Source organism: Limimaricola pyoseonensis, assembly GCF_900102015.1.
Classification (GTDB): Bacteria; Pseudomonadota; Alphaproteobacteria; order Rhodobacterales; family Rhodobacteraceae; genus Limimaricola; species Limimaricola pyoseonensis.
Window position 1 is genome coordinate 55017 of sequence record NZ_FNAT01000008.1, and the last position, 57402, is coordinate 112418.

The window sequence follows — 57402 nt, forward strand, 5'->3', positions numbered from 1 at the left end:
TGTGCCCGAGCTGATCACCGGGCTTCTGGGCGCGGGGCTGATCGGGCTCGCTCTGGCGGCCTCGATCCGCCACAACCGCGCGGCGCAGCGCGCGCGGGACGCGGCGGGCGCGGCCGAGGAGGAGGCGGCCTAGCGCGCCGCCTGCCGGCGCGCGTCGAGCGCGTCGAGCGCGCGGGTGGCGATCATCCGCGCCGCGATGGCGGTCGGGTGGTCGTCGTCGCGGTAGTAGAGCCGGCCGTGGTCGTAGTTCAGGCACAGCCCGTCGGGGGCGGATTCGCAGAACAGCGAGGCGATCTCGACCACGCCGATCCGCGGCGAGGGCGAGAGCGCGGCGAAGAGCGCGTGGACCCGGGCGTTGCGTTCGCGGAACCGGTCCTTGCCGGTGCCCAGACGCTCGACCTCGACGCCGCGGCGCAGCCGGCCGGCGACCAGCTCGGGCACGTTCCAGCCGGCCTCGGGGAAGGGGCCGATCAGCAAAAGCGCGTGGCGCGCGGCCAGCGCCCGCAGCCGGTGCTCGGCCACGAGGGCGAGGTCGGCGTCGCGCGCCGGGTCGCCATCGGCGGCGATCGCCGCGATCTCGACCGGCCGGCCCTGTTCGCGCCCGCCCAGCCCGTTGTCGAAATGCCGGCTTTCGAGGTTGAGCGCCCAGCGGGTCATCACCACGACAGGCCCGCCCGCCTCCTCGAGCGCGGCGAAGGCGGTGCGCTTGAAGCGCTCGCAGGAGCGGTGGCGCCGGTCCTCGAGCGGCAGGCGCACGAAGCCGGGCACCGGAAAGCAGCCATTGTGGTGGAAGCTTACCGGCACCAGCCCGCGCGCCCGCGCCTCGGCGTGGAACGCCTCGGCGATCGCGGCGGCATGGCTGTCGCCCAGAAGCACCGCGGCGCGCGGGCCGGCGCGGGCGAGGCAGGCGGCGGCGGCCTCGGGGTCGATGCGCTGGCCGAAGCTGCAGGTCAGCTCGGGGTCGGCGGGGGCCGCGGCGCGCTCGATCGCGGCGATGCGCGGGAAGCGTTCGTGCCACCAGCCGCGCGCGACGTGGCCGCCGAGGCCCAGCCCGACCACCGCCGCCAGCGAGGCGGCCGAGACCGAGAGCAGCAGCGCCTGGTCGGGCAGCAGCCGCGGCACGCGGCCGCGGAACGGCGCCTCGACGAAGCGCCATGACAGCCAGGCCAGCGGCAGGCTGGCCAGCGCGAGGCCGAGCATCGCGGGCTCCGACAGGGTGGTGCCGCTGCGCAGCCGCGCGAAGGCGAGGATCGGCTGGTGCAGCAGGTAGGCGCTGTAGCTGATCAGCCCGATCGCCACGAGCGGCCGCGTCGCCAGCAGCCGCCCGGCGGCGTTGCCGGGCCCGGCGCCGAGGATCACCAGCACCGTGCCCAGCACCGGCAGCAGCGCCCATGTCGAGGGGAAGGGCGTGCGCGGGCCGATCAGCGCGATGCCCGCGAGGATCAGCCCCAGCCCGAGCGCGGCGAGCGGGGCGGCGGCGCGCGGCCCCGGCCGCGCCGCCAGCGCGCAGAGCGCGCCGGCCAGAAGCTCCCAGCCGCGGGCGGGGGCGAGGTAGAAGGCGGCCGAGGCGTCGGCGCGCATCAGCCATTGGCACAGCGCGAAGCTGGCCGCCGCCAGCGCCCACAGCGCCGGGCGCAGCCAGCGCCGCGGCAGCCGCCACAGCAGCCACAGGAGCGGCGGGAACAGCAGGTAGAACTGCTCCTCGACCGCGAGGCTCCAGGTGTGCAGCAGCGGGTTCAGCTCGGCGGCGCGGGCGAAGTAGCCCGACTCCATCCAGAACAGCACGTTCGAGGCGAAGACCCCGGTCGCCACCAGCGCCTTGGCGAAATCGGCGAGCTGCGCCGGCGTCATCCAAGCCACCGCGACCGGCAGCGACAGCGCCAGCGTCAGCATCAGCGCCGGCAGGATGCGCCGGGCGCGGCGTTCGTAGAAGGTGAGGATCGAGAAGCGGCCGCCCTGCAGGTCGGCCACGAGGATCGAGGTGATCAGGTAGCCCGACACCACGAAGAAGACGTCGACGCCGACGAAGCCGCCGCCGAAACCCGGCGTGCCGGCGTGGAACAGGATGACAGGCAGCACTGCGACGGCGCGCAGCCCGTCGATCTCGGGGCGGTACCGCATCGCGTGTACTCCTACACACGCACTCGCAAACAACCGCCATGCAGCCCGACATGGCGGGAACGGGCGCAACGATAGGGCAGGGGGCGCGATTCGGTCAACGCAGCGTTGCCGATCTGGAGACGACGCGCCCGGCCGCGGGGGCGGCCGGGCGCGCAGAAGTCGTCTGGGTCGTGTCAGCCGCGGCGCTTGGGCCGGGTCTCGCCGCCGCGGGCGGCGGGCTTGCCCGGCGGGGTGAAGCGGCGCGAGGTGTCGGCGGCGCCGCGCGGGCCGGCCGGCTTGTCGCCGCGGCCGGGCTTGCCGAAGGGCTTGTCGCCGCGCGGCTTGTCGCCGGGTTTGCCGAAGGGCTTGCCGCCGGGCTTGTCGCCCGACTTGCCGTAGGGCTTGTCGCCCGGCTTGCCGAAGGGTTTGCCACCGGGCTTGCCGCCCGGCTTGCCGAAGCCCTTGCCCGCGGGCTTGCCCGGCCGTTCGGAGACCGCGCCGTCGCGGCGCTTGTCGAACGGCTTGTCGCGGGATTTGTCACGCGGCTTGTCGTAGGGCTTGTCGAAGCTCTTGCCCGCGCGCGGCTTGCGCGGCTTCTTCGCCTCGTCGAAGGCGGGCTTCGGCGCGGGCTTCGGGGCCTCGGGGGCCGGGTCGGGCCGGCGCTCGGGCGCCTCGGCGGGGCGGGTCTCGGCGCCCGCTTCGCGGCTTTCGGCGCGCGCGGGCTTCGGGCCCTGGCCGCGATGCGGCTTGGCCGGACGGTCGGGGCGATCGGGCCGCGGCGCGCGTTCGGGCCGCTCGCGCCGCTCGGGGCGCGGCAGGTCGGGGGCGGCGTCGAGGCGGGTCAGCTGCAGCCCCTCCTCGGGCGAGAGGTCCGGCCCCAGCGCCGCGAGGAAGCCCGGCAGCGCCGCGTCGGCGATCTCGACGAAGCTCTCGTTCTGCTGGATGCGGATCGCGCCGATCGCGTCCTTGGAGATGTCGCCGGCGCGGCACAGCAGCGGCAGCAGCCAGCGCGGCTCGGCCCGCTGCTCGCGGCCGACCGAGAGCCGGAACCACGTGCCGGGGCCGAACTCGGAGGGCTTGCGCTTCTGCGGCTTGGCGGCCGGGTCCTGCAGCTCCTCGGGCGCCGAGCGGCGCGAGCGGTAGAGCGCGAGATAGGCGGCGGCGATCTTCTCGGGGCCATGCGTGGCCAGCAGCGTCTCGGCGAAGGCGCGCGCCTCGGCCGAGGGCTCGGCTTCCCAGACCGGGTCGGCCAGCAGCCGCGCCTCGTCGGCGGCGAGGATCTCCTCGGCGGTGGGCGGCACGCCCCATTCGGCCTCGAGCTTGGCGAATTTCAGCAGCCGCTGCGCCTTGCCGCGCAGCTTGGGCGAGACGATCAGCGCGCTGGTGCCCTTGCGGCCGGCGCGGCCGGTGCGGCCCGAGCGGTGCAGCAGCGTCTCGGCGTTCGAGGGCAGCTCGGCATGGATCACCAGCTCGAGCGCCGGCAGGTCGATGCCGCGCGCCGCGACGTCGGTGGCGACGCAGATCCGGGCGCGGCCGTCGCGCATCGCCTGCAGGGCGTGGCTGCGCTCGTTCTGCGTCAGCTCGCCCGAGAGCGAGACCACCGAGAAGCCGCGATTGCTCAGCCGCGCGGTCAGGCGGGCGACCATGGCGCGGGTGTTGGCGAAGACGATGGCGTTGGCGGCGTCGTGCAGGCGCAAGAGGTTGATGATCGCCGATTCCTCGTCGCCATTGGCGACCTGCAGGGCGCGGTACTCGATGTCGGCGTGCTGGCCGCCGGCGGTGGCGACGGTGACGCGGCGGGCGTCGCGCTGGAATTCCTCGGCCAGCTTGGCGATGGCCGGCGGCACGGTGGCCGAGAAGAGCAGGGTGCGGCGTTCCTCGGGGCAGGCCGAGAGGATGAACTCGAGGTCCTCGCGGAAGCCGAGATCGAGCATCTCGTCGGCCTCGTCGAGCACGACGGCGCGGATGTCCGACAGATCGATCGCGTCGCGGCGCACGTAGTCGGCGAGGCGGCCCGGGGTGGCCACGACGATATGCGCGCCGCGCTCGAGCGCGCGGCGCTCCTCGCGGATGTCCATGCCGCCCACGGCCGAGGCGAGGCGGGCGCCGGCGGCGCGGTAGAGCCAGTCGAGCTCGCGCATCACCTGCATCGCCAGCTCGCGCGTCGGCGCGATCACCAGCGCCAGCGGCGCGCCGGCGCGCGGCAGCCGGCCGTCCTCTTCGAGCAGGGTCGGGCCGATGGCGAGGCCGAAGCCCACCGTCTTGCCCGAGCCGGTCTGCGCCGAGACCAGCAGGTCCGCGCCGGCCAGCTCGTCTGCGGTCACCGCCTCCTGCACCGGGGTGAGCGTGTCGTAGCCGCGCGCGTCGAGCGCGTCCCGAAGGGTCTGGATCATGTCTGGTAGGGTCCGTTGGTCGTGAGGCGGGCGCATGGGCCCGGGTGGCGGCGGGAGGCCGCGTCAAGCGCCGAGCCATACGCCAAAGGCGGCGCCGCGTATAGGGCCAATCGCGGGGGTCTGCCCTGCGCTGCGGTCAAATCGGCGCGCGCACCCTTGCGCTCGCCCCGCCGCCGTCCGAGCATGGGCGCGCCGCGGGAGGGCGGCGCGTGATCGAGGGAGGAGACCGGCATGGCCGAGGCGCAGATCGTGGGCTGGGCGCACAGCGTGTTCGGAAAGAGCGAGGCGCCGGACACCGTGTCGCTGATGGCCGAGGTGACGGGCCCGGCGCTGGAACATGCCGGGATCGGCGCCGAGGACGTGGACGGCGTCTTCGTCGGCGTCTTCAACAACGGCTTTTCCCGGCAGGACTTCCAGGCCTCGCTGGTGGCGATGGGCCATGACGGGCTGCGCCACGCGCCCGCCACCCGCTACGAAAACGCCTGCGCCACCGGCTCGGCGGCGCTGAACGGCGCGATGGACTTCATCGCCGCGGGCCGCGGCCGGGTCGCGCTGGTGGTCGGCGCCGAGAAGATGACCGCGACGCCGGGGCCGGAGGTGGGCGACATCCTCTTGGGCTGCTCGTGGCGCGAGGAGGAGGGCGACACGCCCGGCGGCTTCGCCGGGATCTTCGGGCGGATCGCCCAAGGGTATTTCCAGCAATACGGCGACCGCTCCGAGGCGCTGGCCCGGATCGCGGCCAAGAACCACGCCAACGGCGTCGAGAACCCCTATGCGCACATGCGCAAGGATCTCGGCTTCGAGGCCTGCAACGCCGTGACCGACCGCAACCCTTATGTCGCCGCGCCGCTGCGGCGCACCGACTGCTCGCTCGTCTCCGACGGCGCGGCGGCGCTGGTGCTGGCCGATGCCGAGACCGCCGCCACCATGCGCCGCGCCATCGCGGTGCGGGCGCGGGCGCACGTCAACGACATCCTCGCCATGAGCCGGCGCGACGTGCTGGCCTTCGAGGGGCCGAGGCGCGCCTGGGCCAAGGCGCTGGAGCAGGGCGGCCTCACGCTCGACGACCTGTCCTTCGTCGAGACGCATGACTGCTTCACCATCGCGGAGCTTCTGGAATACGAGGCGATGGGCCTCGCGGCCCCCGGGCAGGGCCACCGGGTGATCGAGGAGGGCATCACGCTCAAGGGCGGGCGGCTGCCGGTGAACCCCTCGGGCGGGCTCAAGTCCAAGGGCCACCCGATCGGCGCGACCGGCGTGTCGATGCACGTGATGGCGGCGATGCAGCTGATGGGCGAGGCCGGCGGCATGCAGGTCGAGGGCGCCGAGACGGCGGGCGTCTTCAACATGGGCGGCGCGGCGGTGGCGAGCTATGTCTCGCTGCTCGAGCGGGCGCATTAGCGGCGAGGCTGGACAGCCCCCCTCCGCCTGGTGTTGGCTCGCTGCAACCGAAGGAGGAGGACGAGGATGAGACATTCGCTGACGCCCGTGCTGCTGCTGGCCGCCTGGCCGGCCGCGGCGCAGCAGGCCGCCGACGCCGTCACCACCGAGGGCACCTCGGCCGGCGAGATCGCCGGCCTGTCGCAGGCCGCGCAGGCGGCGATGGACGCCAAGCTGGCAGGCCAGCCGGTCGAGGCGCAGGACTGGATGGTCGCCGCCGCCAACCCGCTCGCGGTCGAGGCCGGGGCGGAGGTGCTGCGCAACGGCGGCTCGGCCGCCGACGCGATGGTCGCGGTGCAGGCGGTGCTGGGCCTGGTGGAGCCGCAATCCTCGGGGCTGGGGGGCGGCGCCTTCCTCGTCTGGTACGACGCCGAGACCGGCGAGCTGACCACGCTCGACGGGCGCGAGACCGCGCCGCTCGACGCGACGCCGCGGCTGTTCCAGGACGAGACGGGCCAGCCGCTCGAGTTCTTCGATGCGGTGGTGGGCGGCCGCTCGGTCGGCACGCCGGGCACGCCGCGGCTTCTGGAGGCCGCGCATGAGCGCTGGGGCAATGCCGAATGGTCCGGGCTGTTCGACGCCGCGATTTCCCATGCCGAGGAGGGGTTTGCCGTCTCGCCGCGCCTCGCCACGCTGGTGGCCGACGACGCCGACCGGCTGAAGCGCTTCCCCGACACGGCGGCCTATTTCTTCCCCGAGGGCACGGCCATCACCGAGGGCGACATGCTGCGAAACCCCGACTACGCCGAGGTGCTGCGCGCCATGGCCGAGGGCGGGGCCGACGCCTTCTACGAGGGCGAGATCGCCGCCGACATCGTCGCGGCGGTGCAGGGCGCCGAGGGCAACCCGGGCGTGCTGTCGGAGCGCGACTTCGCGATCTACGAGGTGGTCGAGCGCGCGCCGGTCTGCGCGGGCTACCGCGAGTTCGATGTCTGCGGCATGGGCCCGCCCTCGTCTGGCGCGCTGACGGTCGGGCAGATCCTCGGCATGCTCAACACCTACGACCTCGCCGGGATGGGGGCGATGGACGCCGATGCTTGGCGGCTGATCGGCGACGCCTCGCGGCTCGCCTTCGCCGACCGCGGCCTCTACATGGCCGACAGCGACTTCGTGCCGATGCCGACCGAGGGGCTGGTCGACCCGACCTACCTCTCCGAGCGCGCGGCGCTTCTGGCGGGCGACGACGCGCTGCCCGAGGTCTCGGCCGGCACACCGGAATGGCAGCACGCCATGCTTTGGGGGCAGGACCGCTCGATCGAGTTTCCCTCGACCAGCCACATCTCGATCGTCGATGCCGAGGGCAACGCGCTGTCGATGACCACCACGATCGAGAACGGCTTCGGCTCGCGGCTCTTCGTGCGCGGCTTCCTTCTGAACAACGAGCTGACCGATTTCAGCTTCGCCACGCATGAGGACGGCCGCCCGATCGCCAACCGGGTGGAGCCGGGCAAGCGGCCGCGCTCCTCCATGGCGCCGACCATCGTGATGCAGGACGGCGCGCCGGCGCTGGTGGTGGGCAGCCCCGGCGGCAGCCGGATCATCGGCTATGTCGCGCAGGCCATCGTCAACTGGGCCGACTGGGACATGGACGTGCAGCAGGCGCTGGCCGCGCCGCATCTGGTCAACCGCTTCGGCACCTTCGATCTCGAGGGCGGCACCGAGGCCGAGAGCCTCGAGGGCCCGCTGGGCGAGCTGGGCTTCGAGACCAACATCCGCGACCTGACCTCGGGGCTGCACGCGATCGAGATCACCGCCGAGGGGCTGCTGGGCGGCGCCGATCCGCGCCGCGAGGGCATCGCCTTGGGCGAGTGAGCGCCCCCGCCCGGCCCCCGCGGGGGCCGGGCCGACCGCGCGCCATGGCCGGGCGCGGCCCGCATAGTGAAACCGCGCCCGCCGCCGCTTGCGCGGCGTCGCGGGCGGGTCTAGGCCGAAGGCCGAGAACAGCCAGGAGGCCGCGCCATGAAGATCACCGCCATCGAAACCTTCATCGTCCCGCCGCGCTGGTGCTTCGTGAAGATCTCCACCGACGAGGGCATCTCGGGCTGGGGCGAGCCGGTGGTCGAGGGCCGCGCCCACACCGTCGCGGCCGCCGTCGAGGAGCTGTCGGACTACCTGATCGGCAAGGACCCGCAATTCATCGAGGACCACTGGACCGTGATGTATCGCGGCGGCTTCTACCGCGGCGGCGCGATCCATCTGAGCGCCATCGCCGGCCTCGACCAGGCGCTGTGGGACATCAAGGGCCGCGCGCTCGGCGTGCCGGTGCACGCGCTTCTGGGCGGCAAGCTGCGCGACCGCATCCGCGTCTACAGCTGGATCGGCGGCGACCGGCCCGGCGACACCGCCCGCATGGCCCGCGACTGCGGCGACCGCGGCTTCACCGCCGTCAAGATGAACGGCACCGAGGAGCTGCAGATCGTCGACAGCCACGCCAAGGTCGACCAGGTGCTGGAGCGGGTGGCCGCGATCCGCGACGAGATGGGCCCCGATTTCGGCATCGGCATCGACTTCCACGGCCGCGTGCACCGGCCGATGGCCAAAATTTTGGCGCGCGAGCTGGAGCCGTTCCGCCTGATGTTCATCGAGGAGCCGGTGCTGTCGGAGCACGCCGAGGCGCTCAAGGAGATCGCCAACCACTCGGCGACGCCGATCGCGCTTGGCGAGCGGCTCTATTCGCGCTGGGATTTCAAGAAGATCCTGCAGGAAGGCTATGTCGACATCGTCCAGCCCGACCCGAGCCATTCGGGCGGCATCACCGAGACCCGCAAGATCGCGGCGATGGCCGAGGCCTACGACGTCGCCGTGGCGCTGCACTGCCCGCTCGGGCCGATCGCGCTGGCCGCGAACCTGCAGCTCGACGCGGTGTGCTACAACGCCTTCATCCAGGAGCAGTCGCTGGGCATCCACTACAACACCGGCAACGACCTGCTCGACTACATCACCGACCGCTCGGTGTTCCATTACGAGGACGGTCACGTCGCCATCCCCGACGGCCCCGGCCTCGGCATCGAGGTGAACGAGGAGGCGGTGCGCCGCGCCGCCAAGGAAGGCCACCGCTGGCGCAACCCGGTCTGGCGCCACGCCGACGGCAGCTTCGCGGAGTGGTGAGGCGGCGCCCGGGTCAGGGCCTCGCGGTCCCGGCAGCGGGGCCGCCTTGTCAGGGATCAGGCATCTCGCGGTGCGGCCATCACGGCTGGCCCGCCGCCGAGGCATCCGAGGTCGCCAGAAGCAGCGCGCGCACGGCTTCGGCGTCGGCGATCTGTTCGAACAATACCGGTATCACGCCGCGATCGCGCAACGGACCCCAGCCCGGATGGGTCAGACCGTAGCCGAAGGGTTGGACCACATCTTCCGACAGCAGGGCGCCGACCGTCAGCGACGGGTGCGGTCGCCCTTCCGCGATGTGGTAGGGAAACTCGGACGAGTGCTCGCAGGAGACCAGGTACGCGCGACTGGCCAGGACGTGATTGCGGCCCTCGCGGCGGACGATGGCACGTCGATCGGTCACCGCGTAGTGCAGGCTGTCGAGCAGGTAGGAACGCGCGGCGGCCAGGTAGAACGCGGCGATCAGGAAGCCGAGCGTGAGGGCGCCGTAGACCCAGATCGCGTCGCCCTTCGTGAGTGATCCGTCATCCTCGATCAGCGGCCATGTCAGCCACAGCGCCACCGTGCCGATCAGGAAGCCGAGGTGCCATGCCCTCTCCGCACCGACGAACTCGAAGAGGCGACGCCCGTATTCGGGTCGACCGTCCCACAGGAGGACCTCGCCGGGTGCGAGGTAGGGGCCCCATCCGTCGTCCGGACGACCCGCTGGCCGAGAAGAGATAGTGACTTTCAAACCGGCAGCCGATCACCCACAGTGGCACCCCGTTGCAGGCTGGCAGGTCCGGTCGAGGTTGAAAAGGCGATATGGCACTCGCCCTCCAGATCTCGCCCGTGCCGGGGCTGGCCGGGGTCGGCGGCTCCGTCCTTCAGAACTCGAACGCCGCCACCGTCTCCCGCCGGCCGAGCGTCATCGCGTCGGCGACGTGGCGCATCGGGGCGAGGTCGGTCTCGCTTTCGCCCTTGGCCACCAGCTCGGCCATGCGGGCGTAGAGCGCGGGGTATTCGCCGGGGTGGTCGGGCAGCGTCTCTTCCGTGCCGTCCACCTCGAGCCGGGCGCCGCCGTCGCGCAAGGTGACCGGGCCCCGGTCGGTCTCGACCGCGATCTCCCAGGTCTGCGGCCCCTCCTGCCGCCAGTCGAACGCGGCCCGCACCCCGCCGGTGAAGTCGAGCGTCGCGGCGATCGGGGTCTGGCGGTTCTCGGGGAACTCCAGAACGGCGCCGGTCAGGTGGACCGGGCTCGGCAAGATTTCGGTCAGGATCGACAGCGCGTTGATGCCGGGGTCGAACACGCCCATGCCGCCGGCCTCGAAGATCCACTCCTGCCCCGGATGCCAGCGCCGCACGTCCTCCTTCCAGTCGATCCGGGCCGAGCGGACCGCGCGCTCCGCCAGATGCGCCTTGGCCGCGGCGACGCCCGCCGCCATGCGGCTGTGCCATGTGGCGTAGAGCGTGACGCCCATGCGGGCGGCGAGGTCGATCAGTTCGTGCACCTCCGACAGCGTCTGGCCCGGCGGCTTTTCCAGCATCACGTGGCGGCGCGCGAGAAGCGCCTTCTTCGCGTAGTCGAAGCGCGGCTGCGGCGGCAGGCAGAGCGAGACGGTGTCGATCTCGGGCCGCGCGGCGAGGAAGGCGTCGAAATCGTCGAAGGCCTCCACCCCCTCGACCGCGCCGGACCGGCTCACCGTGGCGGCGAGGCTCCAGTCGGAGCTGGCGGCGATGGCGGGGACGTGCTGGTCGCGGGCGATCTTGCCGATGCCGACGAGGGCGATGGGGCGGGGCGTGGCGATGGGGCGGGACGTCACGGGCGGCTCTCCTACTGGGCGGTCGCGGCACTATGACGCGCCGCCCCGGCCCGCGCAAACGCTGTGCGGCGATGCGCGACATGCCGGCCACATCGGGCTTGATCCGTGCGCGGGGTCTCTTAAATACCGACCGTCGGTCTGTAATAGGGTAGACATGCTCAGCGAAGACACCCACCCCCGGACGGCCCCGCGCCGTCGCCTGACGCCCGAGGACCGCCGCGCCGCGATCCTCGATGCCGCGCAGGTGCTGTTCTTCGCCAAGGGCTGGGACGCCGTCACCGTGGCCGACGTGCTGGCCGAGGCCCGCATCTCCAAGGGCGGATTCTACCACCATTTCTCGGCCAAGGAGGACCTGCTCGACGGGGTGGTGTCGCGCCTGGCCGAGCAGGCGGTCGCGGCGGCCGAGGCCAGCCGCCGGCAATGCGAGGGCGACGCGCTGACCCGGTTCAACGCCTTTCTCGCCGCCACCAACCGCTGGAAGGCCGAGCGCGCGACCGAGCTGCGTTTCATCGCCGACATGATCCGCCGCCCCGGCAACGAGCTTCTCCTGCAGCGCATCGACGCGGCGGTGCGCCGCGCCGTGGTGCCGGCGCTCGAGGCGATGATCCGCGACGGCGCCGCCGAGGGCCGCTTCGACCCGCCCGACCCGAAGCTGGTGGCCGAGGCGATCGTGTCGCTGACCATCTCGCGCCGCGAGGTGCTGCGCGATGCGATCGCGGCCGCCGATGCCGGGGCGCCGGAGGCGGCGGCGGCGCGGCTCGGCGCGCATATCGCGGCGGAGACGGCGCTGGTCGACCGGCTGCTCGGCCTGCCGCCGGGGTCGGTGCATTACTGCGACCCCGCGGAATTCGGACAGATGATGGCCGACATGGCCTGCGGCCATGCCGCCTACTGAGGACAGGAACATGTATCAGAAGCAGGATTTCAACGCCTCGGAGGCCGAGGGCGCCGCGCCCGGGGGCGCGCGCCGCCCGCTCGAATTCGACGGCGACGCGGGCTCGGCCCGGTCGAAATGGGTGGCGGCGCTGCTCGCGCTCATGGTGATCGGCTGGATGGCCAGCGGCTACGTCCTGCCCGCCCCGCCCGAGCAGGCCGCGGCCCCGGTGCAGCCGGTCGAGGCGGTGGCCGTCGCGGTGCGCGACAGCCGCGCCGAGGAGGTGACGCGCATCTTCACCGCCGAGGGGCAGGCCCAGCCCGACCGCCGCGCCGCGATCCGCAGCGAGACCGGCGGCGAGGTGGCCGAGATCGTCGCCCGCAAGGGCGACATGCTCGAGGCCGGCGCCGTGGTGGCGCGGCTGTCCACCCGCGAGCAGGAGGCCCGCGTCACCCAGGCCCGCGAGGCGGTGGCCCGCGCGCAGCGCGAGTTCGACAACGCGCAGTCGCTGCTCGACCGCGGCGTCGCCACGCAGGACCGCGTGACCGATGCCCGCTCCGACCTCGCCGCCGCAGAGGCGCAGCTGACCCAGGCCGAGGAGGCCGCCGAGGCGGCGGTGATCCGCGCGCCCTTCTCCGGCCGGCTCGACGCGCTGTCGCTCGACGAGGGCGAGTTCGTCGCCGCCGGGGCCGAGATCGGCACCATGCTCGACAGCGACCCGCTGACCGTGGTGATCCAGGTGCCGCAGCAGGCGCTGTCGCGGATCGAGCCGGGGCAGGTCGCGCAGGTCGAGTTCATCACCGGCGAGACCCGCGAGGGCGAGGTGAGCTATGTCAGCGCCGACGCCGCCTCCGAGACCCGCACCTTCGAGGCCGAGATCACCGTGCCCAACCCCGACGGCGCGCTGGCCTCGGGCCTCTCGGCGCAGATCCGCGTCCCGACCGGCACGATGCGGGCGCATTTCGTCTCGCCGGCGATCCTGTCGCTCGGCACCGACGGCACGCTCGGCGTCAAGACGGTGGATGCCGAGGACACGGTGGTGTTCCACCCGGTCGCGGTCGAGCGCGCCCAGACCGACGGCGTCTGGGTCAGCGGCCTGCCCGACGAGGCGCGGCTGATCACCGTGGGGCAGGGCTTCGTCAGCCATGGCGAGAAAGTCGCCCCGAGCACCGAGACGGCGCGCCTGGCCGATGTCGCCGAGGCCGAGGCGCCCGCCGGGCTGGAGAGCCCGCAATGAGGGCCCTGATCGACGCCGCCTTCGACCGCAGCCGGGTCGTGGCGCTGCTTCTGGGCCTCGTGCTCGCGGTCGGCGCCATCGCCTACGTGGCGATCCCCAAGGAAAGCTCGCCCGAGATCCCGATCCCGATGGTCTACGTCTCGACCGGGCTCGAGGGCATCGCGCCCGAGGATGCCGAGCGGCTGCTGGTCGAGCCGCTGGAGACCGAGCTGGGCGCGCTCACCGGTCTCAAGAGCATGACCGGCCACGCCTCCGAGGGCCATGCCAGCGTGCAGCTCGAATTCGAGCCCGGCTTCGACGCCGACGAGGCGCTCGACAAGGTACGCGAGGCGGTCGACCGGGCCACCAACGACCTGCCCGACGACGCCAACGAGCCCACCGTCACCGAGATCAACACCGCGCTCTTCCCGATCCTGACCACGATCCTGTCGGGCCCGGTGCCCGAGCGCACGCTGAACCAGATCGCCGAGGACCTGCAGGACCGGCTCGAGGGCGTCTCGGGCGTGCTCGAGGTCGATATCGGCGGCCAGCGCTTCGAGGTGATGGAGGTGCTGATCGACCCGACGGTGTTCGAGACCTACAACATCTCCTTCGACGAGCTGATCGGCCAGATCAACCGCAACAACCGGCTGATCGCCGCGGGCGCGATCGAGAACGGCGCGGGCCGCATCGTGCTGAAGGTGCCCGGGCTGATCGAGGACCTGTCGGACGTGATGGAGCTGCCGGTCAAGGTGCGCGGCGACACGGTCGTCACCTTCGCCGACGTCGCCACCGTGCGGCGCAGCTTCGAGGATCCCTCGGGCTTCGCCCGGATCGACGGCCAGCCGGCGCTGGCGCTCGAGGTCAAGAAGCGGGTCGGCGCCAACATCATCGACACCGTCGCCGCCGTGCGCGCCGAGATCGAGGCGGCGCAGGCCGAATGGCCCGAAAGCGTGCGCATCGACTACATGCAGGACGAGAGCGAGCAGGTGAAGGACATGCTCTCGGATCTCGAGGCCAACGTCATCGCCGCGGTGATGCTGGTGATGATCGTGATCGTCTGGGCGCTGGGGCTGCGCTCCTCGATCCTGGTGGGTCTCGCCATTCCCGGCGCCTTCCTCGCCGGCGTCGCGGCGCTCTACTTCATGGGCTACACCATGAACATCGTGGTGCTGTTCTCGCTGATCCTCGTGGTCGGCATGCTGGTCGACGGCGCGATCGTCACGGTGGAGCTGGCGGACCGCTACCTGCACGAGGGCCGGCCCGCGCGCGAGGCCTATGCCGAGGCCGCCAAGCGCATGGCCTGGCCGGTGATCGCCTCGACCGCGACGACGCTGTCGGTGTTCTTCCCGCTGCTGTTCTGGACCGGCACGGTGGGCGAGTTCATGAAGTTCCTGCCGATCACCGTGCTGCTGACGCTCGCCGCCTCGCTGGCGATGGCGCTGGTCTTCATCCCGGTGCTGGGCGGCCTGATCGGCCGCCGCCAGCCGCAGAGCGCGGCGCAGAAGCGCCAGCTGCACGCCGCCGAGCATGGCGACCCGCGCGAGATGCGCGGCGCCGCCGGCGCCTATGTGCGGCTGCTCGAATGGGCGATCCTGCGGCCCGGCCGGACGCTGATCTTCGCGCTGCTGAGCCTCGTCTCGGCCTTCCTCGCCTATGGCGCGCTCGGCAACGGCATCAGCTTCTTTCCGTCGGTCGAGCCGGATTTCGCGCAGGTCGAGATCCGCGCCCGCGACAACTTCTCGATCTGGGAGCAGGACCGCCTGGTCCGTCAGGTCGAGGAGCGGCTCTTGGGCTATGACGAGATCTCCAGCGTCTATGCCCGCACCGGCACCAGCACCCAGGCCGACGAGGAGGTGATCGGCACGATCCAGCTCGAGTTCACCGAGTGGGACACCCGCCGCAAGGCCGAGGTGATCAACGAGGACATCCGCGCCCAGATGGCCGACATCCCCGGCATCGAGGTGCAGGTGCAGGTGCAGTCGGGCGGGCCTTCGGCCGGCAAGCCGATCAGCCTCGAGATCGCCTCGCGCGACCGCGTGGCGCAGGCCGCCGCGGTCGAGGCGATCCGCGAACGCATGGACGAGATCGGCGGCTTCACCGACGTCACCGACACCCGGCCGCTGCCGGGCGTGGAATGGGAGCTGCGCCTCGACCGCTCCGAGGCCGCGCGCTTCGGCGCCGACGTGACGCTGCTGGGCCAGGCGGTGCAGCTTCTGACGCAGGGCATCACGGTCGCCGACTACCGCCCCGACGACGCCGACGGCGCGGTCGACATCCGGGTCCGCTTCCCGGCCGGGGACCGCACGCTGGAGCAGCTCGAGAGCCTGCGCGTGCCGACCAATGCGGGCCTCGTGCCGGTCGCCAACTTCGTCAGCTTCGAGCCGGCGCCGCGCTCGGGCCGGATCACCCGGATCGACGAGCAGCGGGTCACCACGATCTCGGCCAACGTCGCGCCGGGCGTGCTGGTCAACGACCAGATCGTGGCGCTGCGCGGGGCGCTGCAGGAGATGGACCTGCCCGACACGGTCGACTGGTCGTTTGCCGGCGAGGCCGAGGACCAGCAGGCGGCGATGGTCTTCCTGATCGGCGCCTTCGGCGCGGCGATCGGGATGATGCTGGTGATCCTGGTGGTGCAGTTCAACAGCTTCTTCCAGGCCTTCATCGTGATGAGCGCGATCGTCTTCTCGGTCGCGGGGGTCCTGCTGGGCCTTCTGGTCACCGGCCGGCCCTTCGGCATCGTCATGGGCGGGATCGGGGTGATCGCGCTGGCGGGCATCGTGGTGAACAACAACATCGTGCTGATCGACGCCTACAACGACCTGAAGAAGCAGGGCCTCTCGCCGCTCGAGGCGGCGCTCAGGACCGGGGCGCAGCGTCTGCGGCCGGTCGTGCTCACCTCGGTGACCACGGCGCTGGGGCTGATGCCGATGGTGATCGGGGTCAACATCGACTTCTTCCGCCGCGAGATCGTCTACGGCGCGCCCTCGACCCAGTGGTGGACCGAGCTTTCCTCGGCCATCGCCGGCGGCCTCGTGGTGGCGACGGTGCTGACGCTGGTGGTGACGCCCGCCATGCTGATGCTGGGCGAGCGGATGGCGGCACGCGGCGCGCGCCGGCGCGAGCGCCGGGCGGAACGCCGCGCCGCGAAGGGGGCCGCGAAGGGCGCAGCCCCGGCCTGACCGGGGCAGGATGCCGCGCCCGCCTGTCGGGCCGGGCGCGGCACGCTATCTGGCACGGCACCCCCGCGACGGAGCCCGTGCGCCTTGACCCGTGACCATGACCAGCGCCCCCTTTCCGTGCCCGGCCACCGGCTGGCGCGGCTGGCCCGGATCGGCGGCCTGGGCGCGGGGCTGGCCGGGCGCGTGGCCTCGGGCGGCGCGCGCGAGCTGGCGGCGGGGCGGCGGCCCGACCTCGCCCGGCTGCTGATGACGCCCGCCAACGCCGCCCGCGTCGCGGGCGAGCTGGCGCGGATGCGCGGTGCTGCGATGAAGCTCGGGCAGCTCATTTCGATGGATGCGGGCGACATGCTGCCGCCCGAGCTGGCCGCCGTCTTCGATCGGCTGCGCGCCGAGGCGCACCCGATGCCGCCCGCGCAGCTCAAGCGGGTGCTGGCCGAGGGCTGGGGGCCGGACTGGCTGAAGCGCTTCGAGCGGTTCGAGCCGCGCCCGATGGCCGCCGCCTCGATCGGGCAGGTGCACCGGGCGCGCACGCGCGACGGCCGCGACCTCGCGATCAAGGTGCAGTATCCGGGGGTGAAACGCAGCATCGACAGCGACGTCGCGAATCTCGGCGCGATGATCCGGATGTCGGGGATGCTGCCTGCGGGCAGCGACATCGCGCCGCTTCTGGCGGCGGCGCGCGCACAGCTGCACGAGGAGGCCGACTACGCGCGCGAGGCGGTGCAGCTTTCGCGCTTCGGCGATCTGCTGGCGGGCGACGCGCGCTTCCGCGTGCCGCGTCTCGCGGCCGATCTCTCGACGCCCTCGATCCTCGCCATGAGCTTCGAGCCGGGCCGGCCGATCGAGAGCCTCGCGCAGGCGCCGCGGGACACCCGCGACGCGGCGATGGCGGCGCTTCTGGAGCTGGGGCTGCGCGAGCTGTTCGACTGGCGGCTGATGCAGACCGACCCGAACTTCGCCAATTACCGCGTCGCCGATGACGGCGCGATCGTGCTGCTGGATTTCGGCGCGGCGCGGGAGTTTTCGGAGGACACCGTCGCGCAGTTCGGCGCGTTGCTGCGCGCAGGCCTCGCCGGCGACCGCGCGGCGGTGGACCGGATCGCTGGCGAGATCGGCTATTTCGACGAGACCATGCCGCGCGGGCATCGCGACCGGCTGGTCGGGCTGATGCTCGACACCTTCGCGGTGATGCGCGACGACGCGCCCTTCGACTTCGCGGGCTCGGGGCTGGCGGCGCGGCTGCGCGACGCGGCGCTGGAGATCGCGGCCGACCGGCAGGGCGGCCCGCCGCCGCCGGTCGACGGGCTGTTTTTGCAGCGCAAGGCGGCCGGCATGTACCTGCTGGGCGCGCGGCTGCGCGCGCGGGTGGCGGCGCGGCCGCTGGTCGAGCGCTTCATCGGGCCGGTCTGAGCGTCGGCTTCGAACCGGGGGCGGGGCAGAAACGGCGCACCGGACAACCGATCACCAAGCAACATGCCGCCGGCCCGCCCCCGGCTCGTCCGCCCCGGCGGGGCGGTTCGGGTGATCCGTCAGTTCATTCCGCCCCGAGCGGCGGGCCGGTGAAGCTGAGGTGATGGCGCGTCGCCGCGTCCTCGACCGCCGCCATGTCCTCGGGGATGCGGCAGCCCTTCTCGGCCATCTCGGCCCAGAACGCCTCGAAGCCGCCCGGCGTCAGGATGACGAGGTGCCGCGACGGGCCGTCCTCGGTGACGCGGAAGGTGTGCGGCGTGCCGCGCGGCACGAAGACCGTCTCGCCGGGGTCGCGCAGCAGCGTCTCGCCGTCGAGCCAGAACTCGACCCGCCCGGTCAGGATCACGAAGGCCTCGTCGGCGTCGTGATGCACGTGCCGGGGCGGGCCTGAGAGCGGCGGCGAGGTCGAGTCGGTGATCGACATCGCGCCCTGCGTCGCGGCGCTGCTCAGGATGGTGTCGTAGCTCACGCCGAGCCATTCGAAGCCGGTCTCCACTTGGTCTTTCATCGCGTCCTCCATCCGCTGGGGGTGAACACGAAGGCGCCTTCGCAAGACAGGCTACGCCCGGCCGTGCTACCGTGGAAACGGATTGATCGGGTAGCGGTTATCGGTGTGGTCAATTTCAGGACCTTCGACCTGAACCTCCTGCGGGTGCTGGACGCGCTTCTGCGCGAGGGCTCGACCGTGCGGGCGGGGGCGCGGCTCGGCATGTCGCAATCGGCGGTGTCCTCGGCGCTGGCGCGGCTCAGGTCGGCGCTCGGCGACGAGCTGTTCTTCCGGCATCGCGGCGGGCTCGCCCCCACCCGCTTTGCCGAGACGCTGCGCGACCCGTTGCGCGAGGCGCTCGACGGGTTGCAGGGGATCCTGAGCGGGCCGGGCGGCTTCGACCCGGCCGCGTCGGATGCGCGGTTCCGCATCTCGGGCAGCGACTTCTTCGCCGAGATGCTGATGCCGCCCCTGGCCGAGGCGCTGTCGCGCGAGGCGCCCCTGATGCGGGTGCATCTCGTCGATCTCGTGCCCGACAGCTACGTCGCGACGCTGGAGCGCTACGGCGCCGACATGGCGCTGGTGCCGGCGCTGGAGCTGCCGAACTGGGTGCACAGCCGCCATGTCTTCGACTCCGCCTTCGCGGTGATCGCGCGGGCCGGGCACCCGGCCGTCGCGGCGGCGGCGGTGCGCCCGGGCGAGGTCATGCCGGTGGACCTGTTCTGCGATCTCTACCACGTGCTGTTCTCGCCGGAGGGCAAGACGCGGGCGATGGGCGACGCGGCGCTGGCGCGGGTCGGGCGGGAGCGGCGGGTGGCGATGACGCTGCCGGTGTTCTCGGGGGTGTGCCGGGCGGTGGCGGGCTCGGACCTGATCGCGCTGATCCCGCGGCAGCTGGCGCGGCGCGTGGCCGGGCCGATGGGGCTCGAGGTCTACGCGCCGCCGATGCCGATCGCGCCTGCGCCGATCGTGATGATCTGGCACCGTCGCCACGACGCCTGGCCGGCGCATGGCTGGATGCGCGACCGGATCGCGGCGCTGCTGGCGCCGCTCGACGCCGACCCGGACTTCTAGCCGAAATCCGTCGCCACCACCCGCGCCGCGCCGCCGCGCGTAATTTCGAGCACCGCCGCCTGCCGGAAGTCGCGCGCGAGCCGCTGCGCGGCCTCGGGCGACAGCCCCGGCACGAAGAGGCTCGGCTCGGGCGGCCAGAGCCCGTCGCGGCCCGCGCCCTCGGCCGGGATCGCCGCGAGGCCCATCGCCGCGATCCCGGCCGCGAGCCGCGCTTGCGCGGCGCGGTTTTCGGGCTCCGCCGTCGCCACGCTCATCGGGTTCCAGGCGGTGATGACCACGCCGCGCGCGGCATCGTGCCGGTCGAGCAGGGCATCGCAGCCGGGCGAGGCCTCGCCGGGCCTAAGCACCAGAGGCGGGTCCGAGAAGACGCGGTAGTCGGTCGCCTCATAGGCCGCGCGCAGGCCGGGCGGCAGCGTCACGGCGTCTCGCGCGTGACCGAGATCGGCGGCAGCACCATGCCTTCGACATGCGCGTCGGCCTCGGTGTGGTTGAACCAGAACCGCTCGGCCCCGGTGTCGCGGCGGCGCACGCCGTCGGGCAGCTCGATGGTGTCGAGCCCGGCGCGGGCGCAGAGCCCGGCGAGGATGCGCTTGGCCGCCACCCGGTCGGGCCAGCCGGCGAGGTAGGTGACGCGGTCGTCGCGCATCACGGCGGGCTCGCCCGTCGCCGTGCGCTCGACCACCCGCGCCTCGCCCTCGATCGCCTCGCGGTAGCCGGTGAAATGCCCGCCCTGGTCGAGCGGCTCGGGCCGGTCGGCGCGCAGGCTTTCGACATGGGCGACGGTGACGGAAAGGCCGGGGAAGGCCGGCGGCAGCGGCACCGGGATGCGCATGTCGATGTCGCGCGCGCCGCTGCGCGGGCCGATCAGCACCTCGGCCTCGGCGGCGGCGAGCGCAGCCTTCAGGTCATCGGCCATGTGCATCAGGCCGGGCGCCGCGATCAGCCGGTAGCCGGTGAAGTCGCGCGCGGTGCCGGGCAGGATGTCGATGGAAAGGCCCAAGCTGCGCATCGCCTTGTAGATGTCGAGCACGAGGCCGAAATAGCTCAGCCCCGCGCCATGCGGCTGCACCGTCCATGCGAAGTCGGCATCGTAGTCGAACAGAATTGCCACCTCGGCGCGGGAGCGGCCGACCTCGGGGGCCTTCGCGATCTCGCGCGCGACCTGCGCGGCCTCCTCCAGCCCCGGCGCCGGCTGGCTGTCGGGGCGCAGCAGGCCCGCATGCATCTGCTCCTGCGCGAAGGGGGCCTGCCGCCAGCGGAAGTAGCTCACACAGTCGGCGCCGTGGGCGAAGGCCTCCCAGCTCCACAGCCGCACCATGCCCGGCAGCGGCGCGGGGTTGTGCGGGGCCCAGTTCACCGGGCCCGGCTGCTGCTCCATCACCCACATGCGGCCCTTGCCGACGGCGCGGTAGAGGTCGTGGTGGAAGGCCTGGAAATCCGGGTCGCCCTGCCGCGCGAAGAGGCGCTGCTCGTCGGGCGTGGCGCCGGCGCGGTCCTCGAGAAAGCCCAGCGGGTAGCTGTCCCACGAGGCGAAATCGAGATCCTCGCCCACGGCGAAATGGTCGAAATCGGTGATCCGGCCCATGTAGTTGTGGGTGATCGGCGCCTTCGAGCGGGCGCGGATGATGTCCACCTGCCGGCGGTTGAAGCGGACCACCTGATCGGAGGAGAAGCGCCGGAAGGCGAGCGCGTGGCTCGGGTTCGGCTCGGTCACGGTGAGGTTGGGCAGGTCGATCTCGTCGAAGTCGCGGTACTCCATCGACCAGAAGACGTTGCCCCAGGCGGCGTTGAGCGCGTCGATATCGCCGTCGTTGCCCTCGCCCGGGTAGCGCTGGCGCAGCCACTGCCGGAACGCGGTCCGCGCCGCGTCGCTGTAGGAGATGATGGTGTCGTGGCAGCCGTACTCGTTGTCGGTCTGCCAGGCCGCGACGTGTTCGTTGGCGCCGTAGCGGTCGGCCAAGAGGCCGGTGATGCGGTCGCTTTCGGCGGCATAGCCCTCGTGCGAGAAGCAGTAGTGCCGGCGCGAGCCGAACTTGCGCGGGCGCCCTTCTGCGTCGATGGCGAGCATGTCGGGGTGGCGGTCGATCATCCAGCGCGGCGGCGTCGCGGTGGGGGTGCCGAGCACGACCTTGAGCCCGGCGTCGCCCAGCGTCCAGATCGCCTCGTCGAGCCATTCGAAATGCAGCTCGCCGGGGGTGGGTTCGAGCTTCGACCACGCGAATTCGCCGATCCGCACCCATGTCAGGCCGGTCTCGGCCATGCGGCGCGCGTCCTCGGACCAGATCGAGCGGGGCCAGTGCTCGGGGTAGTAGCAGCAGCCCAATGTGCGGGTGAGGTCGGTCATGGCGGTGTCCGTCAGAGGCGGGTGCCCTCGAGCACCCAGATGGTGTCGGGAAAGGCGGAGGGCAGGTGCAGCCCGTGGCTCATCAGATAGGCGCCGGGCAGGTCGACGGGGCCGTCCTTCAGGGCCAGCGGCCCGCGCGACAGCACGCCCAGATCCTCGCGGTTGGCCAGATCGACGCGGTAGACCGCGTCGGGGTCGAGACCGGCGAGCCGCAGCGGGCGCGGCATGATCTGGTCGGAGGTGCGCGCATAGCCCGCGAAGACCGCGAAGCGCGTGCCGTCATCGGCCATCTGCTGCTCGGCGATCACCGCGCCGTCGGCGGCGTCGAGGCGGTGGATGTCGGCGCGCATGGTCCAGCCGCGGTTGGCCTTCCACCAGGCGGTGACGCGGGTGAGCACCTGCGCCTCCTCCTCCGACAGCTCGCGCGGGTCCATCTCGAAGCCCATGTGCCGCTGCGCCGCGACCCAGGCGCGCAGGCGGATGTCGTGCACCCGGCCCGAGGTGTGGCAATGGCGCGGCCCGACATGGCTGCCGGTGATGGCGGCGGGCAGGAACAACGCCGCCTCGTGCTGCATCCTGAGCCGCTCCAGCGCGTCGTTGCTGTCCGAGAGCCACACCCGGTGGGTGCGCTCGAGGATGCCGGCGTCGATCCGGCCGCCGCCCGAGGCGCAGCTTTCGATCTCGACCTCCGGATGCGCGGCGCGCAGCCGGTCGAGAAGGTCGTAGATGCCGCGCGTCTGGCCGGCGTCGGGGTAGGGCAGCAGGCGGTTGTGGTCCCACTTGATGTAGTCGATCGCGTGGTCGCGCAGCAGCGCGCCGATCCGGTCGAAGAGGTAGTCGCGCACCTCCTCGTTCGCCATGTCGAGAACCAGCTGCTGGCGCCCCTCGATCTGGTCGCGCGGGCCCATCGCCCAGCCGGGATGGGCGCGGTAGGTGTCGCTGTCGGCGTTGATCATCTCGGGCTCGAACCAGATGCCGAAGCTCATGTTCAGCCCGTGCACATGCTCGATCAGCGGCGCGAGCCCGTCGGGATACTTGCGGTCGTCGATCCACCAGTCGCCAAGCGACGAGGTGTCGTCGTCGCGCTTGCCGAACCAGCCGTCGTCGAGCACGAAACGCTCGGCCCCGAGCGCGCTGGCGCGGGTGGCGATCTGCTTCAGCGTCTCGACATCGTGGTCGAAATAGATCGCCTCCCAGCAGTTGTAATGCACCGGGCGCGGGCGTTTCGGGTCGGGCCAGCGCACGACGCGGTCGCGGATGTGGCGCTGGAAGGCGATGGCGCAGCCGTTCAGACCGGCGCGCGAGAAGCTCGCCAGAAGCGGCCCGGTCGCGGCGCGGGTGACGGGGGCGAGCTCGGTCGCCGTGGCATGGCCGAACTGCACCTGCCGCCGGCCGTCGGGCAGCTCTTCGGCGACCATGCGGTGCCCGCCCGACCAGCCGTAATGGAAGGCCCAGACGTCGCCGGCGGTGTTGGTGGCGCCGCGGCCGGGCACGATCAGCCCCGGGAAATGCTCGTGCCCCGAACGGCCGGTGCGGGCCTCGCGCAGGCGGATGCCCGAGGACCACGGCGTGCGCTGCGGCCGGAACTCGCCGATCCAGCGGCCGGCCATGTCGATCATCTCGTCCGAGAGCTGCGGCCCCGGCAGCACCGGCGCGGCGAGCCAGTCGACGATCACCGGCGCCTCGCTCTCGATCTCGGCCGAGAGGGTCAGCACATGGGTGTCGGGGTCGATCGCGAAGCGGGCGGTGTAGCTCAGGCCGAGATCGGCGTCGGTGCAGCGCAGCGCCAGCCGGTCGCGGCCGGTCTCGGCCTCCTGCAGCCTGAGCCGCGGCCGCAGCACCCGGCCGCCTTCGTCGCGCAGGGCCAGCCCCGGCTGGCCGGGAAAGCTGCGATCGGCCTCGGGGCAGATCGAGAGCGGCGCGTTGGCGTCGAGCATGCCGCCGGTGCGGTCGAGCGCATGGGCGGCGGCCAGCGCCGCGAGGTCGCTGCCCTTGGCCAGCGGCGCGCCCCAGTAGACCACCTCCGGCAGGCGGGCGTCGGTCGAGGCCAGCACGAGGGTCTGGGCGAAGCTGTCGAGGCGCCAGCAATCGGTCATTTGACGGCTCCGAGGGTGAGGCCAGCGATGAAGTGACGCTGCATCAGGAAGAACATCGCAACGGGCGGCAGCGCGGCGACGATGCTGCCCGCGCTCATCAGGTGGTAGGCGGCGCGGTACTGCGCGTTGAAGGAGGTGATCCCCGCCGTGACCGGCTGGCTTTCCGCGCCTTGCGTCAGCACCACCGCCCAGAAGTAGTCGTTCCAGATGAAGGTGAAGATCAGCACCGCCAGCGCCGCGATGGCGGGCTTCATCAGCGGCAGCACCACGAACCAGAAGATCCGCCATTCCGAGACGCCCTCGACCCGGGCGGCCTCGATCAGCTCGAAGGGCAGGGCGCGGATGAAGTTACGCATGAACAGCGTGCAGAAGCCGGTCTGGAAGGCGATGTGGAACAGCACCAGACCGGTCTTGGTGTTGTAGAGCCCGAGATCGAGCGTCAGGTCGCGCACCGGCACCATCAGGATCTGGAACGGCACGAAGTTGCCCGCGACGAACAAAAAGAAGATCCAGAGGTTGGCGCGGAACTTGTAGATGCCGAGCGCGAAGCCGGTCATGCACGACAGCGCCACCGCGCCGATCACCGTGGGCACGGTGATCAGCACCGAGTTCCACAGGTAGCGCGGCATGTCGCTTTCGAGGAAGACCTTGCCGTAGTTGGTGACGCCCTCGAAGGACGACGGCCAGCCCCAGTAATTGGCGTTGGCGAAGTCGGCGTCGGGGCGGATCGAGAAGATCGCCACCGCGATCAGCGGCAGGAGCCACAGGATGAGGGCGAAGGGCAGCAGCGACTGGTAGGCGATCTGCGCGCCGCGCGGCTGCTTTTCGATCGGGGTCGGGAACATCTCAGCTCTCCTCCAGGGGCGGCAGGTCCGACTGCGCCTTCTTGGTCAGCCCGGCGCGCACCCGGCCGTAGCTTGCGGCGATGCGGTGGCGGGCCTCGTCGGGGTCGAGCCCCTCGAGCGTCAGCCCGACCCAGGCGCCGCGGAAATAGGGCGGCTTGTGCGCCGCCCCGGCCTCGACCAGCATCTCGGCGGTCTCGCGGTCGGGGGTGGCGACGACCACGGTGGCGGTGTTGGTGTCGCGGTGCTCGTAATCGCCCCAGCAGGCGAACATCTTGCCGCCGACCTTCCACGAGTCGAGCTCGCCGGGGCCCGACCGGGTCGCGCCGGGCTGGGCGGCGCAGAGCGCGTCGAACTCGGCCCGGGTCACCGGCCCTTCTCCTCGCGGTACATCGACCACAGGAAGTAGGTGATGAAGCACAGCATAATCAGGAACAGCACCACCGCGATCGCCGCGCCGTAGCCCATGCGGAAGCCGTATTCCGACAGCGCCACCTCGAACATGTAGAAGCTGAGCACCCGGCTTTCGCCGAAGGGGCCGCCCTGCGTCATGATCGAGATCAGGTCGAAGCTGCGCAGCGCGCCGATGATGGTGACGACGAAGGCGATGAAGGTGGCGGGCCTGAGCTGCGGCAGGATGATGTGCCACAGCATCCGCAGGCCCTTGGCGTTGTCGAGTCGGCCCGCCTCGATCTGCTCGGGGTCCACGGCGTTGAGGCCGGTCAGGTAGAGGATCATGCAATAGGCGGTCTGCGGCCAGAGGCCGGCGGCGATGATGCCGTAGGTCACCCAGTCCTCGTCGCCCAGCACGTTGACCGGCCCGAGCCCGACCCAGCCCAGCATGACGTTCAGAAGCCCGAAGGACGGGTCGTAGAACCAGCTGAAGACGAGGCCGACCACGACCTGGCTGATCACGAAGGGGAAGAAGAACAGCGACTTGTAGATGCGGATGCCGGTGACGGTCTGGTTCAGGAACAGCGCGATGGCGAGGCCCGCGGGGATCGCGAGCAGGTAGAGCACCAGCCAGATCACGTTGTTTCTGAGCGAGGTGTAGAAGGCGTCGTCCCAGTACATCTCCTCGTAATTGCGCAGGCCGACATATTCGGCCGCGCCGAGGCCGTCCCAGTCGTAGAGCGAGATGTTGAAGCTCTGCCCCACCGGGATCAGCACGTAGATCGCGAAGAACAGGATGCCGGGGGCCAAAAACAGCCAGGGCGTGATGGCGATCTGGTTGCGCCGCCACCACGAGCGGGGCGCGGGGCGCGGGGCGGTGGAGGGGGGCAAGGGGGCCATGGCGACGCCTCGTGCTGGAATGGGTCGAGCCGGGGGCGGCCTGCGCCCCCGGCGGTCCTTCACGCGCGGATCAGTAGATCCGCTGGCGCGCGCGCTCGAGCTTGTCGAGGATGCGGTCGATGTTGTCGGGCTTGACCATGAACTCCTGGAAGCCCTCCATCGCCACCTTGGCCATCTCGGCCGGCGCGTCGCGGTCGAAGAACTGCGCCACGCCGCCGGGGCTGTTGGAGGACAGCGTCTCGAAGCCTTCCTTCAGGAACTCGTCGTCATCGACCGAGGACTGGCTGTTGACGGGCAGCTGCCCCAGCGCGTCGCCGGCGTTGATCGTGGTCTGGTTCTCGGCCGAGGTGACGAACTTCAGGAAGGCGCGCGCGGCCTCCTTGTTCTCGGCGCCCGCCGGGATGTGGAAGGTGTCGGTGGGCGCGTCCTCGGCCAGCTCGACATCGGGGTTGATCGCCGGGAACTGGGCATAGGCCAGCTGCTCGTCCGACAGCCCTGCCTCGCGCAGCGGCGCCACGGCGAAGTTGCCCATCAGGTAGGCCGCGGCCTCGCCGTTGACCATGAATGGCAGCGCCTCCTGCCAGCTATAGGCGGTGTGGTCGTCGATGAAGGCGCCCATGTCGATCAGCTCGCGCCAGTTGGCGAAGGTCTGCTTGACCCGGTCGTCGGTCCACTCGACCTCGCCGGCGGTGAGCGCCATGTGGAAGTCGTAGCCGTTGGTGCGCATGTTGAGGTAGTCGAACCAGCCGGCGGCGGTCCACAGGAACTTGGTGCCGATGGTGAAGCACTTGATGCCGTTGTCCAGAAGCGTCTGGCAGTTCGACTTCAGCTGCTCCCAGTCCTGCGGCTCCTCGAGCCCGTGCTCGGCGTAGATGTCCTCGCGGTAGTAGATGCCCCACTGGTAGTAGGTGTAGGGCACGCCCCACTGCTTGCCGTCGAGCGTCATCGCGCCCTTGGTCGAGGCCAGCGTCTCCGACAGCTCGCCTTCCCAGAGGTCCGAGACGTCCTCGAAAAGGCCGGCATCGACATAGGGGGCCATGCGGTTGCCCGCGTACCAGTTCGCCACGTCCGGCGGGTTCGCCGTCAGGAAGTTGCGGATCTGGGTCTTGTAGGCCTCGCGGTCGATGATGGTCAGCTCGATCTCGAGATCGGGGTGCATCTCGCCGAAGCGCTCGACCATGCCCTCCATCACCGCGCGCGGCGCCGGGTTCGACATGTCCGAGAAGATCTTCAGCTCGCCCGAGAGCGCCATCTCGTGGCTCTCGGCAAGCGCGCCCGTTCCGAGCGCGGTGGTGACGGCCAGCGCGGCGAGCGCGGCGCTATGCTTGATGGTCATGGGTCCTCCTCCCTGTCATGCGCGACCGTCTCATTATTTGAGACGAGGTTTTGCATATTGAAATGATAGCGCCGGTCCTCCTATGCTTGTCAACAGTCGAGGCGCGCCGCGGGCGGGCCGCGACGCGGCGAAACGGGAGGGGACATGAACGCGCAGCAGGCTCCGCAGGGCGGCGACGGCACGATCGGCAAGGCGGTGGCCGTGCTCGATCTGGTCGCGGGCTTCCGGCGGCCGGTGCGCTTCTCGGAGCTCAGGGCGCAGTCCGACTATCCCAAGGCCACGCTCTACCGGCTGGTGCAGACGCTCACGAGCCAGGGGCTTCTGACCCATGATTCGGAGCGCCAGACCTACGCGCCGGGGCTGCGGCTGATGCGGCTGGCGCATGCCGCCTGGCAGCAGGCCTCTCTGGCGCCGGTGGCGCGGCCGCATCTCGACCGGCTGGCCGCCGAGATCTGCGAGACGGTGCATCTCGCGCAGCTCGACGCGGGGCAGGTGCTCTATGTCGACAAGCGCGTCCCCGAGCAGCCGGTCGAGATGTTCAGCCAGGCCGGCAAGGTCGGCCCCGCGCATTGCACCGGCGTCGGCAAGGCGATGCTCGCGCATCTCGACGCGCCGGCGCTCGACAAGGCGGTGGCGCTGCAGAGCTTCTACCGCTTCACGCCGCACACCATCACCGACGCGGCCGGGCTCAGGGCCGAGCTGGCCGAGATCCGCGCGCAGGGCTTCGCCTTCGACCGCGAGGAGCACGAGCCGGGCATCATCTGCATCGCCGTGCCGATCCTGACGGGGCGCGGCCGCCTGCTGGGTGCGCTGTCGGTCACCTCGGTCACGGCGCGCAAGAGCCTGGCCGATCTGGAGACGCTGGCGCCGGCGCTGCGGGAGGCAGCGGCGCGCATCGCGAGGGACACGGAGGCGTGGCGATTCCCCGATCCGGGGGCCGCGCGGGAAGGAGAGAAAGATGTCTGACGTCACCCTGCGCAAGCTGGTGAAGCGCTATGGCGAGGTCGAGGTGATCCACGGGGTCGATCTCGACATCAGCGAGGGCGAGTTCGTGGTCTTCGTCGGCCCCTCGGGCTGCGGCAAGTCCACGCTCCTGCGGATGATCGCCGGGCTCGAGGAGACCACCGAGGGCCGGATCTCGATCGGCGAGCACGACGTGACCCGCGCCGACCCGGCCGATCGCGGCGTGGCGATGGTGTTCCAGACCTACGCGCTCTACCCGCACATGACGGTCGAGGAGAACATGGGCTTCGGCCTGAAGATGACCGGCCACAAGAAGGACGAGATCCGCGAGAAGGTCCGCGAAGCGAGCCGCATCCTCAAGCTCGACGACTATCTCAAGCGCAAGCCCAAGGCGCTGTCGGGCGGCCAGCGCCAGCGCGTGGCCATCGGCCGCGCCATCGTGCGGGGCCCGGAGGTGTTCCTGTTCGACGAGCCGCTCTCGAACCTCGACGCCGAGCTTCGGGTCGACATGCGGGTCGAGATCGCGCGGCTGCACAAGGAGATCGGCGCGACGATGATCTACGTCACCCACGACCAGGTCGAGGCGATGACGCTCGCCGACAAGATCGTCGTGCTCCGGGGCGGCAACATCGAGCAGGTCGGCGCGCCGATGGATCTCTACCGCGACCCCGACAACCGCTTCGTCGCGGGTTTCATCGGATCGCCCTCGATGAACTTCCTCTCGGGCTCGGTGGCCGAGGGCGGTGTGCTGGCGCCGGGCCTGGGCGACGCGCCGGTGGCGACCCAGGCGGCGCTGCCCGCGCCGGGCACGGAGGTGATCCTCGGCGTGCGGCCGCAGCACCTTGCGCTGGCCGAGGGCGACAGCCACGCCGTCGACCTGGTCGAGAAGCTGGGCGGCGTCTCCTACGCCTATCTCGTCGCCGCCACCGGCGACCGGCTGGTGGTCGAGCTCGACGAGGACGACGCGGCGCCGCAATCGGGCACCCGCGTCGGGCTGCGGGCCGAGCCGGGCCGCGCAATGGTGTTCGACGCGCAAAGCGAGAAGCGGCTGCGCTGAGGGCCCGCGCCGCGGCTAGGCAGGGCCGGGGATCTGTGCGACACTCGCCGCGTCGGCCCGCCGCCTGACGGTTTGCGCGGCGGGTCGTGTTCGTGTCCGCCCGGGCGTGTTTGCCGGGCCCGTTTTCGCCAGTGTCCGTTTAACCAGTGCCGGTTTCACCAGTGACCCAGATGCTCGACAACCGTACCCTCCTCGACAAGACCGGCCTCGCCGGGTTGCAGCGCGGCATCGACCGCGCCCGCGGCGTCGGCCGCAACCACTTCATGATCGAGATCGCCGGCCGGCGGCTCGGCTACTGCTACATCCGCAAGAACGCCTGTTCGAGCTTCAAGCGGATGTTCCTCGACCTCGCCCCGCCCGATCTGCCGCGCCGGCCGGACGAGCGGCCGATCGACTTCATGCGCCGCCACTTTCGGATGACGCCCGAGGATTTCGAGCGCTGCGACCACCTCGTACTGGTGCATCGCGAGCCGCTGGCGCGGCTGCTGTCGATGTTTCGCAACAAGTTCGTGGCCGAGACCGGCGCGCAGGACATCACCCGCAGCTTCGAGCGGCTGGAAGGCCGCCCGGCGGCACAGGCGAGCTTTCGCGACTTCGCCACCCGCTACCTCGCGCGCGACTTCGCGCGGATCGACCGCCACGTGCTGCCGCAGCGGCTGCACCTGGCGCGCGCGGTCTACACCGACGTGATCCCGATCTCGGACCTGCACGACCGGATGGCCGCGATCCTCGGCCCCGATCTCGCGGCGCGCTACTTCGCGCGGCCGGTCAACCGCAGCTCGCACGTGCCGCTGGTCGCGATGCCCGGCGCCGCCGAGCGGCCGGTGGCGGAGCTGCGCCGCCTCTACGCCGAGACCGGCACCATGCCCGACGATGACAGCCTGCTGCCGCCCGACCTGCGCGCCCGGCTGCTGGCGCGCTACGCGATGGACCGCGATCTCGCCGGGCCGGCGGCCGCGGCGCGCCCGGCATGAACGCGCCCGAAGCGCCACCCGTGCCGCCCCTGCCGCGCGTGGCGGTGGTGATCGCGGCGCATGACGCGGCCGCGCATGTCGACGGCGCGATCGACAGCGCGCTGGCGCAGGCCGGCGTGGATCTGCGCATCCTCGCGGTGGACGACGCCTCGCGCGACGCCACCGCCGCGCATCTGGCGGCGCGCGCCGCGGCCGAGCCGCGGCTGCTGGCCCTGGGCTGCGCCCGCAATCTCGGCCCCGGCGGGGCGCGCAACGTCGCGCTGTCGGACGCCGCGCTGGAGGGGGCCGACTGGGTGGCGGTGCTCGATTCCGACGACCGGCTCGCCCCGAACCGGCTGGCGCGGCTCTGCGCCCGCGGCGCCGAGACCGGCGCCGACGTGGTGATCGACGATTTCTGCCCGGTGGACGGTGCGGGCCGGCCGCTCGGGCCCCCGGCGCTGGTGCCGCGCCGCGGCGGCGGGCCGGTCGGGCTCGAGGACTGGATCGGGCTCAACGGCTTCGGCTTCCGCGAGGCGAGCTTCGGCTACGCCAAGCCGGTGATCCGCGCCGAGTTCCTGCGTCGCTCCGGCCTGCGCTACGACCCGGCTTTGCGCAACGGCGAGGATTTCCACCTGCTGCTGGCGGCGCTGCTGGCGGGCGGGCGCATCTGGTTCGAGCCGGTGCCGGGCTATCTCTACACCCATCGCGAAGGCTCGGTGTCGCGCCGCGCCCGGCCCGAGCATCTGAGCGCGCTGGCCGCCGCCGACGCCGCCGTGGCCGACGAGCTCGACCGCCGCGGCGCGGTCGGCGCGCTGGCGGCGCTGCGCCGGCGCGACGCCAACCTGCGGCTGCTGCTGAGCACCGAGGAGATCATGGGCGCGCTCAAGGCGCGGCGGCCCGACCGGGCGGTGCGGGCGCTGCTGCGCCACCCCGGCGCCGCCGGCCGGCTGGGCCGGCATCTGGGCGAGGCGCTGCAGCGCCGGATGCCCGCGATGCGGCGGCGCCATGTCTGACACGAATGCGGCGTCGGACCGGGCGGTGCTGGTGGTGGGCCGGCGGCTCGACGACCTGCGCTCGGGCAACGGCCAGTACCTCGTCGCCTATCTCGAGGCCTGCCGCCGCGCCGGCTGGCGCAGCCGGCTGCTCTTCGCGCCGCGCCGCGCCTTCGGCAACCTCGCCTGGGCGCGGGTCGCCCCCGAGATCGCGGCGCTGGTCGAGGGGGTCGACTGGCCCGGCGCGGTCCGGATCGGCGGGCTCTACGTCTCGACCGCGCCGGTGGTCTGGGCCCGGATGGCGCGGCGGCTGTGGCGCGAGGCGGCCGGGCGGCTGCGCGGCCGGCGGCAGCGCGCGCCGCCCAGCCTGCTCGGGGCCGAGCTCGACCCGCGCGAGGCGGCCGAGACCGCCGACTGGCTGCGCCGCCGCCCCGCCGGGCTGCTCACCGCCGAGTACAGCAGCCTCGCGCCGCTTCTGGACGGGCAGGGCGCGGCGCGGCGCGCGGTGCTGCTGCACGACCTCTTCGCGCTGCGCGCCGAAAGCTTCGCCGCGCGCGGCCTGCCGCCCGACCATGCCGCGCCGAGCCTGGCCGAGGAGGCCGGGCGTTGCCGCGCCGCGACCCTGCTGATCCATGCCAGCCGGGTCGAGGAGGCGCGGCTGCGGCCGCTCCTGCCGCAGGCCGAGCATGTCTGGCTGCCCCCGGCGATCCCGCGCGACGGCGCGTCGCCCACGCTGCGCGACCGGATCGCGCCGCCGGCGGCGCTGTTCCTGGGCACCGACCATGCCGGCAACCGTGCCGCGCTCGAGCTGCTGCGCCGCCGGGTCTGGCCCGGCGTGCGCCGGCAGCGGCCCGAGGCGGTGCTGCGGGTGGCGGGCTCGATCGCGGCGGCGCTGTCGCCGGCCGAGGCCGCGGCCGAGGGGATCGAGCCGCTCGGCCCGGTGGCCGACCTCGCGACGCTGGGCGGGCCCGACGCGATCGGGCTGGCGCCGATGGAGCTGCGCAGCGGCGTGCCGATCAAGGTGGTCGACTACCTCGCGCTCGGCATGCCGGTGGTCGCGAGCGCCGGCACGCTCGACGCCTTCGGCCCGGCGCTGGACGGTCTGGTGATCGAGGCGGCGGACGATGCCGACTACGCCGCCGTGGTAGCGCGGCTGCTGTCGGACCCGCGCGAACGCCGCTGCCGCGCCGCCGCGGCGGCGCAGCTCGCGGGGCGCCTGTCGCCCGAGGGGCTGGTGGCGGCGCTGCGCCGCTGAGCCCGAACCGCCTTCGGGCTGAGAATCCATTTCGAAATTCCCCCTGGAATTGAATCCCGGCGTGTTTTTCGGGCAACCCCCCGATTCATAAATGAAATTTCAATGATTTCGGGCCGATATGCCGGCTCGGGCAGGGATATCCTTGGCGAAACTCCGCCGGCTTCCGAGGGGTCAGGCGTACGGCATCCTGCCGATGGTGACGAAATGCCGGGTGGTGTTGTTTTGAATGTCTAGCCCCCCGGCAGAAAAAATGATGGGTGATGTGTCATCGATTCCACTCGGCCGAACCGGGTGGCAATGACTACACCGGAGGGTGAATGGCGCAGGCAGGCGACAGCCAGAGAAAGAAGGGGGGAGCGGCCGGTCCGGCCGGACGCTTCGGGAGCGATTTATCTGGAATCAAATGAGTAATTGAAGATTCCCCTTTTCCGAATTGGATCGATGCCGGCCCGGCGCGACATTTCGGAATCCGGGATGCGAACGGCGCGGCCCCAGCGGCCGCGATCAAAAACACCGGCAGATCAACTCGCTGGCATCGGGCGGACAGTGAAATTGCGCGGCCTTTGGGCCGAATTGCGAGATGCCTTCCCGATACGAGACATCATTCGGGCGAATGATCGCCGGATTGCACAACCGTTATGAGGGGCGCGCGCCTCTCTGGAGACTGTAGTATGGAACACACCGAGATGAACAAGATGGGGCACAGCCACACGCTGTCCCTGTTCGACCCGGCCAAGGCCACCCATGTCGCCGTCAAGAACGGCAACTGGACCGACCCGTCGAGCTGGAAGGGCGGCAAGGTGCCCGGCCCCGACGCCAAGGTGCACATCCCCGAAGGCATCTCGCTGCGCTACGACTCGCAGTCGCAGGCCCGGCTCGAGACGGTGCGCGTCGACGGCGCGCTCGACTTCGCCACGCGCTCCGACACCTACATGAAGGTCGAGAACTTCTTCACCGGCCCGCAGTCGCGGCTGACCATCGGCACCAAGGACGACCCGGTCGCCGCCGACGTCACCGCCAAGGTGGTGATCGCCGACGGCCCGATCGACCTCAAGGCCGATCCCGGCCGGCTCGGCAACGGCCTCGTGGCCGAGGGCCGGGTGGAGGTGCACGGCGCCGAGAAGGCCTCCTACGCCACGCTCGACGGCGCGGCCAAGGCCGGCGCCAAGAGCATCAAGCTCGAGGCCGGCGCGCAGGGCTGGACCGCCGGCGACAAGATCGTCGTGATGGGCACCAAGCAGGGCAAGTTCCAGGACGAGGAGCGCGAGATCGTCTCGGTCCGCAAGACCGATGGCGGCGTCGAGCTGGTGCTCGACAAGGCGCTGTCGCATGACCACGCCGCCCCGGCCGGCCACGATCTCGACGTCTATGTCGGCAATGCCAGCCGCAACGTCGTCTTCACCTCGGAGAACCCCGAGGGCGTGCGCGGCCACGTGATGATGATGCACAACCCCGACGCGCAGATCCGCTACGCCGAGTTCGACGAGCTGGGCCGCACCGACAAGTCGCGCCCGCTGCACGAGAACGGCAATGTCGAGGCGCGCTACCCGCTGCACCTGCACGAGACCGGCACCTCGCCGGATTCGGGCATGGCGGTGCTCGAGGGCAACTCGGTGCACGGCTCGCCGGGCTGGGGCATCGTCCAGCATTCCAGCCGCGCCGCGGTGGACTACAACTTCGTCTACGACATCGACGGCGCCGGCATCGTGTCGGAGGACGGCGACGAGACCGGCCAGTGGGTCGGCAACTTCGTCACCGGCATCAAGGGCGCGGGCGAGGACTTCTCGGTCGAGCGTGACGAGCACAAGGCCGATTTCGGCCATAGCGGCGTCGCCTACGAGAACCAGGCCCGGCAGATCGTCCAGCAGGACAACATCGCCGCCAACTCCAACACCGCCTGGATGTTCCGCGCCGCCGAGATCAGCGTCGACAACCCCGACCGCGGCTCGCTCGACTTCGACCCGGCGCCGCTCAAGGCGGAGCTGAACAACGAGGAACCGGCGATCGTCGGCTTCCACCGCAACAAGGCGATCGCGGTCGACACGGTGCTCGACACCGGCCACCGCCAGGACATGGCCTCCTCCACCGACCTGCGCAGCGACATGATCGAGCTGACCGCCTGGGAAGTGCAGCGCGTGCTCGACATCTTCAACTACACCGGCGAATACGTGATCCGCGACGGCCTGTTCATCGGCGCCGACAATGCCGGCCGCGCGGTGGTGCTGCCCGAGAAGCACGAGAGCACCTCCTTCGTGAACACGCATTTCGAGAACTTCCGCACCGCGGTGTTCGACCGCGGCGGCAACAGCGACGGCGTCTATGTCGGCAACAGCTTCGCCAATGTCGGCAAGCGGCTGGTCTCCGACTACTACGGCGACGAGCGGCTGCAGTCGGGCAAGGCGGCGAAGACGGCCGACCGGCCGAAGGTCGAGATCGACCCCTCCTCCGACCTGACGCTGGGCCCGCGCGACGACGCGCTGTTCATCAGCGGCAAGATCACCGACAGCGTCGGCACGCTCGGCCTCGGCACCAACCGCTGGGTCACCACCCCGAGCTGGGACGAGGACGGGATCGACAGCACCGACAACAAGATGGGCCACCCCAAGGCCGAGCAGCTGATCGAGCTGCACGGCGCGATGCGTGACGGCGACGGCTGGGTCATGCCCTTCGCGCTGTGGGTGACCGATCGCGGCACCGGCGAGCACCACGCCTACCGGATCGACGTCAAGCTCGAGGGCTTCTCGGACGAGTACCTCGCCAAGCACCAGATCGACGGCTTCAAGCTGCCGAGCGGCGAGATCCGGGTGATCGACTCCGGCGCCGCGGTGATGCCCGAGGGCGGCCACGACCTGCCCAAGCCGCAGCCGGAGACCCCGAAGACCGAGGAGCCCAAGACCGAGGAGCCCAAGGTCGAAGAGCCGAAGGTCGAGGCGCCCGTCGAGGAGACCCCGACGCCCGAGACGCCCGAGACCGACGAGCCGAAGGCCGAGATGCCCGAGGACGAGGCCGAGGACGCGCCCGCGCCGAGCCAGCCCGCGACGCCCGGGGCCGGCGGCACGCCGACCAAGACCGTCGGCGAGGCGCTGCGCTTCGACGGCACCGGCGTGGCCGTGCCCGAGATGCGGCTCGAGGACGACTTCACCGTCGAGGCCTGGGTCAAGCTCGAGCCGGGCAAGAACATCAACGCCGCCGACGCGATCCTCGGCAGCTCGGGCTTCGACCTGAGCTTCCTTAACGGCCGGCTCACGGTGCGTGACGGCAGCGACGTGATCGCGAAGTCCGAGGTGGCGGCGCAGGCCGGCGAATGGACCCATTACGCCGTGGTCCGCGACGCCGGCGAGGTGCGGGTCTATCTCGACGGCGCCGAGGTCGGCCGCTCGGTCGGCGACTGGAACGACGCGGTGACGTTCAACATGCTCGGCGACGGCCAGACCCGCAAATGGGGCCTGACCGGCGAGATGGACGACGTCGCGGTCTGGTCCGAGGCGCGCAGCGCCGAGGAGATCGCCGCCGGCATCCCGCAGGCCGCCGACGGCCTGGTCGCCGGGTTCGGCGTCGAGGCCGGCGCGGTGGACTCGGTCAAGCACAGCGCGGCCGACGAGGTCGCGGACGAGGCGGCCAACGAGCCGGCGGACGAGGTGGAGGCGACGACCCCGGTCGAGCCCCAGCCCGAAACCGAGCCCGCGCCCGTCACCGAGCCCGAAGCCGAGACCAAGGCCGAGCCCGAGACCGTGACCGAGCCCGAAACCGGCTCCGAGACGACCGCCGCGCCGGCCCCGGCCGCGCCGGAGGAGATCTCCCCCGACGAGGCCGCGGCCTGGATCGTGGGCGGTGACGGCCGCGACCGGCTCTACGGCACCGACGCCGCCGACCTGCTGCGCGACGGGCTGGGCGACGACAAGATGTACGGCGGTGCCGGCGACGACGTGTTCCACTTCGAGGGCGGCCGCAGCGACCGCGCCTGGGGTGGCGAGGGTGCCGACATGTTCGACATCCGGCCGATGCTCGCGAACGACCGCGGCGACAAGGTCAGCATCGAGGACTTCGAGATCGGCGTCGACATGTTCCCCGAGGGGCTGTTCGAGCAGGTCGAGCATGTCCGCTCGAACGACCGCGGCACGGTGCTGCATTTCGACGGCGGCGACCGGCTGCGCATCGCCGGCGTCACCGACCCGGCCGAGCTGTCCTTCGCGGACCTGCTGATCGCCTGATCGGCACCGGACCGGCGGCGCCGCCCCTCGACGGGGGGCGGCGCATGGCCCGCGCCCCGAGGGGCCCGCGACCTTGCGGTCGCGGGCCCCTCAGCGTTTCAGCGGGTGCTTCGAGGCGTAGACCGCGCCGATCCAGATCAGCATATGCGCCAGCACGAAGGGGCGGGTCAGCTCGCTCTCGACCATGGCGCGGATCAGCTCGACCATCGTCACCACCATCAGGAAGACGAAGGGCATGCCGCCGCGCCGCACCAGCTGCGCCAGCAGCCGCCCGACCGCCCAGACCAGCATCAGGACCGTCAGCCCGATGCCGACCAGCCCGTGATGCACGCCGATCTCGTAGAAGGAGTTGTGGAAGGAGAAGACCTGCTTGGGGCTCTTGTGGAACTCCTCGAAGATGCGGCGGACCAGCTCGTTCTCCTCGTAGCGCCAGAAGCCGCGCGCGCCGTGCCCGGCGACGGGGCGCTGCGCGATGACGTCGCCGGCATAGGCCCAGAGCTCGGTGCGGCCGGTCAGCGTGGTGCTCTTGCCGAGCGCGCCGAGCAGCAGCTCGAAGGGCGACAGCGCGGTCAGCGCCAGCCCGGTGGCGATCGCGCCGGTCAGCAGCCCCGCCAGGATCAGCCCCAGCGCCAGCCGGTCCGGCGGCGCGTCGGCGCCGCGGCCCCACAGGAAGACGAAGCCCATCACCAGCCCCAGCACCAGCACCGCCAGCACCAGCGCCGTGGCCGACTGGCTGGCCAGGATGAGCATCAGCGCCAGCCCCGCCAGCGCCGCCGCCAGCAGCCGCAGCCACAGCCGCACCCAGCCGTCGAGCGCGACGCAGAGCGCCGCGGTCCACAACAGCAGCATCTTGGCGCCCAGCATGTTCTTGTGGGCGAAGATGCCGGTCATCGCGCCGTCGTGGTAGCTGGTGATGAACAGGCTCAGCACGCCGGCGAAGCCGGTGGCGGCGAGCGCGGTGAGCAGCACCTCGCGCGGGCTCATCCACGCCGCGATCAGCACCGAGATCACCACGGTGAGCTGCATCTGCACCGCCCCGCGCAGCGCCTCGGCCGGCACCACCGCCAGCGGCGCGGTGAACATCGCCCAGACCGGCAGCAGCGCCAGCGGCCAGCAGCGCAGCAGCAGCGGCAGCGTGACATGGCGGTCGCGCAGCGTCGCCACGGTGAAGTAGAGCGCCAGCGGGTAGAGCAGCAGCTCGTCGTTGCGAAACACCGTGAAGGTGACGATGAACCACAACAGCACCAGCCCGCGCTCGACCCGTTGCAGCCGCGCGAGGCCGGGGCGCGGCGCGGCCAGCGGCAGATGCGGCGAGAGCGAAACCGTCATCAGGACACCCCGTCCAGCGCCGCCCGGCCCGGGGCCGGGATCGCCGCGTCGGCCAGCTCGGCCGCCAGCCGCAGCGCCAGCGCCACGATCGACAGCGTCGGCGGCACCGCGCCGGGGCCGGGAAACAGCCCCGATCCGGTGAGGTAGAGCCCGTCGAGCCCGTGCGGCCGGCCGGCGGCGTCGGTGACGCTGTCGCCGGCGTCGCGGCCCATCCGGAAGCAGCAGGTCTGGTGGTAGCCGTCGCTGGCCTGGGCGCGGATCAGCGCCGCGGCGGCCGCGCCGCGCGCTTCGGGCCGGTAGAGCCCCAGATCGCCGGGCGCGAGGCACAGCGCCAGCCGGTCATGCGCGCGCAGCACCATGTCGATGTCCTCCTCGTCATAGGCGTAGCGGATCTGCAGCGCCGGCAGACGGTCGGGCCGGACCGGGCCCGCAAGCTCGATCCGGTTGCCGGGGCGTGGCCGCATCTCGGCATGGTAGCACAGCCGGTAGAGCCGCGCGCGGTTCGGCACCAGCGCGTCGAGATGGCGGCGCTGCGGGTTGCGCCGGGCGCGGATCAGCCCCGGCGCCATGCGCAGCGCGAAGGGCCCGTCATAGAGCAGGTTGCGCAGATGCGCGCGCGCCGGCGAGGCGGCGGCGCCGGGCAGCGGCGCGCCGGCGGCATGCACCGTCAGCTCGCCGCGCACCTCGCGGCCGCGCAGCCGCGCCAGCAGGTGCTTGGCCGACAGCACGCCAGAGCCGTGGCCGGCATCGGCGGCGGGGCGGTTGCGCAGCCAGAAGAAGATGCCCGCCTCGGCCGGGCGCGACTGCGCGCCGGGCGCGCGCGGCGCGCCGCGCATCACCCGGCGCCGGAAGCCGCCCTGCGGCTCGGGCCGCCAGCCGAAGGCGCCGCCATCGACGCCGGGGGCGAGGCGCAGCCCGGCGATGCTGCCGGTCAGGTGGCCGCTGTAATGCCGCCCCAGCGCCGCGAGATGGCCGAGCAGGTCGGGCCGGCGCGCGCGCTCGGCCAGCATCAGCCGCGCCGTCTCGATCCCGCCGGCGGCGAGCACGGTGGCGCCGGCGGCGATCTCGACCGGCGGCTCGGCGCCCTGGCCCGCCACCCGCAGGCCGGTGCAGCGCGGCCGGCCCTCGGGCCCCTCCTGCCATGTCAGCCCGACCACGGTGGCGCCGGTCAGCAGGTCCGGCCCGCCGGGCGCGGCGATCCGCGCCGCGTGCTGGGCCGAGAGCGGCGCGTCGGTGGCCAGCATCTCGACCGAGTCGAGGTCGATCTCGGGCGCGTCGGGCGGCGGCGGCGGCGGCCCGTCGGGCGGGCCGCCGAGAAACCGCGCCGCCGGGGCCAGCCAGCGGGCGTAGTCGGCATGCGGCAGCGGCCAGCCGTCGCGCGCGAAATCGCGCGCCGAGAAGGCCATCAGCCGGCCGCCCCACATCCACGACGTGCCGCCCAGGGCGCGGCAATGCGTCTCCTCGGCCGGGGCGTGCACCGCAGCCTCGGGCAGCGTCGCGCCGGGCGGCGGCGCGGGCTCGGCGGCGCCGGCCTCGACCAGCAGCACCCGGCGCCCGGCCTCGGCCAGCGCCAGCGCCGCGGCGAGCCCGGCCGGGCCGCTGCCGACGACGCAGATCTCGTAGCCGCGCGCGGCGGCGGCGGCGCGGCTCACCCGTGGCATGGCGCGGCTCCGGGCGGTTGCGGCCAGTGCTGTGCCCGGAGCGATGAGCGGTGCGGTGCGCTCACGCGCCCGTCCCCTCGCCCAGAAGGCGCAGATCGTCCCATCCGACCGGCACGATGCGCGGATCGCTCGTGGCGGCCAGCCAGCCGCGTTCGGCAAAAGCAGTGGTGCATCGCCCGTCCTCCATCTCCATCACGACCGGCAGGTAGGTGGCGCGGAACCGCTCCTGCCGCAGCATCTGCCGCACGCCGGTGGCGCCGGCCATGGCCGGCTCGGTCCAGCCGCGGCGCTGGCATTCGGCCTTGTGGTACTGGGCGATCAGCTGCGGCGGATCGGTCCAGAACACGCCCGGGTCGAAGCTCGCATGGTTTCGCATCCCGGTCTTGATCGGCTTGGCATGGGCCATGGCGACCCAGTTCAGCCCCATCAGGTCGCGCATCTCGCCCTCGTAGGTCAGCGCGATGCCGCCGGCGGCCACGACGCCCAGCAGCGGCTGCGGCGAGAAACTGTTGAGGTAGCGGCCGAAGGCCTCGCCGCGCGCCGAGAGGCTGTATTCCCAGGCGATGCGGAACCGCTCCTGCCGGAAGGCGGCGGCGTTCATCGCCACCCAGCCGGCCGCGACCGCCAGCGCCAGCACCGGCAGCGCCCGGCGCGCGGCGGCAGGGGCCGGCCCGGCGAGCCAGCCCACCGCCAGCGCCAGCGGCATCACCAGAAGCGGCATCGCCGGCTGGTAGAAGCGCCACATCGCGAAATGGTCGCCGCCGAGCATCACGTAGGTCGCGAGCAGGCCGAACAGCGCGGTGGCGCAAAGCACGAGGCTGCGCCGGCCCGGCGCGGCCGCCGCCGCCCGCCGGCCGCGCCACAGCGCCGCCACGGCCAGCGCCGCCAGCGCCAGCCAGGCCAGCACCAGCGCCTCGGCGAAGGGGTGGCCGAACAGGAAGCTCGCGAGGTACTTCGCGCCGTCGAAGGCGTTCTGCAGCCGGTCGGCCGAGACCTTGGCGTAATAGGTGTTGGGGAAGGGCTGGCCGAAATAGGCCAGCCGCCCGAGGGTGAGCACCGCCGCCGACAGGGGCGCGGCCAGCGCCGCGCCGGCCAGCCCGCGCCAGGCCAGCGGCCGCAGCGCCAGCGCGCCGAGCGCGAGGCCGGTCGCCACCGCCACCCCCTCGGGCCGGGTCAGCGGCAGCAGGAAGGCCGCCGCCAAGAGCGCCGGGTCGGGCCGGCGCGCCGGCTCGGGCGCCTCGAGCGCGGCGGTCAGCCGGTCGAGCAGCCACAGGATCAGCGCCGTCCACAGCGCGATCTCCATCATCGACCAGACCGACCAGATGAAGAAGCCCGGCAGTCCCGCGAGCCCGATCAGCAGCCCCGCCGTCACCGCCGCCGGCGGCAGCCCGGCGCCGAGCCGGCGCGCGAGCCTGAGCGCCAGCGCCACGGCGATGACGCTGAGCGTGAAGCCCAAGCCCAGGATCAGCGGCTCGACCGGCAGGCCCGAGCGGTAGAGCGGCACCAGCGCCAGCGTCCACAGCAGCGAGGTCGCGCCCTCCACCCGTTCGCCGCCGACGTTGTAGACGAAGCCGTGCCCGGCGGCGATGTTCTGCGCGTAGGAGCGGGTGATCGCGGCATCGTCGATGCCGTTGGCGCCGGGCGAACCGGCCAGCGCGTAGGCCAGCGCCGCCATGACCGCCGTCGCGGCCAGCGCCAGGACCAGATCGAGCCGGGCGCGGCCGACCGAAAACACAGTATTTCCCATGGCGGGATCCGTACCGAACATCGACACTCGTGACCTGACGGGACGGCTGCGAGGCACGCCCCGGACGCCGCGATTGTCGGCAGGCCGGCCGTGCAATGCAAGCCTTGAGTTGACGCCGGGGCAGGTCTAGAGTTCCGGGGACGGGCAACGCCCCGATGGTTCGAGTGTTCATGGTTCTGGGCCGGCCCGGCCCCGTTTTCGGAGGGCGAGTTGCCGAAGATTTTCCCTGCCAGCCCCTGCGCGGCGGCCCCGTCACCGGGGCGCGTTTTGCCGCCTGTCGATGCCGGGCGTGTCGATCCCGGGCGCGCACGCGTGGATGCGGGGCGCGAGCGCCATGCTTGACGCGGTCTGCGTCGTCGATCCGCGCTTTGCCGGCGGCACCGGCGCGGCGGTGGCGGCGGATCTGCGCGGCCTGCTCGCGGCCGGCCGCCGGGTCGGTCTGGTCGAGGCGCGCAGCCATTACCTCGACGACGGCGCCGGCCCGCGCAGCCGGGTGATCGCCGAGCTTTGCGCCGACCCGCGGCTCGAACGGATCGCGCCGGGGCAGCCGGTCGAGGCGCGGGTCGCCTTCCTGCACCACCCGATGAGCTTCTTTCGCGGGCTCGAGCGGCCGGTGCCGCTGCGGGCCGGGCGGGCCTTTCTCGTGGCCCACCACCTGCCGTTCCGCGGCGACGGCTCGCTGCAATACGAGCCGGTGACGACGGCGCGGCGCTGCCGCCGCGCGACCGGGCTGGTGCCGCACTGGCTGCCGGTCTCGGGGCTGTGCCGCCGGCAGCTGCGCTCCTTCGCGCCGCTGATCCGGCTCGCCGCGACCGACTGGCCCAACCTGTTCGACCCCGAGGACTGGCAGCCGCGCCGGCAGCCCTTCTCGGGCGCCGATCTGGTGATCGGCCGGCATGGCCGGGCCGACCCGCTGAAATGGCCCTCTGGCGCCGCCGCCATCGCCGCGAGCCTGCCGCGCCTGCCGGGCGCGCGCATCCGGGTGATGGGCTGCCCGGTCGAGGCGTTCCGCGCCGCGGGCGTCGACATGACCGGCTGGGAGATCCTGCCCTTCGACGCCGAGCCGGTGGCGAGCTTCGCCGAGAGCCTCGACGTCTTCGTCTACCATTTCCACCCCGATGCCAGCGAAAGCTTCGGCCGCACCGTGGCCGAGGCGATGCTGATGGGCGCGGTTTGCGTGCTCGACCCGCGGCTCGAGCCGAGCTTCGGCGACATCGCGCTCTACGGCCCGCCCGAGGCCACCGCGGCGCATGTGGCGCGGCTGCGCGCCGACCCGGTGGCGGCGCGGCGGCTGGCCGAACGGGCGCGGCAGGCGATGCTCGACCGGCACGGTCTGCAGGGGCTCGCGCCGCGCTTCGCGGCGCTTCTGTCGGATGCCGGCGAGCCCGGCCGCGCCGGGCCGCGCCACGCCTCGCCGCTCAGCGCGGCGCGCAAGGCGCTGGGGATGCTGCGCCGGGGCGAGATGTTCACGCCCGGCCTCACCGGAAGGGGATGAGATGACCGAGACCGCCCAACCCCCCGTGCAGCCGCCAGCGCAGCCATCCGCGCAGCCGCCCGCGCTCGACCGGCTGCGGCGCCGCTTCTGGGCCGGGGCCGAGCGCGGCGCCTGCCGCCTGTTCCACGCGGCGTTGGCCCTGCGGGCGCGCGACGCCACCGCGCAGGCGGCGCTGCGCCCGGCGCTGGTGCTGGCGCCGCATGCCGATGACGAGAGCCTGGGCTGCGGCGGCATCATCGCGCTCAAGCGCGCGGCCGGCACCCGGGTCGAGGTGCTGGTCGCGACCGACGGCACCGCCTCGCACCGCGCCGAGCCGACCCGCCGCACCGGGCCGGACGCGCTCGCGGCGCTGCGCCGGGCCGAGACGCAGGCGGCCTGCGCGACGCTCGGCCTCGCGCCGGAGCGGCTGGGCTTTCTCGGCCTGCCCGACGGCCGGCTGGCCGAGCACGAGCCGCGGCTCGCCGCGGCGATCCGGGCGCGGCTCGCCGCCGCCCGGCCCGACGAGGTCTATGTCTGCGCGCTGCGCGACGGCCACCCCGACCACGCGGCACTGGCCCGTGCCGCCCGCACGGCGCTGTCGGGCCCGGCTGGGCAGGGCATCGCGCTGCGCGAATACCCGGTCTGGAGCTTCGATTTCCGCAGCTGGCGGCGGCCCGGCCGCAACAGCACCGGCTTCCTGCTGGGGCTGCGCGACATGGCGCGGGCAGCGGCGGGCTGGCGCATGGCGGCGGTGCGGCTCGGCCCGGCCCGGCAGGTCAAGGCCGAGGCGCTGGCGCAGCACCGCTCGCAACTGGGCACCTACCCGGCCGAGCCGGGCTGGTCCGGCCTGCCTTCGCATTTCCTCGCGCATTTCGCCGGGCGCCGCGAGCTGTTTCGCGACGTGGCCCTGCCGGAGCGGCGGCCATGAGCGGCGGCATCGTGCTGATGTGCCACGAGGCGCCCTTCGGCCGGGCGATGGCGCGGGCGATGGCGGCGCGCTTCGGCACGGAGCTGTCCGGCGTCATGGTGATCGACCGCCGGCCCGGGCGCCGGCAGCGGCTGGCGCGCTGGCTCGCCCGCTGGCGCCGCCCGGCGCTGGAGCGGCGGCTGGAGCGGGCCGAGCGGCGGCTGGCCGCGGCGGCGGCGCGCGACTTCGCCGCGCGGGCCGCGCCGCCGGAGGACTGGCCCGAGCGGGTGGCACTGCTGCGCACCGCCGACCCCAATGCCGAGCCGGGCCGCGACTGGCTCTCGGCGCTGGCGCCCGAGCTGCTGGTGGTCACCGGCGCGCCGATCCTGCGCCCCGCGCTCTTGGCGATCCCGACCGGCGGGGCGCTGAACCTGCATTCCTCGCTGCTGCCGGCCTATCGCGGCAGCCAGGCCGAGTTCTGGCAGGTGCTGGAGGGCGGCTGGGACAGCTGCGGGCTGAGCGTGCACATGATCGACGCCGGGGTCGACACCGGCGCGATCGTGCTGCAGCGGCCGCTCGCCGCCGGGCCGGGCGACAGCCCGCAGGCGCTGCGGATGCGCAACCTCCTGGCCGCGCTCGAGGCGGTGCCCGAGGCCGTGGCGCAGCTGCGCGAGGGCCGCGCCGTGCCGCGTCCGCAGCCGCCCGGCGCGCCGGCGCGGCGCGCGCGCGACCGCACGCCGGAACTCAGGGCGCGGCTCCTGCGCCAGATCGGGCATCCGGGTTTCACGGACGCGCCGCCCGAGCCGGCCGCCGCCGGGGCGCGGCCGGCATGAGGCGGGCGTTGCGCCAAAGGGCGATCGCCGCGACGCTGCGGATGCGCGGCTTCGCGCCGGAACAGGCACTGCTCCTGTCCTGCGACCCGCGCAGCGGCTCGACCTGGCTCAGCGAACTTCTGGTCGCCGCCGCGCCGAGCGCGGTGATCTGGGAGCCGTTCCACCTCGATTCCGCGCCGCGGGTGCGCGAGGCGGGCTTCGCCTGGCGGCAGGTGATCCCGGCCGAGGCCGACTGGCCCGAGGCCGAGGCGCTGGTGCGCGACATCCTGTCGGGCCGCTGCATCAACGACTGGACCTCCTGGGCCAGCAGCTTCGGCGAGTTCCTTGCCGCCGAGCGGCTGGTGGTGAAATGCTGCCGCGCCAACGGCTTTTTGCCCTGGATGCTGCGGCGCATCGCGTTCCGGCGCCGGCCGATCCACTTCCTGCGTCACCCCTTCGCGATCGCCGCCTCGCAGATCCGGATGGGCAATTTCGGCACCGACGGCATGGCCGCCGATCTCGAGCGCGGCCCCTTCGCCGCCGACTTCGTCGAAAGCGCCGCCTATATCCGCGGTCTCGAGACCGACGAGGAACGGATCGTGGCGATGTGGTGCCGGGTGCAGGGCCCGGCGCTGCGCGACCCGGTCACCGCCGAGAAGGCGGTGCGCCTGCATTACGAGACGATGACGCTCGACCCGGCGGCCGAGATCGGCCGGCTCTTCGCCGCCTGGGGCGAGCCGGTGCCGGAGCCGGTGCTGTCGCGGGTGCGCCGCGCCAGCCGGATGACCGAGGATGCCAGCCTGCTCGACGCGCCGGAGGCGCAGGTCGGCAAGTGGCAGACGCATTTCACCGACCGGCAGGTGGCGCGGATGGGCCGGGTGCTGCGCGATTTCGACATCGCGGCCTATGACGAGACGCCGCTGCCGCGGCGCTTGGAAAACTCGCCGGCCGCGCCCGCCGCGGCGAGCCCGGCATGACGCGCCAGGACGCGCCGCGCGAGGCGCTGCAGGAGATGACCCGAGACGCGCCCCGCGCCGCGATCGTGATCGCCGCCTACAACGCCGAAGCCACGATCGGCCGGGCGGTGGGATCGGCGCTGGCCCAGACCCTGCCGGTCGAGGTGGTGGTGGTCGATGACGGCTCGACCGACGCCACGGTGGCGGCGGCGCGGGCCGCCGGCGGCGACCGGGTGCAGGTGCTGCGCCAGCCGCGCAATGCCGGGCCCGCGGCGGCGCGCAACCGCGCGATCGAGGCCAGCCGCGCCGACTGGATCGCGGTGCTCGACGCCGACGACCACATGGCGCCCGACCGCATCGCGCGGCTGCTCGAGGAGGCGGAGCGCGACCGGCTCGATTTTCTCGCCGACGACATCTACCGGGTCGAGCAGGCGCAGCCCGAGGCCACCGGCAACCGGCTCTGGAGCCGCGAGGATTTCGGCCGGCTCGAGCTGAGCTTCTGCGATTTCGTCGCCGGCAACCGGCACAACCGCTTCGGCCGACGCGGCGAGCTGGGCTTCGTCAAGCCCCTGATGCGGCGCGGCTTTCTCGACGCGATCGGGCTGCGATACGACCCGGATCTGCGGCTGGGGGAGGACTACCTGCTCTATGCCACGGCCTTGGCGGCGGGCGCGCGGTTCCGTCTGGTCGACCCGCGCGGCTACTTCGCCGTGGCGCGGCCGGGCTCGCTCAGCGCGCGGCACAGCACCCGCGATCTCGGCGCGATCCTCGCCGCCGACATGGCGCTGGCGCGCCGCCCCGGCCTCGGCCGGGCCGAGCGGTCGGTGCTGCGCCGCCATGCCGGCGACATCCGCAAGGAATGGGCCTGGCGGCGGCTGATCGACGCGGTGCGCGCGCGCGACGCCGCGGCGATCGCGCGTCTGGGGCGCGAGCCGCCGGCGGTGCTGTGGTCGCTGGCCGGCAAGCTGGCCGAGCAGGCGCGGCTCAGATCGGCCCGGCGGCTGCGCGCACGCGGCTGGGATCGCGGTCAAGAGCCGCCTCGACCATAGCCCTGATCTCGGCCGGCCCCTCGACGAAGCGCGAGGCCGGCAGCTCGAGCAGCCGCCGGCTGTGCCGCTCGATCTCCTCGGGCGCCTGCAGCAGCCGCTCGATCAGCGCCGGCAGGCTGTCCTCGGCCGGATCGTCGAGCGCCCAGCCGGTGCCGTCGGCCATCAGCCTGCGGCCGGTCTCGGTGCCGGCCGGCGCGATCGCCGGCACGCCGTGATGGCCGCCCTCGTAGATGCGGTTGGGGATGAGCCAGTTCGAGTTGTGCCCCGCCGCGAACCAGTCGCCGGCCCAGACGAGGTCGAGCCCGCCATAGATCTGCGGCAGGTCGGTGGCGCCGGAATAGGGGCCGAAATAGATCATCCGGGTGTCGGCCAGCTCGGCCTCGAAGCGCGGGAAGACCGCGCGCGCCGGGTAGCCGTGCAGCCGCAGCTCCAGCCGCTCGCCGAAGCGCTCGGCCAGCGCCGCCATCAGCTCGAAGCTGCGCCGGCAGCGCAGGTTGCCGACCCAGCCCAGCCGCAGGCGTCGTCCCTCGGGCCGCACCGGCGCGCTCGGGCGCGGCCCGGCCTCGGAAGCGATCAGCCGGTTCTCCATCAGCCAGCCGGTGTAGAGGCCGGGATGGTGCTGCGCGAAATAGGCGCTCTCGAATCGCGGCGAGGAATAGACGAGGAGCCGGCTGCGGCGCAGCAGCGCGCCTTCCAGCCCGCGCAGCCAGCGCGCCACCCGCCCCTCGCCGACCAGCAGGTCGTGGATGTCGAGGCATTCGTAGACCACCGGCACGTCCAGCCGGTTGCGGTGGCGGAAGGCATGGGCGCAGGCCAGCATGTCGAGGTTGCGGGCGTAGATCAGGTCGATCTCGCCGAGCGCCGGGTGCCGCGCCGCGCCGAGCCGGGCGCTGCGCAGAAGCGGGCCGATCCGGCCGGCATAGGAGTTGTCGCGCGTCCGGCCGAGCGAGATCCAGTCGAAGCCGGTCTCGGCGGCAGTGCCGCGATAGGGCATGACGCCGATCACGTCGTAGCCGGCGCTGGCGAAGGCGCGGGCGCGCTTGCCCACCGTCGGCTCCTGCGCGTTGTGGCCGAAGAAGGCGATGCGCAGCGGCCGGTCCCGCCGCGACGGGGCGCGCGAGATGATCACGGCGCCGGACCCGGGCGGAGCCCGGGGCGGGGGCAGGGGCGGAGGCAGGGGCCGGGCGCGGCTACCACCGGTAGGCCTCGACCGGCAGGGCACGGCGTTCGTGCAGGGCGGGGCCGGCGCCCGGCGGGCGCAGCGGCAGGCCGGCGGCGGCGAGGATGCGGCCGAGCCGCAGCATCTCGGCCCGGTCGCGCCGGTGCCAGGCGCGGCGCAGCGACCACAGCAGGCCGCGGCCCAGACCGGCCGCGATCTGGCGCCCGGCCCGGCCTTGGCGGGCCAGCGCGGCGAGGCGGCGGCGTTCGGGCGCGCTCAGCACCACGCCGTGCTTGCCCGAGACGGCGCGGCGGCAGATCGCCAGCTCGGCGGCGGCGAGCGGGGCGTCGGGCGCGATGCGGGCGGCGGCCTCGAGATCGTCGAAGGCGTGGCCCCAGTCGTTGCGCCGGGCATAGACCGCGCCGCGCTGCAGCCGCGCGGCGCGGGCGCGCCATTCCGGCTCGGCCTCGAACATCGCCTCGAACAGCGACAGCGGCAGGCCGGGGCGCAGCCCCTCGAACACCACCCGGTCCTGCGCCGCCCAGACCGCCTCGGAGGCGGAGGCGGCGTGGCGCCGTGCCGCCGGGCCGCGCGCGCCGTCATGCTTGCGCTGCAGGAAGACCACCTCCTCGCTCATCGCGACGGGGTAGCGCGCGGCCAGCCGCACGATCATGTCGTAATCGATCGAGCGGGCGAGGTCGGCGCGGAACGGGCCGACCCGGTCGTAGCAGTCGCGCCGCACCAGCGTCGCGTTCTGGAACAGGAAGATGTCCTCGAGCAGATGGCGCAGCACCGAGCCCTGCGCGAGGTCCGGCCAGTAGCCGGCATCGGTGATCTCGCGGCCGCCGGGGCCGTCGCGGAAGCGGTTGTAGCCGGCGCCCGCGAGGCCAATGCCCGGGTCGGCGTCGAGCATCCCCGCCAGCCGCTCGGCCGCCTGCGGCAGCGCGATGTCGTCGTCGTCGCAGATCCAGATGTAGTCGCCCCGCGCCTCGGCCAGGGCGCGGTTCAGCGCCGCCGACTTGCCGGCATTGGCGGCGGCGAAGTAGCGCAGCCGCGGCTCGGCGATTTCGGCCACTTCCTCGGCGGTGCCGTCGCTCGATCCGTCGTCCCAGACGATGATCTCGCGCACCGGCCGGGTCTGGGCCTGCACGGACTCGATCGCCTCGCGCAGATACCCTCTGCGATTGTAGGTGGGGATGATGACCGAGATGTCTGGCACCGGGCGTCCGATCCTTCAATTGGTCCTGGACCCACTATTCCGACAATCCGGGCGCCTGTCCATTGGCGCCGCGTCGTCACGGAATTAACTGGCAATTTATGCTCGCCTCAAAGTGGTAATTCGCCAAATCAATACTTTGGTTAGGTCCTAGCGCGTTCGAACGAGTTGTCGATCTAGCCCACCCGGTGTATTCTCATTTCCGGACCTTGATTTACGCTTCGTGTTTACCGATGCGCCGGAACGGTCCCGCCGGCGTGGTTTTTTGGGTACGGGTGCGCGTGATCCAACCTGTTGTTCAGCCAATGGCAGAATCCGGCGGCGCCGCGGGGCGCAGCGCCGCCCGTCGCTATCCCGATTTCATCATCGGCGGCGCGCCGAAATGCGGCACGACCTCGCTGCATTTCATCCTCGATCAGCATCCGCAGATCGCCCTGCCGCATGACGAGGTGCATTTTTTCGACGCCGACGATCCGCTCGCCCATCCCGATTTCCTGCACGTCGAGGGCGACCGGCTGCGCTGGTACGATCCGCGCCCGGACCCGGGCCAGAACCTCGACTGGTACGCCGATCGCTTCCCCTCGGGGGCCGCGATCCTGGGCGAGGATTCCACAACCTATCTGATGAGCGAGGTCGCCGCGACGCGGATCGCGGCGTTGCTGCCGCGGGTCAAGCTGATCTTCATGCTGCGCCACCCGGTCGACCGGGCCTATTCGCAGTATTGGCACCTGATGAAGACCTCGCGCGTCACCGTCGGCTTCGAGCAGGCGATCACGCGCTTTCCGCACATCCTGATGGGCTCGAGCTACCTGTCGGGGCTGCGCCGCTTCCAGTCGGCGCTCGGGCCCGACCGGGTGATGGTGCTCTTGTTCGAGGAATTCCGCCGCGACATGCAGGCCAGCCTCGACGCGGTCACCGGCTTTCTCGACGCCGCGCCGATCACGGTCGACCCCGAGCGCAGCTGGTTCAACCGCACCCGCTACCCGGCCAACCCGGCGCTGATGCGCCAGGCCAACCGGATCGGCCGGCACCTCGTGGCCGGGCGCTACCGGCGGCACATGGGCGGGCCGGCCGGGCTGGGCCGCCGGGTCGAGACCAAGCTGCATCACTGGTGGTTCGCCCATCTCAATCCCCGGCTGATGACCGCGCCGCGCCCGCCGGCGATGCGCGACGACACCCGCGCCTATCTCGAGCAGCACCTCTCGGCCCGCAATGCCGGGCTCTCGGCCCTGCTCGACCGCGATCTCGCCGCGCTGTGGCCCGGCATGCGCTGCTGACGGCGGCGCCCCTCAACCGGCCCGGGGCATGCGGCCCCGGCCACAGGACGGAGCTGGACGACGTGAACAGACAATCTGGCGCCTTTGGTTTCCTTGTCGACGACCCGGTGGATTTCCGCCCGCGCGAGGGCGGGTCGGGCCTGTCCGAGATCCTGCTCTTCCTGCGCCGGCGCTGGCTGATGATGGCGGCGGTGGTCGCGGCGATGATGGTCGGAGCCGGGTTCATGCTGGTCACCATCAAGCCGAGCTACACCGCCACGGCCGAGCTGACCCTGATCGACCCGCGACAGGGCACCACGCCGATCGCCGACCTGCTGACCGGCGTGCCGCTGAGCCGGCAGCTGGTCGAGCAGGAGATCACCACGATGCGGTCCAAGGCCTTCATGATCGAGGTAGTCAAGAGCGTCGACTTGCCGCCCGACTCGCCGATCTGGCAGGCCGAGCTGGACCCGCTGCCGGTGCGCCTGGTGCGCGACCTGAAGGCCGCCATCACGCGGCTGGTGCAGCAGGACACGCCGGCCGCCACGGCGCCCGACGGCACCGCCCTCGACGGCGCGGCCGACCCCGCGGCGCAGGCCGGCGACGCGCCGCCGCCGACGCCGGAGGCGCTGCAGGACCCGGCCTTCGAGCTCCTGGCCGAGGACCTGCGCCAGCACGGGCCGGCCGCCGACCTGATCGCCGGCCGACTGCAGATCGCGCAGCGCGGCAACGGCTTCGTGATCGCGGTCTCGGCGCAGTCGACCGACCCGGTCGCCGCCGCCAAGCTCGCCAACGCCACCGCCGGCGCCTATCCGGGCTTCAGCCTCGGCATCAAGGGCGAGGCGATCGAGGAGCAGGTGCAGCTGCTCAGCGACCGGGTCGAGGCGCTCGGCGCCGACGTGCAGCGCGCCGAGACCGCGGTGGTCGATTACGGCGAGAGCGTGATGGGCGCCGATGACGGCGAGCGGCTGTCGCAGCAGATCGCCGAGCTGAACCGCCGGCTGATCGACGCCGAGGCCGACATCCTGCGCGCCGAGGCGCAGCACGCGAAGGTGCTCGAGGCGGTCTCGCGCGACGGGCCGGTGGCCGCGGCGGCGGTGCTGACCTCGCCGATCCTCGGCCAGCTCAGGGCCGAGCTGTCGCGGCTCCGGATCGAGCGCAGCCGCGCCGGCGCGCAGTTCGGCGCCGACAGCCCGCAGGTCGGCGCCATCGACGCGGTGATCGCGCGGCTCGACGAGGAGATCGGGCTCGAAACCAACCGCATCGTCGCGCAGCTCGATTCGGAGGCCCGCGTGGCGCGCAGCATCGCCGCCTCGATCGACGCCGAGATCGCCGCGCTCGAGACCCAGCTCTCGGCCAGCACCCGCAGCATGGTCGAGCTGGGCAACCTGCGCCGCATCGCCGACGCCAACCGCGTCGCCTACGAGCAGTTCCTGCGGCTGGCCACCGAATCGGCGCAGTACAAGGCGCTGCAGCAGCCGACGATCCGCCTGCTCTCCTATGCCGAGGTGCCGCAGAACCCGAGCGCGCCGCGCTACCTGGTGCTGCTGGCCGGCGCCGGCCTCGCGGGCCTGGCGCTGGCGGTCGGGCTGGCTCTGGCGGCCGAGGCGATGAACAACCGCGTCGTGACCGCGGGCCAGCTGCGCGGGCTCTCGGGCCTGCCGGTGATCGGCAGCTTCGGCCGGCTCGGGGCGCTGTCGCGCCGCCGGATCGAGCCGGTCCTGACCGGCGCCGCCGCGCCGCGCGGCCGGGCGCAGCACCGGCTGCTGGCCGAGGGCCAGCAGGTCGCGACCTTCCTGTCGAGCTCGTTCGACCGCGCGCGCGCCACGATCTGCGTCACCTCCGCCGTGGCCGGCGAGGGGCGCAGCGTCACCGCGCTGCTGCTGGCGCGCGCCTTCGCGCGCAAGGGCGAATCGGTGCTGCTGATCGAGGCGGATGGCAGCACGCCGGGCCCGGCCGTGCCGCCGCCCGAGGCCGACCCCGAGCTGAGCGCGCCGATCGTCGCCACCCGCGCCGGCTTCGACCGGCTGGCGCTGAGCGAGCTGGTCTCGGCCGATGCCAGCGCCCTGTCGGAGCGCTGGAAGGCGACGCTGATTGAGAATCTCGCCCGCGACTACCAGTACATCGTGATCGACGCCGCGCCGGCGCTGGCCTCCAGCGGCGGCCTCGGCTTCGTCAACGAGGCCGACGCGATCGTGGTGGCGACGCGCTGGAACGCCACCGCCCGGCAGGCGGTGGAGGGCTGCGTGCAGCGTCTGCGCGACCTGCATGCCAAGAACATCTACATGGTGCTGACGATGGTGAACCGCCGGGCGGAACGCAAATACGAGTATCGCGGCTTTGCCCGCACCCTCAAGACCCGCCGGGTGGCGGCATGAGCCGGTCGGCGCGGCGGCTCGGCCCGGTGCTGATGCCGGTGCTGGTCCCGGTTCTGGGGCCGGTTCTGGGGCTCATGCTCGGGCTCGCGCCCGCCGGGCCGCTGGCGGCGCAGGGCGCGGCCGAGCCGGTCGCGGCGACCGAGGCCGCCGAGTACCAGCTCGGCCCCGAGGACGTGCTGGCGCTGCGGGTGGTGACCTGGGACGAGGCGCGCGCCAGCTACCAGCCGATGGAGGGTCTGGCCGGGGAGTACCGCGTCTCGGCCGGCGGTACGGTGTCGCTGCCGGTGGTCGGGCGGATCAGCGCCTCGGGGCTGACCCTGCAGGCGCTGAGCGAGGCGGTCTCCGCCGGGCTCAAGGCGCAGGCCGGCCTCTACCAGCCGCCGGTGGTCTCGCTCGAGATCGCCGCCTACCGGCCGTTCTACATCTCCGGCGACGTCACCGATCCGGGCGCCTATGCCTGGCGGCCGCGGCTGACCGCGAGCAAGGCGCTGGCGCTGGCCGGCGGGCTCTACCGCAACGGCCGCGGCGGCGCCCAGGCCGAGGGCGAGCAGCTGCGCGAGATCAGCTCGCTGCGCAGCGTCCAGGTCGAGCTGGTGCGGCTCCTGGCGCGCGCGGCCCGGCTCGAGGCGGAGCTGGCCGATGCCGAGGCGATCACCTTCCCGCCCGGCCTCAGCCACCCCGACGGCGCCGTGGCGGTCGAGCGGATCAAGGCCGAGGAGCGGGCGATCTTCGATCTGCGCGCCGAATCCTTCGCCCGGGCCGAGGCCTCGAGCGAGGCGCTGATCGCGCTGCACGAGACCGAGCTCGCCGGCCTGAACGGCAAGCTCGAGGGCCATGAGCGCCAGCTCGCGATCATGCGCGAGCAGGTCGAGCGGCTGCGCGGGCTCGTCGAGCGCGGCACCGTGGTCGCCAACCGGCTGGTCGATGCCGAGCGCACCCTGACCGACCTCGCCGCCGAGGAGCTCGACTTCAACACCGCGATCTTCCGCGCCCGCCAGCGCATCGGCGAGACCGAGCGCGACCTGCTGCAGGCGCGCGACAACCGCGGCCGCGAGGTGCTGACCCAGCTGCAAGAGACCCGGCGCGGCATCGAGCTTGCGACCAAGCGCGAGGCGATGCTGATCGGGCTGGCCGCGGCCAGCGGCACCCGGCCGGTCGACCTGCCGGTGGTGACGGAGATGCGGGTGCGCCGCGCCGGCACGCGCGGCACCGAGGTGCTGAGCCTCGGTCCGGACGACCCGATCCTGCCGGGCGACGTGCTGGAGATTTCCCAGACCCTGCCGATGATCGGCAACTGAGCCCGGCCCGGGAACGGGGCGCAGGGCTGGTCGCGGGGCGGCCGGGGCGACCCGGCCGCCCCGCCCGGTTTCAGCTGCCGTTCAGCAGGTCGCTGCACTGGCCCTGGCTGCCGCCGGCCGGCACGAAGGACACGCATTGCAGCAGCGCCTCGCCCGAGGCGTCCTCGGGCGCGTTGCCCGACCAGTAGGTCTGGTTCTGACCGCCGGCCCAGAGGTCGACATAGATCTTGGCCGGCGGTTGCGGCACCTCGTCGGCCCCCTCGAGCCGGAAGATCTCGGTCTCGCCGGCATACCAGACCAGCCGCTCCGGGCTCCATTCGAAGGCGTAGAGCCGCGGCCGGTCGGCGGCGTCGAAGCCGAGCTTGAGCCAGGGCGGCTCCTCCAGCGGCGCGCCGTCGATGAAGCGGTTGACGTAGACCCGGTTGGTGTCGCGGCCGAGGAACTCGATGTCGATCTCGCGCTGCGGATCGCCGAAATGCGGCCCGGTATAGACGTAGAAGGCGGTGATCAGGCCGCGCCCGCTGGCCGGGCGCAGGATCACCTCGTAGCGGCCATGGCCGTACCAGCCGCGCCGCTGCAGCTGGCCGCTGGTGAAGGGCTTGGAGGTCTTGCCGGCGCGCATCAGCGCGCCGTCATCGGCGGCGATCGCCTCGGGCGCGACGCGGTCCTCCGCCTCGGTCGGGCGCAGCGCGAAGCGCAGGCCGCCCTCCTCCTGCGTCAGCCCGTCATTGCGCCAGCCGGTCCGGAACCAGTCGGCCGGGTGGTCGTACTGCGCCACCCACCAGTTGGCGTCGAGCCCGGTGATCGGAAAGACGCTGCGGAACGGCACGCCGGGCTGTCGTTCGCGCGCCGCGCCGGGTGGCGCCGCGGCCATCAGGCCGCAGGCCACGGCCAGCGCCAGCAGGGCGGACCCGGAGCGGGACCACCGGGGAAGGGCGGTTATCGGCATCGCGTCAGTACTCCCATCCATGCAGTGCGATCTCGTCGGCGAAGGCGTGCTCGATCAGCCGCCGCTGCGCGGGCGCGAAGACCTCGCGATGCGACCGCCGGTCGGCGCGCAGCCCGGCCTTGGCCCGCGGCAGCCCCTCGAAGGGCAGCCCGAGCTCCTCCATCAGCTCGGCCAGCGCCTCGGCCAGCCGGTCATAGGGCAGCACCCGGTCGACGATCACCCGGCCGTCCGCGTCGCAGTAGAACGGCGCGTTGCGGCAGAACACGCCCTTGGCGAGGTAGCCGTCGAGCGTCAGGCCGGGGTCGTGGTGGCGGTGCCAGTCGGCGTTGCGGAACATGTGGTAATGCGACAGCGTCTTGTCCCACGGATTGCGCTCGACGCAGAAGGTCAGGTAGCCGTCCCAGACCCGCGCCGGCAGCCGCGCCCGCGCGAAGCGCGCCGGGATGTGGTTGTAGAAGCGCCTGGCCTGCGCCAGCTCGCGCAGGTTCTTCGACAGGTCGGCGCGCGAGCGCACCCCGCGCCACGGCGCGAACAGGCCGCGCCAGTTGCGCGGCGCGTGATCCTCGACCGGCGGGAAGATCGGCGTCACGACGTCCTCGGGGCCGCAATGCCGCGCCAGCGCCTGCTCGATGCTGGTGCCTGCGGTCTTCAACGTCTTGACGAAGATGAATCTGTGACGATGCGAAACGATCATCGCTGAACCCGAACCATTGACCGGCCCGCGCGAACCGGTGGCGGACTGCGGCCAGCTTAGACCGAGACCGGCGCGCCGGCCAAGGCCGTCTTGTCCTTGCGTCAATCCTCCCCGGCAACAATACTGAGAGCGAATCGGGTTTGCATGTCGGTGGTGCCAGTGACGGAGAAATGCAGATGACGGATCGCGACCCGCCCCTGCCTCGCCCCCTGATCACGATCTGCGCCTGCACCTACCGGCGGCCCAAGGGTCTGACGGCGCTGCTGCGCTCGTGCCGGGCGCTGCGCACCCGGCCCGATTTCGACCTGCGCTTCGTGGTGCTCGACAATGACGACACGCCCTCCGCCCGCGAGGTGGTGGCGCGCGAGACCCGCGACTTCCCCTGGCCCTGCCGCTACCTGCACGCGCCCGAGCCTGGCATCCCGGTGGTGCGCAACCGCGCGCTCGAGGCGGCGGGCGAGACCGGCTTCATCGTCTTCGTCGACGACGACGAGACGGTGACGCCGGACTGGCTGCTGGCGCTGTGGGACACCCAGCGCGCCACCGGCGCGACCTTCGTGCAGGGGCCGGTGCGGATGCTGGTGCATGACGCGCGCGACGAATGGTGGCTCTCGACCCTGTTCTTCCGCCAGCGCCGCTTCGCCGACCGCGCCAAGCGGCAGGAAAGCTGGACCAACAACGTCATCGTCGATCTCGACTTCGTCGCCCGCACCGGCTGCCGCTTCGAGGAGCGGCTGCGCTATGACGGCGGCACCGACACGCTGTTCTTCCAGGACATCGTGCGCCATGGCGGCCGCGGCGCCTATGCCGCCGAGGCCTGGGTCTGCGAGCTGCAGCCCAAGAGCCGCCTGACCTGGCGATGGGCGGTCAACCGGCAGTTCCGCTACGGCGCCACGCGGGCGATGACGGTGCGGCTGCGCGAGCCGCCGGGCCGGGCCGCGGCCTATTGCCTCTTGCGCGGCGCCGGCATGGCGGTGGTCGGCACCGGGCTCCTGGCCAGCGCGGCGCTGCGCGGCCGGGTCGGCATCGCCGACGGCGTGGCGCTGTGGTCGCGCGCCGCCGGGATCGTCTCGGGCATGGCCGGGCTGCGCAAGCTGGAATACGCGCGGTGAACGGCCCGCCCGACATTGAGATCGCGATCTGCACCTTCCAGCGCGAACATGTCGCGACGACGCTGGCATCGCTGGCGCGGATCGAGCCGCCGGCCGGGCGCCGGGTCGCGGTGATCGTCGCCGACAACGACGACACGCCCTCGGCGCGAGCGCGGGTCGAGGCCTGCGCGCTGCCCTTTCCGCTGCGCTACATCCACGCGCCGGCGCGCAACATCTCGGTGGCGCGCAACGCCTGCCTCGAGGCCGCCCGCGCGCCGGTGCTGGTCTTCATCGACGACGACGAGACCGTGGCCCCGGACTGGCTGGTGACGCTGCTCGCCAAGCAGGCCGAGACCGGCGCCGAGGCGGTGCTGGGCCCGGCGATCTCGGTCTATCCCGAGACCGCGCCGGGCTGGATGCGGCGCGGCGACTTCCACTCCTCCCGCGCGACCCGCGTGGGCGGCGAGATCCGCACCGGCTACGGCTGCAACACGCTTCTGATGCGCGAGGCGCCGGCGCTGGCCGGGCTGCGCTTCCGGCACGAGCTGGGCCGCTCCGGCGGCGAGGACACGGTGTTTCTCGCCGAGATGCACCGCCGCGGCGGCCGCATCGCCTATGCGCCCAAGGCGCGGGTGTTCGAGGTGGTGGCGCCGCATCGCGCCCGGCTGGGCTGGCTGCTGCGGCGCAAGTTCCGCTTCGGCCAGACCCACGGCCTGCTGCTGCGCGAAACCGGCGCGGGGCAGGGGGTGGCGCGGCTGCGGGCGGTGGCGCTCGCGGCGGCGAAGTCGGCGCTTTCGCTGGTGCTGTGCGGCCTGAACTTCGCGCGGCCGGTGGCGCGCGCGAAATGGCTGCTGCGCGCGGTGTTCCATGCCGGGGTGGTCTCCAAGCTCACCGGCGGCCGCGAGGCCGAGCCCTATGGCCGCGACCAGCCGGTCTGAGCC

Annotated in this window: 45 protein-coding genes (2 of these 45 running past the window's edge); 25 read left to right on the forward strand and 20 right to left on the reverse strand. The window is 72.6% G+C overall.

All coding sequences use genetic code 11. The features are described from left to right. Positions 1-133 carry the end of a DUF475 domain-containing protein gene (locus BLT43_RS15215; protein ID WP_090114192.1) on the forward strand. 944 nt of this gene lie to the left of the window's left edge, so the window shows 133 of its 1077 coding nt (coding positions 945-1077); its start codon lies off the left edge, out of view; it ends in the stop codon at positions 131-133. On the opposite strand, the gene BLT43_RS15220 is transcribed toward BLT43_RS15215, so the two are convergent. Both BLT43_RS15220 and BLT43_RS15225 read right to left on the reverse strand, forming a co-directional pair. Further along, on the reverse strand, positions 130-2121 hold the full coding sequence (locus BLT43_RS15220; protein WP_090114193.1) for an acyltransferase family protein: 1992 nt from the start codon (positions 2119-2121) through the stop codon (positions 130-132). The two genes, BLT43_RS15215 and BLT43_RS15220, sit on opposite strands and share 4 nt — an antisense overlap. A gap of 173 nt (positions 2122-2294) precedes the next feature. After that, complete coding sequence (locus BLT43_RS15225) at positions 2295-4493, reverse strand: DEAD/DEAH box helicase (protein WP_090114194.1); 2199 nt, start codon at positions 4491-4493, stop codon at positions 2295-2297. A 231-nt stretch (positions 4494-4724) separates the two neighbouring features. Here BLT43_RS15225 and BLT43_RS15230 point away from each other — a divergent pair, with 231 nt between their 5' ends. The 3 genes from BLT43_RS15230 to dgoD all read left to right on the forward strand — a co-directional run bounded on the left by BLT43_RS15230 (position 4725) and on the right by dgoD (position 9041). Next, positions 4725-5894 (forward strand): acetyl-CoA acetyltransferase, encoded by a 1170-nt coding sequence (locus BLT43_RS15230; RefSeq protein ID WP_090114195.1) that lies wholly within the window; start codon positions 4725-4727, stop codon positions 5892-5894. A 66-nt stretch (positions 5895-5960) separates the two neighbouring features. After that, positions 5961-7745, forward strand: coding sequence for a gamma-glutamyltransferase (gene ggt, locus BLT43_RS15235; RefSeq protein WP_090114197.1), 1785 nt, complete (start codon positions 5961-5963; stop codon positions 7743-7745). A gap of 147 nt (positions 7746-7892) precedes the next feature. Then, positions 7893-9041, forward strand: coding sequence for a galactonate dehydratase (dgoD, locus tag BLT43_RS15240; protein WP_090114199.1), 1149 nt, complete (start codon positions 7893-7895; stop codon positions 9039-9041). Between the two features lie 79 nt (positions 9042-9120). On the opposite strand, the gene BLT43_RS15245 is transcribed toward dgoD, so the two are convergent. Both BLT43_RS15245 and BLT43_RS15250 read right to left on the reverse strand, forming a co-directional pair. After that, a complete protein-coding gene (locus BLT43_RS15245) occupies positions 9121-9771 on the reverse strand; it encodes a hypothetical protein (protein WP_131802675.1) in 651 nt (216 codons plus the stop codon). Positions 9772-9904: 133 nt separating this feature from the next. Continuing rightward, positions 9905-10840, reverse strand: a complete 936-nt coding sequence (locus tag BLT43_RS15250; protein ID WP_242652315.1) for a Gfo/Idh/MocA family protein — start codon at positions 10838-10840, stop codon at positions 9905-9907. A gap of 154 nt (positions 10841-10994) precedes the next feature. Between BLT43_RS15250 and BLT43_RS15255 the strand changes: the two genes are divergently transcribed. From BLT43_RS15255 to BLT43_RS15270, 4 genes are all read left to right on the forward strand, one after another. Continuing rightward, positions 10995-11735 carry a TetR/AcrR family transcriptional regulator gene (locus BLT43_RS15255; RefSeq protein WP_165612635.1) on the forward strand — a complete coding sequence of 247 codons (741 nt, stop codon included), beginning with the start codon at positions 10995-10997 and terminating at the stop codon, positions 11733-11735. 10 nt (positions 11736-11745) lie between these two features. Then, complete coding sequence (locus BLT43_RS15260; RefSeq protein ID WP_090114204.1) at positions 11746-12951, forward strand: efflux RND transporter periplasmic adaptor subunit; 1206 nt, start codon at positions 11746-11748, stop codon at positions 12949-12951. Further along, positions 12948-16112 carry an efflux RND transporter permease subunit gene (locus BLT43_RS15265; RefSeq protein WP_090114223.1) on the forward strand — a complete coding sequence of 1055 codons (3165 nt, stop codon included), beginning with the start codon at positions 12948-12950 and terminating at the stop codon, positions 16110-16112. The genes BLT43_RS15260 and BLT43_RS15265 overlap by 4 nt, the downstream gene beginning before the upstream one ends. Positions 16113-16196: 84 nt before the next feature. Next, positions 16197-17522, forward strand: a complete 1326-nt coding sequence (locus BLT43_RS15270; RefSeq protein WP_090114225.1) for an ABC1 kinase family protein — start codon at positions 16197-16199, stop codon at positions 17520-17522. A 124-nt stretch (positions 17523-17646) separates the two neighbouring features. Here BLT43_RS15270 and BLT43_RS15275 read toward each other — a convergent pair whose 3' ends face one another. Then, positions 17647-18090, reverse strand: coding sequence for a cupin domain-containing protein (locus tag BLT43_RS15275; RefSeq protein WP_090114227.1), 444 nt, complete (start codon positions 18088-18090; stop codon positions 17647-17649). A gap of 105 nt (positions 18091-18195) precedes the next feature. Here BLT43_RS15275 and BLT43_RS15280 point away from each other — a divergent pair, with 105 nt between their 5' ends. Next, the gene (locus BLT43_RS15280; protein ID WP_090114229.1) at positions 18196-19143 is read left to right on the forward strand and encodes a LysR family transcriptional regulator; all 948 of its coding nucleotides are present in this window, start codon (positions 18196-18198) and stop codon (positions 19141-19143) included. On the opposite strand, the gene BLT43_RS18755 is transcribed toward BLT43_RS15280, so the two are convergent. From BLT43_RS18755 to BLT43_RS15315, 7 genes are all read right to left on the reverse strand, one after another. Then, positions 19140-19562, reverse strand: a complete 423-nt coding sequence (locus tag BLT43_RS18755) for a DUF3293 domain-containing protein (RefSeq protein WP_110559024.1) — start codon at positions 19560-19562, stop codon at positions 19140-19142. The two genes, BLT43_RS15280 and BLT43_RS18755, sit on opposite strands and share 4 nt — an antisense overlap. Further along, positions 19559-21487: a beta-galactosidase gene (locus BLT43_RS15290; protein ID WP_090114230.1), complete on the reverse strand. Its 1929-nt coding sequence runs from the start codon at positions 21485-21487 to the stop codon at positions 19559-19561. The genes BLT43_RS18755 and BLT43_RS15290 overlap by 4 nt, the downstream gene beginning before the upstream one ends. Before the next feature lie 11 nt (positions 21488-21498). After that, the gene (locus BLT43_RS15295) at positions 21499-23583 is read right to left on the reverse strand and encodes an alpha-galactosidase (protein WP_090114232.1); all 2085 of its coding nucleotides are present in this window, start codon (positions 23581-23583) and stop codon (positions 21499-21501) included. Further along, complete coding sequence (locus tag BLT43_RS15300; RefSeq protein WP_090114234.1) at positions 23580-24428, reverse strand: carbohydrate ABC transporter permease; 849 nt, start codon at positions 24426-24428, stop codon at positions 23580-23582. Before BLT43_RS15300 ends, BLT43_RS15295 begins: the two co-directional genes overlap by 4 nt. Before the next feature lies 1 nt (position 24429). Further along, complete coding sequence (locus BLT43_RS15305; protein ID WP_090114235.1) at positions 24430-24795, reverse strand: MmcQ/YjbR family DNA-binding protein; 366 nt, start codon at positions 24793-24795, stop codon at positions 24430-24432. Next, positions 24792-25718 (reverse strand): carbohydrate ABC transporter permease, encoded by a 927-nt coding sequence (locus BLT43_RS15310; RefSeq protein ID WP_090114237.1) that lies wholly within the window; start codon positions 25716-25718, stop codon positions 24792-24794. The genes BLT43_RS15305 and BLT43_RS15310 overlap by 4 nt, the downstream gene beginning before the upstream one ends. Before the next feature lie 70 nt (positions 25719-25788). Continuing rightward, a complete protein-coding gene (locus BLT43_RS15315; RefSeq protein ID WP_090114239.1) occupies positions 25789-27054 on the reverse strand; it encodes an ABC transporter substrate-binding protein in 1266 nt (421 codons plus the stop codon). 144 nt (positions 27055-27198) lie between these two features. On the opposite strand from BLT43_RS15315, the gene BLT43_RS15320 reads away from it, so the two are divergent. From BLT43_RS15320 to BLT43_RS15345, 6 genes are all read left to right on the forward strand, one after another. Next, positions 27199-28020, forward strand: a complete 822-nt coding sequence (locus BLT43_RS15320) for an IclR family transcriptional regulator (protein WP_090114240.1) — start codon at positions 27199-27201, stop codon at positions 28018-28020. Then, the gene (locus BLT43_RS15325) at positions 28013-29074 is read left to right on the forward strand and encodes an ABC transporter ATP-binding protein (protein WP_090114242.1); all 1062 of its coding nucleotides are present in this window, start codon (positions 28013-28015) and stop codon (positions 29072-29074) included. Before BLT43_RS15320 ends, BLT43_RS15325 begins: the two co-directional genes overlap by 8 nt. A gap of 170 nt (positions 29075-29244) precedes the next feature. Further along, on the forward strand, positions 29245-30048 hold the full coding sequence (locus BLT43_RS15330; protein ID WP_090114244.1) for a sulfotransferase family 2 domain-containing protein: 804 nt from the start codon (positions 29245-29247) through the stop codon (positions 30046-30048). Further along, positions 30045-31040 carry a glycosyltransferase family 2 protein gene (locus BLT43_RS15335; protein WP_090114246.1) on the forward strand — a complete coding sequence of 332 codons (996 nt, stop codon included), beginning with the start codon at positions 30045-30047 and terminating at the stop codon, positions 31038-31040. Before BLT43_RS15330 ends, BLT43_RS15335 begins: the two co-directional genes overlap by 4 nt. Then, entirely contained in the window at positions 31033-32274 is a 1242-nt protein-coding gene (locus BLT43_RS15340; RefSeq protein WP_110559025.1) for a glycosyltransferase, read from the forward strand. Before BLT43_RS15335 ends, BLT43_RS15340 begins: the two co-directional genes overlap by 8 nt. 671 nt (positions 32275-32945) lie before the next feature. Further along, a complete protein-coding gene (locus tag BLT43_RS15345; RefSeq protein WP_165612636.1) occupies positions 32946-36485 on the forward strand; it encodes a LamG-like jellyroll fold domain-containing protein in 3540 nt (1179 codons plus the stop codon). A 90-nt stretch (positions 36486-36575) separates the two neighbouring features. Here the strand turns inward: BLT43_RS15345 and BLT43_RS15350 are convergent, their stop codons facing one another. From BLT43_RS15350 to BLT43_RS15360, 3 genes are all read right to left on the reverse strand, one after another. Then, positions 36576-37814 (reverse strand): O-antigen ligase family protein, encoded by a 1239-nt coding sequence (locus BLT43_RS15350; RefSeq protein WP_090114252.1) that lies wholly within the window; start codon positions 37812-37814, stop codon positions 36576-36578. Further along, the gene (locus BLT43_RS15355) at positions 37814-39475 is read right to left on the reverse strand and encodes a GMC oxidoreductase (protein WP_090114254.1); all 1662 of its coding nucleotides are present in this window, start codon (positions 39473-39475) and stop codon (positions 37814-37816) included. The genes BLT43_RS15350 and BLT43_RS15355 overlap by 1 nt, the downstream gene beginning before the upstream one ends. Before the next feature lie 61 nt (positions 39476-39536). Continuing rightward, positions 39537-41222: a hypothetical protein gene (locus BLT43_RS15360; protein ID WP_131802676.1), complete on the reverse strand. Its 1686-nt coding sequence runs from the start codon at positions 41220-41222 to the stop codon at positions 39537-39539. A gap of 334 nt (positions 41223-41556) precedes the next feature. Here BLT43_RS15360 and BLT43_RS18760 point away from each other — a divergent pair, with 334 nt between their 5' ends. The 5 genes from BLT43_RS18760 to BLT43_RS15380 are packed head-to-tail and all read left to right on the forward strand — an operon-like array spanning position 41557 to position 46420. Further along, positions 41557-42717, forward strand: a complete 1161-nt coding sequence (locus tag BLT43_RS18760; protein ID WP_131802677.1) for a glycosyltransferase family protein — start codon at positions 41557-41559, stop codon at positions 42715-42717. Position 42718: 1 nt separating this feature from the next. Next, the gene (locus BLT43_RS15365) at positions 42719-43624 is read left to right on the forward strand and encodes a PIG-L deacetylase family protein (RefSeq protein ID WP_165612637.1); all 906 of its coding nucleotides are present in this window, start codon (positions 42719-42721) and stop codon (positions 43622-43624) included. Continuing rightward, on the forward strand, positions 43621-44436 hold the full coding sequence (locus tag BLT43_RS15370; RefSeq protein ID WP_090114260.1) for a formyl transferase: 816 nt from the start codon (positions 43621-43623) through the stop codon (positions 44434-44436). Before BLT43_RS15365 ends, BLT43_RS15370 begins: the two co-directional genes overlap by 4 nt. Positions 44437-44444: 8 nt before the next feature. Beyond that, positions 44445-45392 carry a sulfotransferase family protein gene (locus tag BLT43_RS15375; protein WP_090114262.1) on the forward strand — a complete coding sequence of 316 codons (948 nt, stop codon included), beginning with the start codon at positions 44445-44447 and terminating at the stop codon, positions 45390-45392. Continuing rightward, complete coding sequence (locus BLT43_RS15380) at positions 45389-46420, forward strand: glycosyltransferase family 2 protein (protein WP_090114264.1); 1032 nt, start codon at positions 45389-45391, stop codon at positions 46418-46420. Before BLT43_RS15375 ends, BLT43_RS15380 begins: the two co-directional genes overlap by 4 nt. Here BLT43_RS15380 and BLT43_RS15385 read toward each other — a convergent pair. Then, entirely contained in the window at positions 46356-47549 is a 1194-nt protein-coding gene (locus BLT43_RS15385) for a glycosyltransferase family protein (protein WP_090114266.1), read from the reverse strand. The genes BLT43_RS15380 and BLT43_RS15385 overlap by 65 nt on opposite strands. A 61-nt stretch (positions 47550-47610) precedes the next feature. After that, a complete protein-coding gene (locus tag BLT43_RS15390; protein WP_090114268.1) occupies positions 47611-48798 on the reverse strand; it encodes a glycosyltransferase family 2 protein in 1188 nt (395 codons plus the stop codon). A gap of 302 nt (positions 48799-49100) precedes the next feature. Here BLT43_RS15390 and BLT43_RS15395 point away from each other — a divergent pair, with 302 nt between their 5' ends. The 3 genes from BLT43_RS15395 (at position 49101) to BLT43_RS15405 (ending at position 53727) form a co-directional block, all read left to right on the forward strand. Further along, entirely contained in the window at positions 49101-50072 is a 972-nt protein-coding gene (locus BLT43_RS15395; RefSeq protein WP_165612638.1) for a sulfotransferase family protein, read from the forward strand. Positions 50073-50134: 62 nt separating this feature from the next. Next, the gene (locus tag BLT43_RS15400; protein ID WP_131802678.1) at positions 50135-52429 is read left to right on the forward strand and encodes a GumC family protein; all 2295 of its coding nucleotides are present in this window, start codon (positions 50135-50137) and stop codon (positions 52427-52429) included. Continuing rightward, positions 52426-53727, forward strand: coding sequence for a polysaccharide biosynthesis/export family protein (locus BLT43_RS15405; protein WP_090114273.1), 1302 nt, complete (start codon positions 52426-52428; stop codon positions 53725-53727). The genes BLT43_RS15400 and BLT43_RS15405 overlap by 4 nt, the downstream gene beginning before the upstream one ends. A 70-nt stretch (positions 53728-53797) precedes the next feature. On the opposite strand, the gene BLT43_RS15410 is transcribed toward BLT43_RS15405, so the two are convergent. Together BLT43_RS15410 and BLT43_RS15415 are read right to left on the reverse strand one after the other, a co-directional pair. Next, positions 53798-54676 (reverse strand): family 16 glycosylhydrolase, encoded by an 879-nt coding sequence (locus tag BLT43_RS15410; protein WP_165612639.1) that lies wholly within the window; start codon positions 54674-54676, stop codon positions 53798-53800. A gap of 4 nt (positions 54677-54680) precedes the next feature. Continuing rightward, a complete protein-coding gene (locus tag BLT43_RS15415) occupies positions 54681-55370 on the reverse strand; it encodes a hypothetical protein (protein WP_090114277.1) in 690 nt (229 codons plus the stop codon). A gap of 176 nt (positions 55371-55546) precedes the next feature. Between BLT43_RS15415 and BLT43_RS19390 the strand changes: the two genes are divergently transcribed. Together BLT43_RS19390 and BLT43_RS15425 are read left to right on the forward strand one after the other, a co-directional pair. Continuing rightward, positions 55547-56482, forward strand: a complete 936-nt coding sequence (locus tag BLT43_RS19390) for a glycosyltransferase family 2 protein (RefSeq protein ID WP_165612640.1) — start codon at positions 55547-55549, stop codon at positions 56480-56482. Beyond that, positions 56479-57399, forward strand: a complete 921-nt coding sequence (locus tag BLT43_RS15425; RefSeq protein ID WP_165612641.1) for a glycosyltransferase family 2 protein — start codon at positions 56479-56481, stop codon at positions 57397-57399. Before BLT43_RS19390 ends, BLT43_RS15425 begins: the two co-directional genes overlap by 4 nt. On the opposite strand, the gene BLT43_RS15430 is transcribed toward BLT43_RS15425, so the two are convergent. Continuing rightward, a protein-coding gene (locus tag BLT43_RS15430; protein WP_242652316.1) for a glycosyltransferase family 2 protein crosses the window boundary here: on the reverse strand, positions 57375-57402 show its 3' end. Its footprint extends 944 nt past the window's final position; the window shows 28 of its 972 coding nt (coding positions 945-972); the start codon falls outside the window, past its right edge; it ends in the stop codon at positions 57375-57377. The two genes, BLT43_RS15425 and BLT43_RS15430, sit on opposite strands and share 25 nt — an antisense overlap.

What these genes read in the sequence shown, in the direction of transcription:
- BLT43_RS15260 (WP_090114204.1), top strand. Translation starts at nt 11,746, where the DNA reads ATGTATCAGAAGCAGGATTTCAACGCCTCGGAGGCCGAGGGCGCCGCG.
- BLT43_RS15395 (WP_165612638.1), top strand. Translation starts at nt 49,101, where the DNA reads ATGGCAGAATCCGGCGGCGCCGCGGGGCGCAGCGCCGCCCGTCGCTAT.
- BLT43_RS15350 (WP_090114252.1), bottom strand. Translation starts at nt 37,814, where the DNA reads ATGACGGTTTCGCTCTCGCCGCATCTGCCGCTGGCCGCGCCGCGCCCC.
- BLT43_RS15410 (WP_165612639.1), bottom strand. Translation starts at nt 54,676, where the DNA reads ATGCCGATAACCGCCCTTCCCCGGTGGTCCCGCTCCGGGTCCGCCCTG.
- BLT43_RS15320 (WP_090114240.1), top strand. Translation starts at nt 27,199, where the DNA reads ATGAACGCGCAGCAGGCTCCGCAGGGCGGCGACGGCACGATCGGCAAG.
- BLT43_RS15225 (WP_090114194.1), bottom strand. Translation starts at nt 4,493, where the DNA reads ATGATCCAGACCCTTCGGGACGCGCTCGACGCGCGCGGCTACGACACG.
- BLT43_RS15255 (WP_165612635.1), top strand. Translation starts at nt 10,995, where the DNA reads ATGCTCAGCGAAGACACCCACCCCCGGACGGCCCCGCGCCGTCGCCTG.
- BLT43_RS15220 (WP_090114193.1), bottom strand. Translation starts at nt 2,121, where the DNA reads ATGCGGTACCGCCCCGAGATCGACGGGCTGCGCGCCGTCGCAGTGCTG.
- BLT43_RS19390 (WP_165612640.1), top strand. Translation starts at nt 55,547, where the DNA reads ATGACGGATCGCGACCCGCCCCTGCCTCGCCCCCTGATCACGATCTGC.
- BLT43_RS15345 (WP_165612636.1), top strand. Translation starts at nt 32,946, where the DNA reads ATGGAACACACCGAGATGAACAAGATGGGGCACAGCCACACGCTGTCC.
- BLT43_RS15335 (WP_090114246.1), top strand. Translation starts at nt 30,045, where the DNA reads ATGAACGCGCCCGAAGCGCCACCCGTGCCGCCCCTGCCGCGCGTGGCG.
- BLT43_RS15355 (WP_090114254.1), bottom strand. Translation starts at nt 39,475, where the DNA reads ATGCCACGGGTGAGCCGCGCCGCCGCCGCCGCGCGCGGCTACGAGATC.
- BLT43_RS18760 (WP_131802677.1), top strand. Translation starts at nt 41,557, where the DNA reads ATGCTTGACGCGGTCTGCGTCGTCGATCCGCGCTTTGCCGGCGGCACC.
- BLT43_RS15415 (WP_090114277.1), bottom strand. Translation starts at nt 55,370, where the DNA reads ATGATCGTTTCGCATCGTCACAGATTCATCTTCGTCAAGACGTTGAAG.
- BLT43_RS15290 (WP_090114230.1), bottom strand. Translation starts at nt 21,487, where the DNA reads ATGACCGACCTCACCCGCACATTGGGCTGCTGCTACTACCCCGAGCAC.
- BLT43_RS15405 (WP_090114273.1), top strand. Translation starts at nt 52,426, where the DNA reads ATGAGCCGGTCGGCGCGGCGGCTCGGCCCGGTGCTGATGCCGGTGCTG.
- BLT43_RS15315 (WP_090114239.1), bottom strand. Translation starts at nt 27,054, where the DNA reads ATGACCATCAAGCATAGCGCCGCGCTCGCCGCGCTGGCCGTCACCACC.
- BLT43_RS15365 (WP_165612637.1), top strand. Translation starts at nt 42,719, where the DNA reads ATGACCGAGACCGCCCAACCCCCCGTGCAGCCGCCAGCGCAGCCATCC.
- BLT43_RS15380 (WP_090114264.1), top strand. Translation starts at nt 45,389, where the DNA reads ATGACGCGCCAGGACGCGCCGCGCGAGGCGCTGCAGGAGATGACCCGA.
- BLT43_RS15300 (WP_090114234.1), bottom strand. Translation starts at nt 24,428, where the DNA reads ATGTTCCCGACCCCGATCGAAAAGCAGCCGCGCGGCGCGCAGATCGCC.
- ggt (WP_090114197.1), top strand. Translation starts at nt 5,961, where the DNA reads ATGAGACATTCGCTGACGCCCGTGCTGCTGCTGGCCGCCTGGCCGGCC.
- BLT43_RS15265 (WP_090114223.1), top strand. Translation starts at nt 12,948, where the DNA reads ATGAGGGCCCTGATCGACGCCGCCTTCGACCGCAGCCGGGTCGTGGCG.
- dgoD (WP_090114199.1), top strand. Translation starts at nt 7,893, where the DNA reads ATGAAGATCACCGCCATCGAAACCTTCATCGTCCCGCCGCGCTGGTGC.
- BLT43_RS15295 (WP_090114232.1), bottom strand. Translation starts at nt 23,583, where the DNA reads ATGACCGATTGCTGGCGCCTCGACAGCTTCGCCCAGACCCTCGTGCTG.
- BLT43_RS15360 (WP_131802676.1), bottom strand. Translation starts at nt 41,222, where the DNA reads ATGGGAAATACTGTGTTTTCGGTCGGCCGCGCCCGGCTCGATCTGGTC.
- BLT43_RS15330 (WP_090114244.1), top strand. Translation starts at nt 29,245, where the DNA reads ATGCTCGACAACCGTACCCTCCTCGACAAGACCGGCCTCGCCGGGTTG.
- BLT43_RS15275 (WP_090114227.1), bottom strand. Translation starts at nt 18,090, where the DNA reads ATGAAAGACCAAGTGGAGACCGGCTTCGAATGGCTCGGCGTGAGCTAC.
- BLT43_RS15310 (WP_090114237.1), bottom strand. Translation starts at nt 25,718, where the DNA reads ATGGCCCCCTTGCCCCCCTCCACCGCCCCGCGCCCCGCGCCCCGCTCG.
- BLT43_RS15325 (WP_090114242.1), top strand. Translation starts at nt 28,013, where the DNA reads ATGTCTGACGTCACCCTGCGCAAGCTGGTGAAGCGCTATGGCGAGGTC.
- BLT43_RS15340 (WP_110559025.1), top strand. Translation starts at nt 31,033, where the DNA reads ATGTCTGACACGAATGCGGCGTCGGACCGGGCGGTGCTGGTGGTGGGC.
- BLT43_RS15230 (WP_090114195.1), top strand. Translation starts at nt 4,725, where the DNA reads ATGGCCGAGGCGCAGATCGTGGGCTGGGCGCACAGCGTGTTCGGAAAG.
- BLT43_RS15370 (WP_090114260.1), top strand. Translation starts at nt 43,621, where the DNA reads ATGAGCGGCGGCATCGTGCTGATGTGCCACGAGGCGCCCTTCGGCCGG.